A 46,972-nucleotide genomic window follows, 5' to 3' on the forward strand; every position below is an offset into this window, starting at 1 on the left:
AAGCTTTGGTCGAAAGAAAGCTTGAAAGTGAAAATATTGATAAACAATCAATTGGCAGAGAGGCTTTTATTAAAAAAGTCTGGAATTGGAAAAAGGAGTATGGCGATATCATCATCAATCAGCTTAAAAAACTTGGATGTTCATGTGATTGGTCCAGGAATGCATTCACAATGGATAAAAATTTATCTGCATCAGTCATTAAAGTTTTCATAGATCTCTATAACAAAGGTCTTATTTACAAATCTAAAAAATTAGTTAACTGGGATACTGTTTTAAAAACAGCTATATCTGATCTTGAGGTTGATCAAAGAGAAGTAAATTCAAAACTTTATTATATCAATTATCAAATTGAAAATAGTTCAGAATTTTTAACTATTGCAACAACAAGACCAGAAACGATGCTAGGCGACACTGCAGTTGCCGTTAATCCTAAAGATGAAAGATACACTAATTTAGTAGGTAAAAATGTTGTTTTACCAATAACAGGTAGAAAAATAAAAATTATTCAAGATGATTATGCTGATCCAGAACAAGGATCTGGTGCAGTTAAAATTACTCCAGCACATGATTTTAATGACTATGATGTGGGTAAAAGAAATAAATTAGAGATAATAAATATATTCACCGAGGATGGGAAGATAAATGAAAATGCACCTAGTGATTATGTTGGTTTAGATCGGTTTGAAGCAAGGAAAAAAATATTAAATGATCTTGGCGATAAGCTTATCAAAGAAGAAAATATTAAGAATAAAGTTCCTTATGGAGATAGATCTAATTCTGTAATTGAACCCTATCTTACAGAGCAATGGTTTGCAGATGCAAAAAAATTATCAGTAAAAGCAAAGAAAATTGTAAAGAATAAAAAAACAAAATTTTTTCCCCCTAATTGGTCAAAGACTTATTTTCAATGGATGAATAATATTGAGCCTTGGTGTATATCAAGACAACTTTGGTGGGGCCATCAAATACCAGCTTGGTATGGACCTGATAAAAAAATATTTGTTGCATCAAATTATAAAGAAGCAAAAAAACTAGCCAAAAAAAAATACAAGAAAGATGTAGAATTAATCAGAGATGAGGATGTTTTAGATACATGGTTCTCATCAGGGTTATGGGCTTTTGCAACTCTTGGGTGGCCTAAAAAAAACGAATACCTAAAAAAGTTTTATCCAACTTCAGTTTTGGTAACTGGTTTTGACATTATATTTTTTTGGGTAGCCAGAATGATGATGTTTGGAATGGAGTTTTTAAATAAACAACCATTTAAAGAAATTTATGTTCATGCACTGGTAAGAGATGAGAAAGGACAAAAAATGTCTAAGTCAAAGGGTAACGTAATTGATCCTTTGATTTTGATAGATAAATATAGTGCAGATGCATTAAGATTTACTCTGCTATCAATGGCATCACCTGGAAGAGATGTAAAATTGTCTGAAGATAGAGTTAAAGGTTATAGAAATTTTCTTAATAAACTGTGGAATGCAAACAACTTTCTATCCATGAATAAGTGTGATTTTTCAAAGTCTAAAAAGGAGCCAAAAGTAAAATTAAATATAAATAAATGGATTATTTCAGAGTTAAACACAGTAACTAAGCTAATTGAAAAGAATATAAATGATTATAGGTTTGATGAAGCAGCAAGAAACATTTATCAATTTGTTTGGCATTCATATTGTGATTGGTATGTAGAGCTATCTAAAACCATTTTAAATTCTAAAGAAAAGTCATCAATTTCAGAGGTAAGACAGACTTTGAGCTATGTATTTAAACAAATTTTAATTCTTTTACATCCATTTATTCCATTTATTACAGAGGAATTATGGTTAAAAAATAAGCTAGATAAACCAAAAAATTATCTAATGTTTGCTAATTGGTCGAATAAAAAAGTAAATAAAGATAAACAAATTAAGGAAGTAGAAAATATAATTAATTTAATTAGCCAACTTAGGGCATTTAAAAATGAATTAAATGTAAGTCCGGGATCTTTTGTAGATATGTCTATTTCGACCCTATCTAAAAATGATCAGTCGTTTATCAAAAAAAATCAAACTGTTTTAAAAAAACTTGGTAGGATAAATAGCTTCCTAGATACCGATAAAGATAAAGCATCAGCAAACTTAGTCATCAAAGGGGATATTTTTAAGATATATTTTGATCAATCAATAGATCTCTCTTTGATCAAAGAAAACCTTCTAAAAAGGCAGCAAAAATACCAAAGTGAGTTAGATGGTATATCGAAAAGACTTTCTAACAAAAGTTTTGTAGAAAGAGCGCCAAAAAATATTGTTGATCAGGAAAAAAATAACTATAGTAATTTAAAAAAAGATATTGATAAAATATCAATCACTATAAAAGGTTTATAATGAAGAAATTTAATAAGAAGAAATTACCTAGTAGGCATACATCTTTAGGACCCGATAAGGCTCCTCAAAGATCTTTTTATTACGCAATGGATTTGACCGAAAAAGATGTAGCAAAACCTTTTGTAGGTGTTGTTTCAACTTGGAATGAGGCAGCTCCTTGTAATATTGCTTTAATGAGACAGGCTCAATCGGTTAAAAAAGGAGTTCATCAAGCAGGCGGCACACCAAGAGAATTTTGTACAATTACGGTTACAGACGGAATAGCAATGGGTCATGAAGGAATGAAATCTTCGTTAATTTCACGAGATGTAATTGCAGACTCAACAGAATTAACTGTTAGAGGACATTGTTATGACGCTTTAGTTGGCGTTGCTGGATGTGATAAATCTTTACCAGGCTTAATGATGGCAATGGTAAGATTAAATGTACCAAGTGTCTTTATTTATGGTGGTTCAATATTACCGGGTAGATTTAACGGAAAAGATGTAACAGTTGTTGATGTATTTGAAGGAGTTGGAAAATTTTCTTCAGGAAAAATGTCAGCACATGCATTGAGAAAACTAGAACTCAAGGCTTGCCCAAGTGCTGGAGCTTGTGGAGGACAATTTACAGCAAACACAATGGCATGTGTATCTGAAGCAATAGGATTAGCATTACCGTATTCGGCTGGAACACCAGCGCCATACACACAAAGAGATTCTTATGCTTTAAAAAGTGGTAAGGCAGTAATGAATTTATTGGCAAAAAATATTAGACCAAGAGACATTGTTACAAAAAAATCTTTAGAAAATGCCGCAACAATTGTTGCTGCAACAGGTGGATCAACTAACGCTGCTTTACATTTACCTGCACTAGCTAATGAAGCAGGAATTAAATTTGATTTAATGGATGTAGCTAGGATATTTAAGAAAACACCTTACCTTGCAGACTTAAAACCTGGTGGAAAATATGTTGCAAAAGATATGTGGAAAGCAGGTGGAGTTCCAATGCTTTTAAAAACTTTATTAGATGGTGGTTATATACACGGAGATTGTATGACAGTTACAGGTAAAACAATGAGACAAAATTTAAAAAACGTTAAGTTTAATAAAAATCAAAAAGTTATGAGAACACACAACCAACCATTGTCTCCTGATGGAGGTGTTGTTGGTTTAAAAGGAAATTTAGCACCCGATGGAGCAATTGTTAAAGTTGCTGGATTAAAGAAATTACAATTCACAGGTAAAGCAAGATGTTTCGATACTGAAGAAGCTGCTTATAAAGCAGTTAAAAATAAAAAATATAAAGACGGTGACATTATAATTATAAGATACGAAGGGCCAAAAGGTGGGCCAGGTATGAGAGAAATGCTTCAAACAACGGGAGCAATTTACGGACAAGGAAAAGGTGAAAAAGTTGCACTTATAACTGATGGAAGATTTTCAGGTGCAACGAGAGGATTTTGTATAGGTCATGTAGGACCTGAAGCATCAGTTGGAGGACCAATAGCCTTACTTAAGAATGGAGACATCATAGATTTAGATGCTAAGAAGGGAACTATTAATGTTCGTTTATCTAGAAAAGAATTAGCCAAAAGAAGAAAGAAATGGAAACCAAAGAAAATTAATTTTGGTAATGGAACACTTTGGAAGTATGCTCAAACAGTTGGTCCAGCTTATCTAGGTGCACCTACGCACCCTGGAGCAAAAGAAGAGGTTAGAACATACGCTGATATTTAATGAAAATTAGACCAGTTATTCTATGCGGAGGAGCAGGTACTAGACTGTGGCCTAAAAAATCTAAACATCAAGCAAAACAGTTCATAGATTTTGGCGGTTGGACATTAATTAACAAAACTTTTGAAAGAGTTAAAAGTAAAGTTTTTGACTATCCAATTATTAGCACTAATTCAAAATATCTTAGGGATGTAAAAAAGGCCTTAAAGAAAAGTAAAATTAAAAAATATAAGATTATTTTAGAACCAGCAAAAAAGAATACAGCTCCGGCAATTTTAGCATCAGCACTGATTAAAGATGTGCCATATAACCAGCCTTTAATGTATTTTGCTGCAGATCATTTAATTGAAAAGCCAAACAAACTAATTACAGCGATAAATAAAAATAAGTCAAATTTAGACGAAAAAAATGTATTTATATTTGGAATAAAACCAACAAGCCCTTCTAGTGAGTATGGATATTTCATTACCAAGAAAAAAAAGAATATTAATAAAGTCACCAGATTTATTGAAAAACCAAAAGTATCGAAGGCAAAGCAAGTAATTAAACAAAAGGGATATTGGAATTCTGGGATGTTTTTTTTGAGAAAAGACTCAATTATTAATAATTTTAAAAAATATCAGCCTAATATTTTTCGAAACTGTAACAAAGCTGTAATAAAAGCTAAACATAAAAACAATGTGTATTATCTAAACAAACAATCATTTTCTAAAGCTACAGCAAAATCGTTTGATTACGCGATACTAGAGAAAACTAAAAATATCAATGCAATCAAACTTGATATTCCATGGTCGGATTTAGGTAGTTGGAAAGAAATCTGTAAAATGTATGGAAAGAACAAAAATAAATACTTTAAAAAGAAAAATGTATTTTATAGACCATGGGGCAGGTATACAAACTTATTTAGTGGTAAGGAATTTTTAATAAAAGAATTGTATGTAAAACCTAAAGGCATTTTAAGTCTTCAAAAACATTTCCATAGAGCAGAACACTGGGTAGTTACTCATGGAATTCCAAGAATTACATTAAATAAAAGTAAATTCTTAAAGAAACCTGGTGAAACTATTTATATTCCATTAGGAGCTGTTCATAGAATTGAAAATCCATTTAAAAAACCGGTAAAAATTATAGAAGCACAAATAGGCTCAATACTTAAAGAAACAGATATTGTTAGATATCAAGACATTTATGGCCGTGTTAAATAATTAACACGACCATAAAAATATATATTTAAAACCAATTATTTGGAATTATCACGTAATGAATTGCAAGAACTATACCTACTGAAACGGTTAAGCCAAATACCATTTTAAGAAAATCTTTTCCAATTAATGGAAAGACATATCCTAATTTATAGTCCCTATTCATTGTAGCGATTGCAAGCTCTCGACCACATAATAAACCAACAAAGACCCATGTTGTCGACATTGGAAGGTCGTTAAGTTCTTTAAAGTAAAATAAGACTGCAGCATATATAACGTTAATTATTGTTGCTGATCGAGCGTATCTAGTACCAGTTTTTTCTAAAACTACTGTTTGAATACGTCCACCTTGAATATAAAAGATGTAAAATAACAATATCGTGAAATAAGCCATCACAATAATTAATAACTCAATACTTAATTGTCTTGGCAAATACACAGCTATATTAGCTACATCATGTGATAACCAGACCCACCATAACCAGCCTGATGTTACCCATACAGAATTTCTCCAAAAAGAAATCCAAAAATCGCCTTTTACTTCGTCAAATTTTTCGTTAATAAATCTGGAAACCACTATCCAACAAACATAAGCAACCATTGCTGCTAATCCATAACCCACAACACTTTTCATGAGCATTTTCTCCAAAACTACTGTCGAAGCAAAAGCTGAAAGCACTAAAAAAGTTGTTGATACAGGAATTCCTACTCTTGTAAGAACTAAAAGTATTGCTGGTGCAACAGCATGATACCATTGAATTTCCTGATAAGGAATTCGAGTTAGCCTTCCATAAGATATGTCTCCATTGTAGCTATACCAACCCCATGCTAAAGCAAGTATCATTACAAAAGATGCTGCAGAAGCTAAAACATACCATTTAAACCATTTCTGTTTAGATGCTATGAAAGTTCCTAATGTTTGAATTGAGTCGTTTCCTATTACACTATATCCAGCAAGGCCAAAGCCAATTACTGTATAAATCAAAGTCATTTCCATTTTTTTCTCCCTTTATATTATTGTTTTCGGTTCCATCGATTCATGACTTGAGTATTGTTTAAACTATGAAATTTTTTTTACTATAGTGAAAATTTATTTGTTTGAGAATCAATACGGGGATTGGTCTTTCATAGACTATCTATAATAGATGTCTAGAAAATCTTTAAAATACAACTGAATAAATGCCAACTAAAAATAGTGGTATTTGTAAGCCGAAATTTGTCATTATAGCTTTGTCTTTCGCTAAAAATCCAGCGACTGTCCATCCAACAACTCCTAATCCATGAAAATATATATTAAGTGGATATATATTTAGATTAGTTAAAAGAATGCCAACTAAAACTAGAAATGTGCTTATCCATTTAAGGTATTTTTTTACAAACATATTTTCCTCCATAATTTGTAATATATAGATTTTTTGATTATTTCTTAATATTTACTTACACTTTTTGCACAGACCAAAAAATTCAAGATTATATTTTTTGTATTTCATGCCTATTTTATCTGCAAAACTACTTAAGTATTTTGATATTTTTGAATTATCAATTTCTGTTACTTCCTCACAGCTTTCGCAGATTGAAAATGCTGCAGCTTTTGAAACTTTACAATTTGAATTTTGACAGGCAACGAAAGCATTTTTGCTTTCAATTTTATGTATTTTTCCCATATCCACTAATTTATCTAAAGCTCTGTAGACTTGAGGAGGGGCGTTAATACCTTTTCTCTTAACATTCGATAATATTGAGTATGCTTTTAATGGTTCTGTAGACTTTTCAATAATATCTAAAACAATTTTTTGATTTTTTGTTAAGTTTTGCTGTCTTTGCATAATTTATTTTATCATTTACCCATTAGTTTTTCAATTTGATCGATTGTTTTATTTTAAGTAGAGAAAGTATAAATAGAAATAAAGAAGCAGCAATTATAGAAGGTCCTGAGGCTGTATTAAATTCTAAAGATGTAAACAGTCCTATAATAACAGATAACAAGCCACCAATTACAGAAAAAAGAATCATTTGTTGTGGACTATTTGAAATATTTCTCGCCATTGCCGCTGGTATGATAAGCATTCCGGTTATTAATAATAATCCAACCATCTTAATTGAAATAGCAATTATTGCGGCCATTAAAATTGTAAATATTGCTTTGGCCTTATCTGGATCCAACCCTTCGGCTTCAGCTAGTTCATAATTTACAGTAGATGCAAATAAAGATTTCCAAATATATTTAAGCACAAGCAGTATTATTGCTCCACCTATCCATATAATTATTATATCATTAACATTTACCGCTAGGATGTCCCCAAATAGCAAACCCATGATATCAAACCTAATAAAGGATAAAAATCCAATGACAACTAATCCAACTGCTAGAGATGAGTGAGCAAGAAGTCCTAGTAAGGCATCACCTGGCAGATTAGTTCTTTTTTGAAGGTTAATTAAAATAAGAGCTATTAAAGCTGAGATTATAAAGACGGATAATGCAATGTTAAACTCTAAAGAGTAAGCAAGTGTTACACCAAGTAAAGCTGAATGAGCTAATGTATCACCAAAATAAGATAATCTCCTCCATACTACAAAACATCCCAAAGGACCGGTTACCAAAGCAACTCCAATTCCAGCTAATAAGGCTCTTATAAAAAAATCATCAAGCATTTAATTCTTTTTAATTTTTCCTTCACTTGTGTGAATATGATCATGTTTATGTTCGTAAATAGAAAGTGTTTGTGATGCCTGCTCTCCAAACAAAGCTTTGTATTCCATATTTTTTGCTACATCAATTGGGGATCCTGAACAACAAACATGACCATTTAAACAAACAACATGATCGGTAGCACTCATTACTGTATGTAGATCATGCGAAATTAATAAGATACCGCAATTTAAATCTTCTGAAATTTTTTTGATTAGTTCGTATAATGCAATCTCACCAGTGAAATCAACTCCTTGAACAGGTTCATCTAATACTAATAACTCTGGTTTTTTTGATATTGCTCTTGCTAATAAAACTCTTTGAAATTCTCCTCCAGATAAATCTCCCAAATTCTTATCCTTAAGGTGAGTTACACCTGTTAATGACAATGCTTCACTAATAGTCCTATCATCAAGGTGATCTGTAAGTAACATAAAGTCTTTAACTCTTAGAGGTAATGTCCAATCTATTGAAATCTTTTGTGGAACGTATCCTATCTTATTGGTGTATTTTTCAACTTCACCCTCAATCTTTTTATAAATTCCTAGCGCAATTTTTGCAGTAGTACTTTTTCCAGATCCATTCGGGCCAATCAGAGTAACAATTTTACCTTTTTCAACTTGTAAAGATACTCCTTGAACTAACCATTTTTCATTAAAACGAAAACCAGCGTCCTTTAATTTTACCAATATTTTATTTTCAAAACTCATTTTAGTTCTTGACTTAATAATGTTATATTATTACATAGTGTTATATTATAACAATATAAAAATATGCAAATATTTAAAAAAATACCTTTAATAATTACATTATTATCATCTTTAACTTTATTTTCTCAAGCATATGCTGAAATTAAAGTAGTAGCATCAATAAAGCCGATCCATTCGCTTGCGAGCTATTTAATGGATGGTGTAAAGAAACCTGACTTAATTGTTGATGGTTATGCATCACCACATGGTTTTGCTATGAAGCCATCTCATGCCAAAATGCTTCAAGAAGCTGATATTATTTTTTGGGTAGGTGAGGATCTTGAGAATTTTTTAGTTAAACCTCTAGGGTCTATTGCAAAAAAAGCAGAAAAAATAGAATTAATGGAAATCAGAGGGCTAAATAAATTCAAATTTAGAGAGAGAAATATTTTTGATGGACATGATGATCATGGACATAAAGAAGACGATCATGATGATCATGCTAAAAAAGAGGATGGTCATGACGATCATGATCATGATAAAGAAGGACACAAAGAAGACGGGCATGATGATCACGGTCATGAAGGTCATGCACATGGCGAGTTTGATCCACACATATGGTTAGACCCCATGAATGCTAAAAAAATCTTAAAAGAAATGGCAAAACATTTAATAGAAAATGACCAAGCAAATGAGTCGATTTATAAAGAGAATTTAAAAAAAGCGAACAAAGATTTAGACAAATTAGTAAAACAAGTAAAATCTGATTTAAATAAAGATTTTAAATCCATAGTATTTCATGATGCTTACCAATATTTTGAAAAAAGATTTAAAGTAAATGTTTTAGGAGCATTTACAGTAAATACAGATGTTCTACCTGGTGCAGAACAATTATCTGAAATAAGAGAAATAATTGAGCACGAAAAAGTAACTTGCGTTTTTTCAGAACCGCAATTTAATCCAAATATCATTAATTCAGTTGCGAAAGACACAAATATTAAAACAGGCGTACTAGATCCTTTGGGCGCTACCTTAAATCCAGGTAAAGGTTTATATTTTGATTTAATCAGTAATATGGCTAAATCTTTTAAAGGCTGTTAATTTAAAATTGATCTTTAGTCATAAATAATATCTAATAAAGGGATGAGCACTATATCTCTTTCACTAGATGAAATATTTGACTTAGCCAAAAAAACATTATTAGCTAATGGATGTGATGATGAAACAGCATCAATTTTATCAGATCTTATCAGAAATGCTGAACGTGATGGTTCATTATCGCATGGTTTATTTAGATTACCAGCTTATGTAAGTGGTTTAAAGAGCGGAAAAATTAATGGCAAAGGAAAACCTGAAGTCAAAAAGATTTCAACATCAGTGATAAAAGTTCAAGGTAATAATTGTTTAGCACCAGTAGTTTTAAGTAAAGGCTTGCCGGAATTGTCTAAGGCTGCAAAAGAAAATGGTGTTGCAGTACTTGCAATAAATAATTCTCATCATATGGCTGCGATGTGGCCTGAAACAGAAAAATTAGCTGAAGAAGGTCTAGTTGCTTTTGCTTGCACATCTTATAAGCCAGCTGTAGCTCCTGCTGGAGCCATTAAACCGTTATTTGGAACTAACCCTATATCTTTTGCTTGGCCACGACCTGGAAAAACTCCAGTAGTATATGATATGGCAACGGCGTCAATGGCTATGGGTGAAGTTCAAGTTGCCAAAAGAGAAGGGCATAAAGTTCCTCTTGGAACTGGTTTAACTAAAGAAGGCAAAGAAACAACTGACCCAGGTGCAATAGCTGACGGTGGTGTATTATTACCCTTTGGTGGTTACAAAGGATCTGCAATTGCTATGATGGTTGAATTAATGGCCGGTGCATTAGTTGGTGATAATTTTAGTTTTGAGACAGCTGCAAAAGATAACAATGATGGTGGACCGCCAAGTGGGGGAGAATTTATCATTGCAATTTCACCAGATAAAACTTCAGGAACAAATTGGCAAAAACATGCTGAAGAGTTTTTCAATAAAATGAAATCTTTTGATGGGGTCAGACTTCCAGGTGAAAGAAGACACAAGAATAGATTAGATAAAGGACCCCGTAATATTAACAAGGAGCTTATAGATAAGATAAAGTCTTTAAGCTAGCTCATATCAATTAGAGCGATGGTTATTTAATCCTGTTGGATCTTTATTGATATCTAAGTCTTTATTTATTATTATTAAATTTATTAATGCAAAAATATTCAATATTTAGCCTAATAAAAAATGCCTTTTCTAATCATGAAAAATGGGACTTAGCTTGGAAAGATCCGTCTCCTAAAAAAGAATATGATGTAGTTATAATTGGAGGTGGAGGTCACGGCTTAGCAACAGCCTACTATTTAGCTAAAGAACACAAGATCACAAATATTGCAATTATTGAAAAAGGATGGATCGGCGGAGGTAATATAGGAAGAAATACAACAATCATTAGATCAAACTTTTTGTATGATGATAACGCAAGATTTAATGAGTTTGGAATGAATTTATGGCGAAATATGAGTCAGGAATTAAATTTTAATGTCATGTTTTCTCCAAGAGGAATAATTAATTTAGCTCACTCAGATGCTCAAATGAATACTTACGCTCGCAGAGGTAACTCAATGAGATTAAATGGAATAGATGCAGTTTTATTAAATAGAGAAGAAGTCAAAAAAATTATTCCAATGGCAGATTTTTCAGAGAATGTTAGATATCCGATTTTTGGTGGTTTAGCTCAACCGAGTGCGGGTACAGCAAGACATGATGCAGTTGCGTGGGGCTACGCGCGTCAAGCAGACTCAATGGGTGTAGATATAATTCAAAATTGTGAAGTAACTGGTTTTAATGTTTCAGGTGGAAAGATTGAAGGCTTAAGAACTTCAAGAGGGGATATAAAAACTAAAAAAATTGGCCTCTGTGTTGCTGGAAGCACAAATGTTTTAGCAGAAAAATTAAATATGACTTTGCCAATTGAGACTCATCTTTTACAAGCATGTGTCTCAGAGCCTGTTAAACCTGTTTTAGATGGAGTTGTTACCTTTGGCGCGGGACATTTTTATATTAGTCAATCAGATAAAGGTGAGATGGTAATGGGTGGCGACTTAGATGGATACAATAGTTATGCACAAAAAGGAAATTTACCTACTATCCAACATGTGTTAACCGGCGGTGTCGCTCTGTTTCCTTTTTTAAGTAGACTTAAGATGCTTAGAACCTGGGGAGGTATTATGGATATGTCCATGGATGGATCTCCAATAATTGATAAAACCCACATTGATGGATTATATTTAAACTGCGGTTGGTGTTATGGAGGTTTTAAATCTGTTCCATCTTCTGGATGGACTTTTGCTCACACCATTGCTCAAGATAGAGTTCATGAATTAAATGAGGGCTTTAGTTTAAATAGATTTTCAAAAGGATACTTATTAGATGAAAAAGGCCTAGGAACAAAAACTTGGATTTCATAAATGCTTTATATTAAATGTCCATTCTGTGGATATAGATCACAAAAAGAATTTGCTTATGGTGGAGACGGAACAATAAAAAGACCAGAGCTGAACCAAGAGATATCTGATGAAAAATGGAATGAATTTGTTTATTTAAGAAAAAGTCCTAATGGAAAACATATAGAGTTATGGCATCATGTAGCTGGTTGTAGACAATGGTTTAAGGTTCAAAGAGATACTGTTACACACGAAATTTTTCAAACAACAAAAATGAATGAAGAAATAAAATGAGTCAATCATATCGAATTAATAACGAAGGTCTATTAAACCGAAATAAAGAAATATCTTTTAAGTTCAATGGTACCAAATATACTGGATATGAAGGAGATACATTAGCGTCTGCTTTGCTTGCAAATGGTATTCATTTGGTAGGTAGAAGTTTCAAATATCATAGACCAAGAGGTTTTTTTGGTGCTGGTGTTGAAGAGCCTAACGCAAAACTTCAGATTTTACTTAACGGACATTCTGAACCTAACGTTAATGCAACAGAATTTGAGTTAGTTGAGGGCATAGAAGCGACAAGTCAGAATTGTTGGCCGTCTGTAAAATTCGATCTTGGAGCTATAAACAATTATTTGAGTAAATTTTTTCCAGCTGGTTTTTATTATAAAACTTTTAAGTGGCCAAAAAGTTTTTGGTACAAAGTCTATGAGCCATTTATAAGAAAAATAGCAGGTTTTGGTATTGCTTCCCTAGAAAAAGATAAAGAAAGATATGAACATAAATATGAATATTGTGATTTATTAGTTACTGGATCTGGGCCCGCTGGTTTATCTAGTGCTTATGCAGCAGCCAAAAATGGTGCAAAAGTTATTCTTGTAGAGGATAAACCAAGGTTTGGAGGATCATTATTAACTGATGATGTAACCATAGACAATTTATCAGGTAAAGCTTGGACAGATAAAATCATCACTCAGTTAAAAGAAATGCCTAATGTTATAGTTAGAAATAGATCACAAGTGTTTGGTTATTATGATCACAACATGACAGTCATGATTGAAAGAACCGGCGATCATTTAAAAGACAAACCTAAATATGTTCCAAGACAAAGATTATGGTATATAAGAGCTAAAGAAGTAATATTGTCCACAGGCTCAATAGAAAGGCCGATAGTTTTTGGAAACAATGATACACCTGGAGTATTCTTATCAGCAGCTGCAAAAGAATATATTAAAGTTTATGGTGTATTAGTTGGTAAAAAACCTTTAATATTTACTAATAACGATAGCGGATATGAAACAGCTTTAGAATTTAAAAAACATGGAATAGATCCAATAATTTTGGATACTAGAGAAGAACATACATCTGAATTAATAGATTCTGCTAAAAATCAAAATATAAAAATAAAATTTTCTTATGCAGTAATTGCAGCCAATGGTTACAAAAAAGTAAACTCTGCACAAATTGGAAGATTAAATAAAGATAAAACCTCATTCGTTAATTCTGAAACTATTGAATGTGATTGTATATGTGTATCTGGTTTCTGGACTCCAACAGTACATTTAGCATCGCAGTCTGGAAATAAACTTAAGTTTGATGATAAAATAGACGCTTTTGTTCCTGATAAATCGAAACAAAATGAGACGTCTATTGGAGCATCTAAAGGAACTTTCACATTACAAGATACTTTGGATGAAGGATTTAAAAAAGGGTTTGATCTTTCTAAAAAAATTACAAGTAATAATAACTCAATTTCTACACCAAGTTCGAATGAAATCAAAAAGAGTCTTCATGATAAATTTTGGTGTTCGCCATTACCAAAAAACAAAAATTTTAAGCGTTTTGTAGATTTTCAAAATGATGTATCTGTATCAGACATTGAAGTTGCTTTACGTGAGGGTTATAGATCAATAGAACATGTTAAAAGATATACAACATTAGGTATGGCAACCGATCAAGGACGTACTAGTAACCTTAATGGACTTCAACTAGTTGCAAATGTCGAAAAAAAAATTGTGCCACAAGTCGGTCATACAACTTTTAGGCCACCATTCACTCCAATTACAATAGGTACCATTGTTGGTAGAGAAGTTGATATGGAATACATGCCAACAAGAAAAACCCCAATGCACTCATGGCATGAAAAGAATAATGCTGTATTTGTTGATGCTGGTGCTTGGAAAAGACCAAGATATTACAAACAAGGAAATGAGAATTTGTTTGAAGCATCAAAAAGAGAAGCAAAAAATGTTAGAGAGCATGTTGGTATTTGTGATGTAACCACACTTGGAAAAATCGATATTAAAGGACCAGATGCAGCCGAATTCTTAAATAGAGTTTATACAAACGGATGGTCAAAACTTTCCATTGGTAAAGCGAGATATGGAGTAATGTTAAGAGAAGATGGAATAGTAATGGATGATGGAACTACTACCAGAATTTCAGAAAATCATTATCATATGACAACAACAACTGCCCAAGCAGCAAATGTTTTATCTCATTTGGAATATTATCTTCAAATTGTTTGGCCAGAATTAAAAGTAAATGTTTTATCGACAACTGAACAGTGGGCAGGAGCTGCACTTGCTGGTCCAAAGTCTAGAGATTTACTGGCAAAACTATTTCCTAATTTAGATGTGAGCAATGAAGCTCTTCCATTCATGGGTTATACTGAAGGAAATTTATTTGGAATTAAAGCTAAAATATTTAGAATTTCATTTTCTGGTGAATTAGCTTATGAGATAAATGTCGAGTCAAACTATGGCCTTTTCATGTGGGAAAAAATAATGGAAATTGGAAAAGAATTTAACATTCAACCTTATGGAACTGAGGCATTATCATTTTTAAGAATTGAAATGGGACATGTTGCTGGTCCTGAATTAGATGGTAGAACTATTCCTTATGATGTTTCTTTAGAAGGCTTAGTTTCAAATAAAAAAGATTTTGTTGGAAAAAGATCTTTACAAAAAGAAGCATTTAATAAACTTGATAGACAAAAACTTGTTGGTTTGGTTCCTACGGACAAAAAAACCAATATTCCAGAAGGATCTCATTTAGTAATGGATAAAAATGCTAAATTACCAAATCCAAAACTTGGACACGTATCCTCATCTTGTTGGAGTGTTGAAAATAATAATCCATTCTCTTTAGCAATAGTTAAAGATGGAAAAAACATGATTGGTAAAAAGTTATTTGCAGTATCTCCTTTAAAAGATTTTGCTGTAGAAGTAGAAGTAATCTCATCTCATTATGTTGATCAAGAAGGAAAGAGAGTTAGATCATGACAAATACCTCGCCATTAAATTTTGTTCATAAAGTTGGAAAATTTGGTGACACCAATAAAAAAATTCAAAATAACATTTTAAAAGTTTCAGAAATAAATGGATTATTAATATTTCAAATTTTACAATATAAAAATTCCAGTTTTGATGTGTCAAAAATTAGATTGGATGGTTTAAGTTTTCCGTCATCACTAAAATCAACTTCAAATTCCAATACAAGAATATTATGGATAGGTCCAAATAATTGGCTGGTCTTCTCATCTGTTTTAGATTTACTTGAAAAAGAAAAAAACCAGTTTAACGAAGCAGATTTTGCAATTACTGACATTTCACACTCGAGAACAATAATTGAATTAGAAGGAAATTTAGTAAATGAAGTTCTTAAAAAAGGATGTCCACTAGATATAAGTTCTCTCAAAGATGGTGATTGTGCAAATTCGGTTTATAAAGGGATAAATATTACAATTGATTTTATTTCAGAGAGCCCGAAGAAAGTTAGAATATTAGGATTAAGAAGTTACGGTGAGTCTTTACATCATTCTGTAACTGACGCTTGTTTAGAATTTGGATATGATGCTATCTAAATTTTTTTACACTAAACTAATCCAAAAAATTAAGTCTTCAGGCTAAAGTTATTTCAATTGGGGTATGGTCAGATGGTTTTTCTCTTCCTCGAGGGTCTTTATTAATATTTATTTTTTTTACATTATCTATAACTGAAGTTGAAACTAAAAAATGATCTATTCTCATACCATTATTTTTTTGCCAAGCTCCTCTCATATAATCCCAAAATGTATATCCCTCCTTGGTTTCATTAAAATGTCTGTAAACATCACTGAAACCTAAGCTTAACATCTCTCTAAATTTTTTTCTTATTTCTAGTCTATATAAAGCATCATCCTCAAAACTTTTTGGATTATAAACGTCTTCTGCTGCAGGGATTACATTGAAATCTCCAGCTAAGATTATATTTTTGTTTGTCTTTGATAAGGATTTTAACTTTTTAATTAAATCATCTAACCAATTTTTTTTATATTCATATTTAGGTGTATCAACTGGGTTTCCATTAGGTGTATATATATTGATTAATTGTATCCTCTTTTTCTTATGTTCAACTTCTGCAGATATAATTCTAGATTGTTTTAATTTATCTTTAATTATATCAGTTTTGACATTATCTAATTTTTTCTTAGAAATTATAGCAACACCGTTGTAGCTTTTTTGACCATGGACATGGCTCTCGTAATCAAGAGATGAAAATACATCAAAAGGAAAATTTACTTCTTCAGTCTTAATTTCTTGCATTAATAGTATATCTGGTTTGTATTTTACCAAATAACTTTTTATATTATCAATTCTGGCTCTTACTGAATTGACATTCCATGAGGAAATTAACATCAAAGAGAAAAAGACACGCCACAACCGCAAGATGACTTGCTTTGCGGGTTGTTAATCTTAAATTGTTGACCAATAAGTTCTTTTGCAAAATCAACTTCCGAACCTTGCAACATGTCAGCTGAAGTTTTGTCTATTAAGATATTGTTAAAAACTAAATCATCTTCATTCTTAACTTTATCGAATGAAAAATCGTATTGAAAACCTGAACAACCACCACCTTTAATTGCGATTCTAAAAAAAGAACCTTTTTCCTTTTTGTTAAGGAGATAATTGATTTGTTTTATAGCATTATCTGTAAATATAATTTCTTTATTCATAATAAATCTGAGCTATTACTAATATAATAATATATTTTCTTTTTTAAAGTATGAATAATTTCAAAAAATTAGGTGTTTTTAAAAGTAAGGGAAGATTTTTCAAAGATAAAACAAGTAAATATAGAAGCCCATTTCAAAGAGATAGAGACAGAATCATACATAGCGCTTCATTTAGAAGGTTAAAGCACAAAACCCAAGTTTTTGTAAATACTGACGGTGACCATTATAGAACAAGAATGACACACTCCTTAGAAGTAGCTCAAATCGCAAGATCAATATCTAAATACTTAAATCTTAATGATGATTTGGCTGAAACATTAAGTTTAGCACACGATCTAGGCCACACCCCTTTTGGTCATGCAGGGGAGGAAGTTTTAAATGATTGTATGAGTAACCATGGAGGTTTTGATCATAACTTACAAACCCTAAGAATAGTAATGTTTATAGAAAAAAAATATATTGATTTTGATGGTTTAAATTTATCTTTTGAGACTTTAGATGGTCTAATAAAACATAATGGACCAATCAAAGACTTATCTAAATTAGAAACTATTATTGGAATAAAATCGTTAAAAAATAAGTTTAAATTAAATAAATTTTCATGTTTAGAATCACAGATTTCAAATATCGCAGATGATATTGCTTACAACAATCATGACATACAAGACGGTCTAAAAGCAGGCTTATTCACATTAGAAGAATTATTGGAAATCAATTTCTTTAAAGATATATATAAAAAATACAAAAATAAAAAAAAGATAGAATTACAAGTTTTGATACATCAAATAATCAGAGACTCTATAGACCTTATGGTAAAAGATATAATAAATAACACTATTCAGAATATAAAAAAAAATAAGATTAAAAAGCTCAAAAATGTATTTGATAATAAGCAAAAGACGGTCGAATTTTCAGGTAAACTCAAAGATATTGATTTCGACATAAGAAGTTTCTTAAGAAAAAATATGTATGATCATAAAGATGTTCAAAAAAGAAATGATGAAGGAAAAAAAATTGTAAATTTTTTGTTTAAAAAGCTTTACAGTAATACAAATAATAATTTTTCTATACAAAATTTTGATCAGAATAAATCTAGATCAGTTGCAGACTTTATATCCGGAATGACAGATCGTTATGCAATAAATTTATACGAAGAATTAAAATAGATGAATATATTTGATTATTATCACAGCTCTTTATTAACAGGCCTTAAAGAATTTGAAAAAAAAGGAGCAATTAAAATCCCAGAAAAAACTAATAGTATCAGTGTGGAGGTTCCACCTGATAAGTTTGATGCAGATATTTCAACAAACGTTTGTATGGTTTTGTCAGGTATTAATAAAAGTAAACCAAAAGATATATATGAAAATTATGTATCAAAACTTTTAAGTAAAGACGATAATTTAGAAAACTTTGAAATTGTAAATCCTGGTTTTGTAAATTTAAAATTTAAAAAGAAATTTTGGAACTCCTTTTTAGAAAAAATTGTCCAATTAAAAGAATATGGATCAAATAAGAATGAAAAAACTAGAAAATATTTAGTTGAATTCGTTTCAGCTAATCCAACCGGACCATTACATGTAGGCCACTGTAGAGGAGCCGTATTCGGTGATGTCCTTTCAAATTTACTAAAATTTAATAATCATAATGTTACAAAAGAATATTACATAAATGATCACGGAAATCAGATAACAAACTTTACTCACTCGGTCTTTTACAGAATTTTAGAATTAAAACACAAAAAAAAATTTCCTGATGATGAAAATCTTTATCCTGGTGAATACATAAAAGAAATTGCTCAAAATATTATATCAAATTCTAAAATTGATAAATTTGATGAGTTGGAACCAATATTTGAAGAATTACAGAAACTTTGTATTGAAAATTCTCTTTTAATTATTAAGTCTAATTTAAAGAAGATAGGTATTGTTCATGATAATTTTGTAAGTGAAAAAAGTATAATTGGAAATAAAGAAGTTGAAAAGGCTTTAAAAAAACTAAAAGAGCAAAATTTAGTTTTTGAAGGAAAAATTGAGGCACCTCAAGGAGAGAAGAAAAAAATTTCTGAAACTAGAAATCAATTATTATTTAGATCAACAGAATTTGGTGATGATAAAGATAGAGCTTTAAAAAAAGGTGATGATAGTTGGACATACTTCGCTGGAGATCTTGCATACCATAACAATAAGATCAGTAGAAATTTTGATATACTCATAAATATTCTTGGAGCCGATCATGCCGGTTACATTAAAAGAATAAGTTCTGTTGTAGATGCTTTATCAAAAAGTAAGCAAAAAATTGAATGTAAAGTAACTCAATTAGTAAAACTTATTAAAGATAATAAACCATTTAAAATGTCAAAGAGGAAAGGTGATTATATTACTCTTGAAGATTTAATAAATGAAGTAGGAAAAGATGCGGCTAGATTTATTATGTTAAGTAGAGTGAGTGATGTTGAATTAGAATTTGACTTTGAAAAAGTCAAACTTAAATCTAAAGACAATCCTTTGTATTATGTTCAATATTCTTATGCTAGAATTTGTTCAATTTTTTCAAATTCAAAAACACCAATTAATAACGATTATAAAAATTTAGATAAAAATTTTGAATTTAACGATGAAGAAATTAAGATTATAAGAAAACTTTCAGAATGGCCAAAATGTATAGAAACTTCTATAAATAAATTAGAACCACACCGACTGACCACATACTTGTATCAATTAGCATCTATTTTTCATTCATACTGGAATATGGGAAGAGATAGTGAAGATTTCAGATTTTTAGATAAGGACAAGAAAATTGATACGAATAAAGCAGTTTTGTTAAATTGTATTCTATTAGTGATAAAAAATGGAATGGAAATTATCGGAGTCGATACACCGGAAAATATGTAATGATAAAAGAATTAAGATATGTGCTAATTATATTTTTTATCTTAATATTTTTTTTCCTAACAATTAAATACTATTTATCGGATGAACATAAGAAAAAATACTATAGAACTGTCACCGAAATCAACAATAACTTAAGTATAGATGATCAAAATATACCTATACTAAAAAATGACACTCAAGATATAATTACTTACGTTGATGATAAAAACGAAAAGACGAAACCTTTTTCATTCTGGAAACTTTTAAATGAATAATCTTAAATCAAGAAGAGCTTTTATAGTTGGATTAAGCTCAATTAAAATAACAAATAAAGAAAGACTTTTTTTGAGAAAATATAAACCTTGGGGTGTGATTTTATTTGCAAGAAATATCAAATCTGTTGATCAGACTAAAAAACTCACCAATGATATAAAAAAAATTTTTAAAGATCCAAAATATCCAATTTTAATAGATGAAGAGGGTGGCATGGTAACTAGAATTAGATCTATAATTGACAATAGTCATTTTCCTGCAAAATACTTTGGTGACAATTATAAAAAAGATAAAACAAAATCTTTGCTTTATCTAAGAACTTACATCAAACAAATTAGTCATTTGTTAAGATATATGGGGATTACCATCAACACTGTACCTGTTTTGGATATTCCTAGACCATTTACATCAAAGGTAATTGGCACTAGAGCAATTTCGAAAGACATAAATGTAATTAATAAAATTGGTGAAAAAACAATAGAGCATTTTAAAGAAGCGCGTATTGCAACTGTAATAAAACATATTCCTGGTCATGGATTAGCAAAATCAGACAGCCACTTAAAATTACCTATTGTAGATAAGACTTATGAATATTTAATGAAGAATGATTTTAAAACTTTTAAAAATAAAAACTCATTATTTGCCATGACAGCTCATATTCTATTTAGGAAAATTGATGCCAATAATCCTGCAACCCATTCATCCAAGATTATTGGTATTATTAAAAAAAAAATAAATTTTAAGAATTTAATAATTAGTGATGATATTTCGATGAAAGCATTAAAATTTAATATTACTTTAAATACTATTAAAGCATTTACTGCAGGTTGTGATTTAGTTCTTCATTGTAACGGAAAAATCAAAGAAATGACCAAAGTTGCTGAAAATTCAAAAAAATTAAATAAATTTATAATCGAAAAGACTTTAAAATATTATAGATTAGTAGGAAATGATTAATCAAAGTAATGCATTTAACGTAAACCTAAATCAGTTTAGCGGTCCACTTGATCTACTGTTGGATTTAGCCAAATCTCAAAAAGTAAAAATTGAAGATATATCAATAACAAAACTAGCAGATCAATTTCTTGAATATATTTCAAAAGCAGAAAAATTAAATTTAGATATTGCCTCAGAATATCTAGTTATGGCTTCATGGTTAGCTTATTTGAAATCAAAACTTTTATTACCACAAACAGAAGAAGATGAATTTAAAGTTGATGAAGTAGCAGAAAAATTAAAACTACAATTAAAAAAGTTAGAATTAATCAGACTACTTTCAGATCAAATGCTTAAGAAAAAAAGATTAGGAAGGGACATCTTTATGAGAGGTATTAAAGGTAAAATTAAATCTATATATAGTGAAAAATACTCGGTAAATTTATATGACTTACTTAAATCTTATTCGACTATTTATATGCAGAAGGATTTCCAAAAAATTAATATTCCAAAACTTCCAGTTTTTACTACAGAAGATGGAATAAACAGAATTAAAAGATTTCTTAATAACTTAAATGACTGGAAAAATATAAATGCACTATATCCAGAGAATTTTATGAAATCTAAAGATCAGAAAAAAACTGGCATAGCCGGTCTTTTTGCTGGTTCTTTAGAGCTAGTTAAAGAAGGAAATCTACAGATTAAACAAGAGAAAATATTTGATGACATATTTATTAAAAAATCATGAAAAACGAAAAAAAAAATAACAACATAATAAATTTTCCAAATAGTTTAACAAATGGTGAAAGAGAAGTTGAAGCAATCCTGTTTGCAGCTTCAGAACCGCTTGAAATTGAAAGTATTGAAGCAAGATTAAATAAAAAAGTTGATGTAAAAAAAATTCTTAAAAAACTAGAGAAAATTTATGAAAACCGTGGTTTCAATCTAGTTTGTATTTCTAATAAATGGTCTTTTAGAACTTCATCAAACTTATCTTCATTAATGACTCAACAAAAAAAAGTTGAAAAAAAATTATCTAAAGCGTCTATAGAAACTTTATCTATTATTGTTTATCACCAACCAGTTACTAGAGCAGAGATCGAAGAAATACGTGGGGTTGCCTTTGGTGTAAATACTTTAGATATTTTAATGGAATTAAACTGGGTAAAACCAATGGGAAGAAAGGATGTGCCAGGCAAACCAATTCAATATGGTACAACAGATGAATTCTTAAGCCACTTCAATATAAAGAAATTGTCTGATCTGCCTACAATAGAGGAGCTAAGTTCCGCGGGTCTAATCGACAGCTCAAATATTGATTCTGCGATTTTTGGAACAGGTAAATTTTATCAAGAGAAACAGGATGAAAAGAAAGAAAACATTTATACTAAAATAGACGATATGCTAAGCAGTACGTTAGATAAAGAAAACGATGATAAGTAAATTATTACTTTTAAATGATTAATAAACGAGCTATAAATAACTTATGAGTATAGGTTTTTGGCAAATTGCAATAGTTGTTATACTAGTAGTCTTACTATTCGGCAGAGGTAAAATCTCAAGTCTTATGGGTGATGTAGCCAAAGGTATAAAAAGTTTTAAAAAAGGTATGGCACAGGATCCAACTGAGGATCAGGCAAAAAACATCACTGAGAATAACGATCAGACTAATAATCAAGATCCAAATAATAAAGAATAATCAATGCCACAAATTGGCTGGTTTGAATTACTGTTAATAATTGGTCTAGCAGTAGTTATAATCGGTCCAAAAGATTTTCCAATCGTTTTAAAAAAAATTGGAAGTTGGTTCGGTTCAATCAAAAGATATATTAGTGCTGTTCAATCAGAAGTTTCCAATCTTGAGGAAAATACTCTTGATTACGAGAATAAAGAAAACAAAGATAAAAAGGAAGATCTAAAGAAAGATGAGTCAAAATAAAGACGAAGGTTTTATTAGTCATTTGACTGAATTAAGAAAAAGATTAATTCAATCTTTTGTTTGCTTATTAGTTTTATTTGTCATTTGTTATATTTTTTCTGAAGAAATATATAATTTTCTTGTAGCTCCTTATGCTGAAGCCGTAAAAAATAGTGAAATTCAAAGAAGATTAATCTTTACTGCATTACAAGAAACTTTTTTAACCTACATAAAAGTATCTTTTTTTACTGCATTCTTTTTTACTAGTCCTTTTATATTAATTCAAATTTGGAAATTTATAGCTCCAGGTTTATATGAACATGAAAAGTCTGCAATCATGCCGTATTTGGTTGTAACTCCAATCTTATTTCTTTTAGGTGGAATGCTGGTTTATTATTTAATTATGCCTTTAGCGATTAAATTTTTCTTATCATTTGAAAGTACTGGTATAACCACATCATTACCAATACAACTTGAAGCTAAAGTGAATGAATATCTTTCATTAGTAATGAAATTAATTTTTGCTTTTGGATTAAGTTTTCAATTACCTGTTGTGTTGTCATTATTAGCAAGAGTTGGTTTTGTAGACTCTGAGTTCCTTAAAACAAGAAGAAAGTATGTTGTAATTATTATTTTTACAGCTGCCGCAATACTTACTCCACCTGATCCAATCACACAAATTGGTTTGGCGATTCCATTATTAATTTTATATGAATTATCTATAATTTCGGTAAGAATGATTGAAAAAAAAGTAGAAGAAAATGCATGATATAAAAGAAATTAGAGAAAATTTAAAAGAATTTTCAAATCAAATAAAAAAAAGAAATGTCGATGTAAAGTTTGATGAAATTTTAGAATTAGATAAAGAAAATAGGTCTTTAATTCAAGAAAAAGAGAAATTAGAATCTGAAAAAAAATCTATTTCAAAAAGTAAGGATAAATCTTTATTTAAAAAATCTAAAGAACTTACTGACAAAATAAACACTCTTCAATCAAAGCAACTGTCAATGAGCCAAAAATTAAATGATCTATTATCATCTATACCTAATACACCATTATCAAGTGTACCAGAGGGTAAGGACGAATCTTCAAATAAAGAAGTAGAAAAAAAAGGTTCTATAAAAGAAAGTGAATTTAAGATTAAGTCTCACTATGAAGTAGGTGAAAATCTTAATATGCTTGATTTTGATCTTGCCACAAAGACTTCAGGATCAAGATTTGTATTTGTAAAAAACAAACTTGCAAAATTAGAAAGAGCTTTATCAAATTTTATGATTGATGTTCATACAAAAGAAAATGGGTATGAGGAGATATCTCCACCGTTACTCGCTAATTTTGATACTATGTTTGGTACTGGACAACTTCCTAAATTTGAGTCTGATCAATTTGAAATAAAAATTGATGATAACAATAGAAAATTTTTAATCCCAACTGCAGAAGTTATTTTAACTAATATGGCAAGAGAAAAAACAATTGATATAAAAGAATTACCCTTAAGATATGTAGCATCTACTCCTTGCTTTAGAAAAGAAGCTGGAAGCTATGGCAAAGATACAAAAGGAATGATTAGGCAGCACCAATTTTATAAAGTTGAACTGGTAAGCTTAGTAGAGCCTCAAAACTGTGAAGAGGAGTTAGAAAGAATGACTAAATGTGCATCTGGAATTTTAGATAAATTGAAACTGCCCTATAGAATTGTTGAGCTATGTACTGGAGATATGGGTTTCAGTGCTCAAAAAACTTACGACATTGAAGTATGGGTACCTTCAGAAAAAAAATATAGAGAAATTTCTAGCTGTTCAACATGTGGAACTTTTCAAGCTAGAAGAATGAAAGCCAAATATAAAAATTCAAAAAATGAAAAAAACTTTATAGGTACATTAAATGGAAGTGGACTTGCAATCGGAAGAACTATGATTGCGATCCTGGAGAATTATCAAGACAAAGATGGATCAATTATAATACCTGACGTATTAAAACCATACATGGATAATATTGATAAAATCTCATCGAATTAGGAGTTGTGTTAATTAATCTAATAGTATAAAAATCAATCTATTATTATGTCTGAATCAGGATTTGCACAATTAATACCTTTAATACTAATTTTTGTTATTTTTTATTTTTTCTTAATAAGACCACAACAAAAAAAAGTTAAAGAACATAAGTTGATGGTTGAAAACTTAAAAAGAGGTGACAAAGTCATTACCTCTGGTGGAATAATAGGTACCGTCGAGAGAATTATTGACGGCGATAAAGCAGAAATTTCTATAACTGATAATGTCAAAGTTGAAGTTATCAAATCTACAGGTATTCAAGCTCTAATAAATAATACTGACCAAAAAAAATAATTTTAAGTGTTATATTTTTCAAAACTGAAGATCACTTTGATAGCACTATTCACTCTTTTTATGGTGATGGTTTCATCATCAAACTTTTTAGACTTAGATTTAGATAAACAAAAAAAAATTAAATTAGGTTTAGATCTTCAAGGTGGTTCTTATTTGTTATTAGAGCTAGATAATGAACCAGTAATTAAACAAAAATTACAATCAAAATTATTAGAAATTAAAGACTATTTTAAAAAAAATAAAATTAAGATTTTAAGCTTAAAACTCGATGACAAATTAATTAAGCTTAAGGTTTCTAAAGATGATGTTGAAAAGGTTGAAGAAATATTTAATGATAAAGAAAGCACGATCAATCCTTATTATTTTCAATACAAAGCTCATCAATTAGATGTAAAGATTAATAGTGATGTTTTTAATTTGGAGCTAAGCAAATATGGAATAATCCTGATCAAAAATGCGTCATTAGATCAAGCAATAGAAATCGTTCGAAAAAGAGTTGATGAGGTCGGTACTAATGAGCCAAATATTTTAAAAAGAGGTAATGATAGAATTTTGCTTGAGCTCCCAGGCCTTGATAATCCAGATAGAATTAAATCTTTATTAGGTAAAACTGCAGATCTTGCATTTAGACTTGAATCTAAGACTTCAAACGAGTCCTTTGGAACTGAAAAGCTTAAATTAATAGAAACGGGTGAAGAACTATTATTAAGTAAAAGAGTTATTATAAGTGGAGATAATTTAGTTGATGCAAGTCCTCGTATGGACTCTTTAAATAATCAAACAGTTGTAAGTTTTACACTTGATAGGGTCGGATCTAAAAGATTTGCTCAAGCAACAAAAAGAAATATAGGTACACGACTTGCTATAGTTCTTGATGGTCAAATAATAAGTGCTCCAGTAATTAGGGATGTAATTGCGGGAGGATCAGGACAAATAAGTGGAGGTTTTACTTTTCAATCTGCAACTGACCTAGCTTTACTTTTAAGGTCTGGTGCTTTACCAGCTCCATTAAATATCATCGAAGAAAGAACAGTAGGACCTGATTTAGGACAAGATTCTATTAATGCAGGAATACTTTCACTCATAATAGGATTTTTATTAGTCATCGGGTTTATGACATTAAAATACAGAATTTTTGGTATCATTGCAAATTTTACGCTAATTATTAATTTGATTTTACTAATTAGTATTTTAACATTATTAGAAGCAACTCTTACTCTTCCTGGTATTGCTGGAATAATTTTAACTGTTGGAATGGCAGTAGATGCAAATGTATTAATTTTTGAAAGAATAAAGGAAGAAACAAGTAAAGAAAAAAACAATCTAATAGCTTTTGATAATGGATACTCAAAATCAAAAATTACAATATTAGATGCAAACATAACAACAATAATAGCTGCAATAATTCTATTTATTTTCGGATCTGGACCCGTCAAAGGATTTTCAATCACATTATGTGTTGGAATATTAACAACTCTATTTTCAGTTTTTTTTATCGCGCGATTACTTACGTCTATTTACGTAAAAATTAATAAACATAAGGAAATTATTATAAAATGAAGAAGGATTATAAATTCAACCAATATTATAAGTCATTAAATGTATTTTCTATTGCACTGATAATACTTTCATTAATCTTTTTAATATTTAAAGGTTTGAATTATGGAGTTGATTTTAAAGGTGGAACTTTAATTGAAATACGTGTGGAGACCGAAAAACCTGATATTGAAGTCCTAAGATCAAGTTTTAACAAATTGAATTTAGGTAAGATTTCAATTAAAAATTTTGGTAGCGATAATGATTTTGTGGTTAAATTTAAAAGAGACGAACTTAATGATCCAGAGTTTATTGAAAATTTACAAAGAAATCTTTCTCAAGAATTAACCTATGATTTTTCTTTCAGAAGAGTTGAAAATGTAGGACCTAAAGTAAGTTCAGAATTACTAAAAGCTGGAGTAACTGCTATATGCTTATCCTTAATGGCAATGCTAATCTACATTTGGATACGTTTTGAATGGCAATTTAGCGTTGGTGCAATAGCTGCTTTATTCCATGATGTTATAATTACTCTTGGAATTTTTTCTGCCTTAAGTTTGGAAATAAACTTGTCTATTGTGGCAGCTGTTTTAACTATAGTTGGTTACTCAATGAATGACACTGTTGTAATTTATGATCGCGTAAGGGAAAACCTTAAAAAATATTCAGATATTAAGATATTTGATCTTACCAACTTATCAATAAACGAGACTTTATCACGTACTATAATTACTTCTTCAACGACGTTATTAGCTTTACTTTCTATATTTTTATTTGGTGGAGAAATATTGAAAGGTTTTTCATTAGCTATGATTCTGGGTGTTATTTTAGGAACCTATTCCTCAATTTTCATAGCAAATCCACTTTTAGTTTTCTTTAAAGTTTCACAAAAAACAGTTCTTAAGGAAGATAATTAATATAAGTTTTGGGCTGCTACCATTGATAGTAACATTGGTAGAGATAATAAAGTATTAGTTCTTGAAAAAACCATTGCTGTTTTTGCAGCTTTAGCTTTGCTTTCTGGATCTGTTTCAACCATACCTAAAGCTTTTTTCTGATTTGGCCATATAACAAACCAAACATTAAAAGCCATAATTAAACCTAGCCACATTCCTATTCCAATCGCTGTACTTTTGCCTCCACCTGATCCTATGCCAAGAGTCATTGCATCATGCAAATATCCGTTGAGATATGATAATATCAAACCTGATACAATCGTTGCAAAAGCTGCCCATCTAAACCAGAAGAGGGCAGAGGGTGCAATTACTTTACTAATTGCTGGCTTTTGTTCATCAGGTATTTTAGCCATATTAGGAATTTGAACAAAATTGAAGTACCACAATAATCCAATCCACATTATTCCAACAAGAACGTGGATGTATCTAAATAACCAGCTCCAAAATAATAAATCAAAATCAAAACCACCATTAAGAAAAAATAAACCTACGAACAATAATACTGATATAGCAAGTGAGTAGTGGATTGTTCTAGATAGAGAGCTTAAAATACTTATCATTAAAGTAATTTAACAAATTTTGATTGATTATGCAATTTTTTTAAATTTTCCGTTTAGCAAAGGCTTTAGAAATTTACCAGTATAACTCTTTTCTGTATTGCATATATCTTCAGGTTTTCCTTCTGCGATTACTTGTCCACCTTTAACACCGCCATCTGGACCCATATCGACGACGTAATCAGCAGTTTTAATAACATCTAAATTGTGCTCAATGACAACAACTGTATTTCCTGTTGCAACGAAGGTGTGTAATATTTCTAATAATTTTTTAATATCATGTTGATGCAAACCAGTTGTTGGTTCATCCAAAATATAAATTGTTCTTCCTGTAGATCTTTTTGAAAGTTCTTTTGCTAATTTAATTCTTTGAGCTTCACCACCGGAGAGGGTTGTAGCTTGTTGACCAATCTTTATGTAGCCTAAACCAACTTTTTTTAATGTTAATAATTTTGATCTTATAGTTGCTATATTTTCAAAGAAATCACATCCTTCTTCAACTGTCATATCTAAAACTTCAGCAATGCTTTTTCCTTTAAATTTTATTTCAAGTGTTTCTCTATTGTATCTGCTGCCCTTACATTCATCACATGTTACATAAACATCTGGAAGAAAATGCATTTCATAAGTTATTACACCATCACCTTCACATGCCTCACATCTTCCACCTTTAACATTGAAAGAAAATCTTCCAGGTTTATAACCTCTACTTTTTGACTCCGGTAAATTAGTAAACCAATCTCTAATTGGTCCAAAAGCACCTGTATAGGTTGCAGGATTTGATCTTGGAGTTCTTCCAATGGGAGATTGATCAATATCAATTACTTTATCAATCAATTCGATACCTTTAAAACCTTTAAACGGCATTGGTATCTTTCTTGATTTGTTATTGTTCAAAGATAAATTAAGAGCATTATAAAGTGTTTGTAATACCAAAGTAGATTTTCCACTTCCTGAAACTCCAGTTACACACGTAAAAGTTCCAAATGGAATTTTGAGATCAACATTTTTCAAATTATTCCCAGAAGCTCCATTAATTTGTAAAAACCTTCCATTTTTTGCTAATCTCCTTTTTTTTGGAATTGGTATAAAATATTTAGAAGATAAATATTTTCCTGTAATGCTGTTATCATTTTTAACAATATCTTTAAGATTGCCCTCTGCAACAACTTCACCACCTTTACTACCTGCTTGAGGTCCAAGATCTAAAATATGATCTGCATTTTCAATTGTTTCAGTATCATGTTCAACAACAATTACTGTGTTTCCTAAATCTCTTAATCTTTTTAATGCATTTATTAATTTAACGTTGTCCTTTTGATGTAAGCCAATTGATGGTTCATCTAATACATATAAAACTCCTGTAAGACCTGAACCGATTTGAGAAGCAAGTCTAATTCTCTGAGCTTCACCACCAGATAAAGTTCCCGACTCTCTTGATAATGTTAGGTAATCAAGACCAACATTTAGAAGAAAATTTAACCTTTCATTAATTTCTTTTAGAATATGTTCTGATATTTTAAGTTTTCTTTGATCAAGCTTCTTTGATAAATTATTAAACCATTCTTTAGCGTCACTTATAGATTTTTCAGTTACTTCACTTATGTGTTTATCATCTATTTTTACACAAAGCGCCTCATCTTTAAGTCGATGACCTTTGCAAATATCGCATTTTGTGTCAGATTGATATTGAGAAATCTCTTCTCTTTTCCAATCACTATCGGTCTCTAAATAACGTCGTTCTAAGTTATTTACTACTCCTTCAAAGGTTTTTTTATGGGAATACTTTTCATACCCATCATCATATGAAAATTTTATCTCTTCATCATCAGAACCATATAAAATTATATCTTTTATTTTTTTTGGTAATTTTGACCACTTTTCATCCATAGAAAATTTATAATGTTTTGCGAGAGAAGTTAATGTTTGAGCATAATAAAGTGTGGTTGTTTTTGCCCACGGTTGAATAGCACCTTGTGCAATACTTTTTTTATCATCAGGAACAACTAAATTTGGATCAACGTTGAGTTTTATACCTATACCCTCACATTCCTCGCAAGCTCCATAAGGACTATTGAAAGAAAATAATCTTGGTTCAATTTCTTCGATTGTAAAACCACTTTCAGGACATGCAAATTTTGAAGAAAATGTTAATTTTTCTGTTTTTCTAAATTTAGCAGGCAATGTTTCATTTTGATACTCAACAAATAAAAGGCCATTTGCTAAATTTAATGATGTTTCTATACCTTCAGCAAGTCTATTCCCTAAATCAGAATTTATTACAATTCTATCGACTAAAATATAAATATCATGTTTCAATTTTTTATTTAAGTCTGGAGTTTTATCAATGTCATAGAGTGTGCCGTCAACTTTTACTTTTCTAAAACCTCTTTTTTTGTATGATAAAATTTCTTTTTTGTATTCTCCTTTTCTACCCCTAACTATTGGAGCAAATAGGAAAATAGTTGACTTTTTTGGTAACTCTAAAATCTTATCAACAATTTGAGAAACTGTCTGAGATTTAATTTCTTTACCTGTAAAAGGTGAGTAGGGTGTTCCAATCCTTGCGTAGAGAACTCTCATGTAATCATAAATTTCTGTAACTGTAGCTACTGTAGATCTTGGATTTTTTGATGTATTTTTTTGTTCAATTGAAATGGCTGGACTTAATCCTTCAATAAAATCTACTTTAGGTTTTTTCATTTTGTCTAAAAATTGTCTTGCATAAGCTGAGAGACTTTCAACATATCTTCTTTGTCCTTCAGCGTAGATGGTGTCGAATGCTAATGAAGATTTTCCAGAGCCTGACAAACCTGTTATGACCACAAATTTATCTTTAGGAATCTCTACAGAAATATTCCTCAAATTGTGTTCTTTTGCGCCCTTTATAACTATCTTTTTGTTCATTTTTTTATTTGCTTTAACTCAATAAAGTTAATAATCAAATCTTTTTTGTGATATAATTAATATAAAATAATATGGCTGGAAGTTTAAATAAAGTACTTTTAATTGGCAGATTAGGTGCAGATCCCGAGATAAAACAGATGGTTAATGGAAAAAGTGTCGCTAGACTAAGTCTCGCTACTAGCCAATCCTGGAAAGATAAAAACACTGGTGAGAAAAAGGAAAAAACCGAGTGGCACCGTGTGGTTGTATTTAATGAGGGACTTGTAAATGTTGTTCAACAGTATCTTAAAAAAGGTGCTCAAATTTATGTCGAAGGTCAATTGACCACTAGAAAATGGAAAGATGAACAGTCTGGCCAAGACAAGTATTCTACAGAAATATTAATACAAGGATATAATTCATCTCTAACAATGCTTGGGGGAAATAATTCCTCTACGTCAATTGCAAATGCACCTCAAAATAAGAATGAGATGTCTCAAGCAACTGACAATGATTTAGATGACGATATTCCCTTTTAATTAATCTTTATGGATAAATCGCATTTAGAGAATAAAAATAATATAAAACCAATTGACATGTATGATGAAATGAGTTCATCATATCTTTCTTACGCGATGAGCGTAATTGTAAGTCGTGCTTTACCAGACATTAGAGATGGTTTGAAACCAGTCCATCGAAGAATTATTTATGCAATGCATAAAGGTGGTTTTGACTGGAGTAAACAATTCAGAAAATCTGCAAGAATAGTTGGTGATGTAATTGGTAAATATCATCCCCACGGAGATCAAGCTGTGTACGATGCATTAGTTAGAATGGTTCAAGATTTTTCAATGAGTTTACCATTAATTGATGGTCAAGGAAATTTTGGTTCAGTAGATGGTGATCCTCCCGCTGCTATGAGATACACAGAAACCAGATTAGCTAAAATTTCTCAAAATTTAATAGATGATATAGATAAAGATACTGTAGAATTTAAAAGTAATTATGACGAAACTGAAAAAGAACCTGAAGTTCTGCCTGCTCAATATCCAAATTTACTTGTAAATGGTGCTGGAGGTATTGCTGTTGGAATGGCAACCAGCATTCCACCTCATAATTTATCAGAAGTTATAAATGCTACTTTAGCTCTTATAGAAAATAAAGATATTAAAATAAATGAATTAATGAAACATATACCAGGACCTGACTTTCCAACAGGCGGAACAATAATTGGTAAAGATATTATTAAAACCGGATATAAAACTGGTAGAGGATCTTTTAAAATAAGAGGGAATGTTTCAATAGAGCAACTTAAAAATGGCAAAGAGAGACTAGTCATCAATTCAATACCTTATCAAATCAACAAATCTGTTTTAAACGAAAAAATTGTTGAGCTAATTCGAAACAAAAAAATAGAGGGGATAAGTGACATAAGAGACGAATCTAATAGAGAAGGTATAAGAGTAGCAATAGATTTAAAAAGAAATATAGAACCCGAAACAGTTAAAAGACAACTCTTTAAATATACTTCTTTGGAGTCTTCATTTAGTTTCAATACATTAGCCATAGTAGATAGAAAACCAAAAAATTGTAATCTTAAAGATTTTCTAGAGTCTTTTCTTAAATTTAGGGAAGATGTTGTTGTTAAAAAGACAAAATTTGATCTTAAAAAAGCAGAGGATAGAGCTCACATATTGATTGGCTTATCCGTTTCAGTTGAAAATATAGATAAAGTAATAAAAGTTATACGATCATCAAAAAATCCCGAACAAGCAAAAAACTCTCTATTAAAAACTTCCTGGAAAATCAAATCCTCTCAAAAGTTAATAAAACTAGTCGATAATAAAAAAAGTAAGAATAGTTATTCTCTTTCCTCAAAACAAGTTGAGGCAATTTTAGAATTAAGACTTCAAAAACTTACCGCCTTAGGTATTAATGAAATAGAAGTTGAGTTAAAAAAATTATCTAATTTAATAGTTTCCTTTAAAAAGATAATAAACTCTAGAAAAGAATTATTAAAAGTTATTAGTAATGAATTAAATGAAATAAAAGAAAAATATTCAGTTGAACGAAGAACAAAAATAATAGATGCAGTCCTTAATTATGATATCGAAGAGACTATCCAAAAACAATCTGTATTAATAACTGTTACCCTGCAAGGATATATAAAAAGAGGTGCACTTGATATTGTCAAAAAACAAAAAAGAGGTGGTAAAGGAAAATCAGGAATTAAAACTAGAGATGAAGACTCAGTAGTACAAACTTTATCTGTAAATACACACACATCTGTACTTTTTTTCTCAACACAGGGAATGGTTTATAAACTTAAAGCATGGAAAATACCGGAGGGCTCAGCAAGTTCTAGAGGAAAATCTTTATATAATATTTTGCCATTGAAAAACCACCAATCAATTAGCTCTATAATGCCTCTACCTGAAGATAAATCTGAATTTAAAGATTTAAATATTATTTTTGCAACAGCCAAAGGGAAAATAAGAAAAAATAGTTTAGAAGATTTTTTAAATATTAATACAGCTGGTAAAATTGCGATGAAACTTGATAATGATGACAAGATAATAGGTGTTAAAATTTGTAAAGAAAATCAAGATATAATGCTTAGTTCTTTAAACGGAAAATGCATTAGATTTGAATCAAAAAAATTAAGATTATTTAAAGGTAGATCTTCTAAGGGTATTAAAGGAATAAATTTGGGAGAAAAAGATAAGATTGTTTCTTTATCAATAGTAGAAAAAATTGACAAAAAATCTGACAAAAATGGGAAAGCTGAGGGTAAATACATACTTTCAATAACTGAGAATGGATTTGGAAAAAGAACAAATGACAAGGAATTTCGTACTACAAATAGAGGCGGAAAAGGAATTATTGGTATAGTAAACTCATCTAGGAATGGAAATATTGCGTCTTCTTTCCCAGTATTTGATGGAGATGAAATATTGATATCTACTAATAAAGGTAGAGTAATAAGGGTGGCAGTTAAAGAAATAAGAACTGCAGGAAGAAATACTCAAGGTGTAAGAATTATTAAGTTATCTGGTGATGAAAAAGTGGTTTCAGCAATCAAAATTGATGATAACTTAATATAATGAAAAAAGCGATTTACCCTGGAACTTTTGACCCAATAACATTTGGACATATTGATCTTATTAAAAAATCTTTAAATATATTTGATCAAGTGATTGTTGCTGTTTCTGATGGTAATACAAAAAACTATCTTTTTGACGCCAACGAAAGGGAACAACTTATAAAAAACGCTCTATTTAGAGACTTGAAATTTAGTAAAAAAAAAATAATCGTAACTTCGTTTAAAACTTTAACTACCGATTTTTGTAAAAAAATGAGATCAAATGTTATTATTAGAGGTCTCCGTGCAACTTCTGATTTTGAATATGAATTTCAATTAGCTGGGATGAATAAAAAGTTAAATAGTTTAGTTGAAACCGTCTTTTTAATGTCAGACCCAGAAAACCAAATTATTTCATCTAAATTTGTCAAAGAAATTATCGAATTAAATGGAGACATCAAAAAATTTACTACCAAATCAGTAATTAAATCTTTAAAGTATAAATTTAATGAATAAAGTAATTTTTTTAATTTTTTTTTTAATATTTAATTTTAACTTAAATGCAAAGGAAAATATGATGATACTTAAATTAAAAGATGGAGATGTAAAAATAGAGTTATTTGAAGACAAAGCGCCAAATCATGTAAAAAGAATAAAAGAACTAGCCGATAAAGGCCTTTATGATAACGTAGTATTTCATAGAGTAATAGATGGGTTTATGGCTCAGGTAGGTGATGTTCAATTTGGTAATTCATCCTCTGATAATTTTGATTTAAATAGAGCAGGTACAGGAGGTTCTGATTTACCAAATCTAAAAGCTGAATTTAATGATATTCCTCATGTAAAAGGCATTTTGTCTATGGCAAGATCTTCTGATCCTAACAGTGCTAATAGTCAATTTTTTATTTGTTTTGAAGACGCCCCACATCTTGACAGACAATATACTGTTTTTGGCAAAGTTATCGAAGGGATGGAATTTGTAGATAAGATAAAAAGAGGTGATGGGCCAAATGGTTCAGTTTCAAATCCTGACAAGATAATTAGTTTTAAATCTTTATAAATTGAGTCTAAAAAATTTTTCTTTTAAATTAAAAAATAAAGATAAATTTTCCCGGACAGGAACAATTATTACTTCAAGAGGTAACATTGATACACCTGTTTTTATGCCTGTGGGAACTCAAGCAACAGTTAAAGCTACTTTTATTGATGATCTTATTAAAGCGGGAAGTCAAATAATTTTGTCTAATACATATCATTTAATGATAAGACCTGGTGAAGAAAGAGTAGCGCTTCAAGGAGGGTTACATGAATTCATGAATTGGCCTTTACCAATTTTGACAGACTCAGGTGGTTATCAAGTGATGTCATTATCAAAGTTAAATAAGATTGATAGGGAGAAAGGAGCTATATTTAATTCTCATATTGATGGAAAACAATTTATTCTTAGCCCTGAAGAAAGTATAAGAATTCAAAAAAAACTTAATTCAGACATTGTTATGGTAATGGATGAATGCCCTAAAAAAACTACAGACAGAAAAATTATTCAAAACTCCCTAGATTTATCTACTGAATGGGCATTAAGGTCAAAAAATTCTTTTGGAAAAAATCCTAACAAAGGTCTTTTTGGAATAGTGCAAGGTGGTTTATTTGATGATTTAAGAAAAAAATCCTTAAAAGATCTAATTAATATTGGGTTCGATGGATATGCCCTAGGTGGCCTAGCTGTTGGAGATACACAAAGTGAAATGTTTAAGGTATTAGATGGTATAAAAGATCACCTTCCTGAAGATAAACCAAGATATCTTATGGGTGTTGGAACACCTTCGGATATCCTTGGAGCAGTTAAAAGAGGTATAGATATGTTTGATTGTGTTTTACCCTCTAGATCTGGAAGAACTGGTTTAGCCTTTACATGGAATGGACCAATAAATATTAAAAATGCTAAGTACCAGAATGATACAAAACCCATTGATGAAAAATGTGAAAAGTTCAATTTGAATAAATATTCAAAAAATTACTTAAATCATTTATTCAATACCAACGAAATACTTGCTTCTATGCTTCTAACTCTTCATAATATAAACTTTTATCATGAGCTCATGGATAAAATCAAAATTAACATAAATAATGGAACTTTTGACCGGTTTTTTAATCAATACATTGGTAAGTTGTAATTATAACATATTGATTATTTGAAAAAAAAAACTATAAGATTTTCATCTTGGGCCGTTAGCTCAGTTGGTAGAGCAATTCCCTTTTAAGGAATGGGTCGTTGGTTCGAGTCCAACACGGCTCACCATTATGTTTTTATTGGTGGATAATCTAAAATAACTTCATTCATCCAACCGTCAAGATTTTCTATTCTTTTTTGAGAAGACGGATGAGTATTCATAAATACTGGAGGTTCTTTACCTTTATTTACTTCCTTCATTCGTTCCCAAAATTTTGTTGTTTCTCTAATATCATAGCCAGATAAAGATGAGAAAATAAGACCAAGATAATCAGCTTCAGTTTCCTGTTTTCTTGTGAAGGGGTTCATAATGCCAATTTGTTTTAATAAACCAACAGTATCCATACCAGTTGCTCTATTTACTTGTGAAAGTTTTCCTCCTGAAAATATATCAATGAGTTGGGTGCCCGTTTGAAGTAATGCACTACGACTAGCTCTTTCAACAGAATGTTTTGCTACTGCGTGAGCAATTTCATGACCCATAACTGCAGCTAATGCATTTGTATTTTTAGTCACTTCTAGCATTCCAGTATAAACAGCAATTTTGCCTCCAGGCATACACCAAGCATTTTTAACTTTTTTATTATCTATCAATATGTATTCCCATTGAAAATTTACGGTAGGATCTTTTATATTATTTAGATAAAAATATTCACCGATTGCATATTCCATTTTTTTCCCGATTTCCTTAATTTCTTTTAAATTACGTCCATCAGTAATTAATTTTTCCTTCTTTTTTACTTTTTCGTAAATTTGTGCCGCTTGTGCATTTAGTTTTGCTTCTGGTATAATGTTGAGCTGTTTCCTTTCAGTTATCGGTACTGAGGCACAAGAATTGATTATATAACTACATCCGCAACAGCCTACAATATTAAGAAATTTTCTTCTATTCATTTAAATTAAATTAAGTATTATGTTTTAATAGTTTTTTTATGAATTTAAACAATAAAATATTGGTTTTTTTATTCATAATTGCTTTATGTTTTGTAATATATTCATCTTATAATTAATGAAAAAAAAATCATCAATAACTTCAAAATTAAGAAATGCTTTTATAGCTGGAATTGTGGTTTTGGTTCCAATTGGTTTTACTTTATATCTTACTTTATTTTTAATAAAGATATCTTCAAAATTAATTCCTAATGAAATAAATCCAAATAATTATCTCCCTTTTTCTATACCGGGACTTGAAATTTTATTATCTGTTATTTTTATTACTATTGTTGGAGGTATTTCTTTATCTTTTTTTGGAAAAAAAATTTTAAATTTAATTAATGATCTTTTTAAAAGAATTCCAATCTTAAGGACTATTTATTCTGCAATTGGTCAAATGACAGAAAGTTTTACAAGTAAATCAGATAATAAAAAAAGTGTTGTTCTAATTGAATATCCGAAAAAGGGATCATGGGCAGTTGGTTTTGCTACTAAAGAAAATAAAGGTGAGATAAGCAAAAAGACTAATAAAGATTTAATCAATGTATTTGTTCCAACAACACCAAATCCCACAAGTGGTTTTTTATTAATGTTCCCAAAAGATGAGGTTATTTATCTTGATATGACTTTTGAGGAAGCTTCAAAATTTATTGTATCTGCTGGAACTTCAGATCCAGCTGATAATTAAACTATATCATTTAGTATATCTGCTCTGTCATACAGTTTGAGTAAAGATTGAAACTTATCTAAATTTATGTTGTCTTTTTCAATTTTTTTAATCTCTTTTTCAGCTAACAAAAAAAGATCTTCATTTAAAACAGGATCTGCAAGTCGAAAACTTTGAACACCACTTTGCTTAAAACCTAGTAAATCACCATAACCTCTTAATTTCATATCTTCCTCTGATATCTTAAATCCATCATTGTTTTCTTTTAAAATATTTATTCGTTTCCGAGCATTTTTACTTAGATTATTTTTAAACATTAGAATACAAAATGATTCCTTATTACCTCTTCCAACTCTTCCCCTAAGTTGATGAAGTTGAGATAATCCAAATTTGTTTGAATTTTCTATTATGATCAAATTTGCATTTGGAAAATCAATACCAACTTCAATAACTGTTGTTGAGATTAGAATATCAATTTTTTTATTTAAAAACTTATTTAATATTTTATCTTTATCAGATTTATCAAGTGAACCATGTAAAAGACCAGTTCTGTCTTTAAAAATCTTTTGAAGACCCTTATATCTTTGTACAGCTGACTGATGATCGACTTTTTTAGACTCATCTATTAACGGGCAAACCCAAAAAATTTGATTACCTTTTTTTATTTGATTTTTTGTAAAATCAATAACCTCATTTAATTTTGTATCAACTTTACTGTAAGTTTTAACCGGTTTTCTATTTTTAGGTTTTTGTTTTATAATAGTCACATCCATATCTCCAAAAATAGTCATAATCATTGTTCTTGGTATAGGAGTTGCTGACATTACTAATACATCGCAATTTTTACCACCTTTGTCGGATAATTTCTTTCTTTGTTTAACACCAAATTTATGTTGTTCATCAATAACTATGAGCCCGAGTTTTTTATAATTTATTTTTTCTTGAAAAATTGAATGGGTCCCAAATAAGATTTTAATTTCATTATTTTGTAAATCTTTGATTATATTTTTTCTTACAGAATAATCAGTCTTAGAACTTAAAAAATCTATTTTAATTTTGTCTTTTAACAAGGATTGGGCCAACTTATAATGTTGATATGCTAAAATTTCAGTAGGTGCCATAAATGCAACTTGATAGCCGCTATTAACGACATTTAGACAAGAAATTAATGCCACAATAGTTTTACCACTTCCAACGTCACCTTGTAAAAGTCTAAACATTTTTTCTTCAGATTTTAAATCATTGCTTATTTCATTTAATGCATTTATTTGATCTGTTGTGAGTTCATAATCTAATTTTTTTTTAATACTATCTAAAAAATTATCATCAAATTTTTTTCTTTCCTTTTTAAACTTTTTAATAGTTTTTCTTATTTTCGAATTAATTAAAAAAGTAGAGAGAATCTCATCAAAAATTAATCTTTCTAAAAAATTTCCTTTTTTATTTATATTATTTGGATTATGAAGTTCTAAAACAGATTTTTTCCATGAAATATTATCAAATTTTTTAAGAACTTCTTTGTCCAACCATTCGTCTAAATTTGGTAGGTTTCTTAGTACTTCTTGGATAATTTTGTTATAAAGTTTATTATTCAGACCCTCAGTCAAACTATAGCTTTTATCAATCTTTTTAACAGAATTAGGATCTTCAGATAAGTGAGTAGGGTTTGTTATTTGATATTTTTTATTATAATAACCAATCTTACCACTGATAGTTACTTTTGCGTTTAGTGGAAGTATCTTTCTAATATATCCCTCATAACTATTAAAAAAAATACAATCTAGTTTTCCAGTTTCATCTTCACATATTACTTTATTAGGTAAGTTTCTGATACGAGGAAAGTTGTATTTTTTTACAATAACTGTTACAGTTTGTATTTTTCCTACTTGTAATTCATTAATTGGATAAACATTTGATCTGTCCACAAAATCTCTAGGCAAATTCCACAAAAGATCAAATATTGTGTTAATATTTTTTTTTCGAAATAATTTTCCTATTTTAGTTCCTATACCTTTTATGGTACTTATATCGGATAGCAAATATTCATATGAAGACATAGTTTAGTTATAATATCATGACTCTTAATAAAGAAGATCTTAAAAATAAAATTATATACAGGGCTTCCTATAGAGGTACAAAAGAAATGGATATACTGATGACAGCTTTTGTAAAATCGATAATTAACGATTTGGATGAGAATTTTCTAAAGACTCTAGACAAATTTGTAGATATGGATGATGAAACACTGATTTCTATTAAAAAGAAAGAAACATTAATCGACTATAAAGATGAAAAAATTTTACACATTATTGATAAGTTTCAAAAATTTAAATAATGGCGGAGAGACTGGGATTCGAACCCAGGAAAGAGTTGCCCCTTTGCCGGTTTTCAAGACCGGTGCTTTCAACCGCTCAGCCATCTCTCCGTGAGCTAGGTTTTATAAGTATAATATTAAAATTCAAGAATTAAATAGAGTTATTTTATCAATAATGGAATATAAATTTCCTTTTTTATGAACTTAAAAGAATTTAATAAAGGAATTTTATTTAGTAGCTTAGGATCGTTTTGGTGGGGTGCCATTGGAGTAATCTATTTTAGTTATTTTTCTTTTATTGGTCATATAGAGCTAGTAATCCATAGATGTATTTGGACTGCAATCATGCTTATTTTAACTACTCAATTTTTTTCAAAATGGAATATTTTTTTCAAAATTTTAAAAAATAAAAAAAATCTTTTAGTACTTTTTTTCTCTGGATTATTAATATTTATTAATTGGGCGGTTTGGATTTATGCTGTATCAAACAACCAAATCATAGATGCATCTTTTGGGTATTTTATAATGCCAATAGTAAGCGTTCTATGTGGAAATATCTTTTTTAGGGAAAAAATAACTATAAAAAGTAAGATTTCAATTTTTTTAGTTTGTATTGCTATTTTTATTTTATTAAGAAATTTTAATAATGTTCCTTGGGTTGGTCTTGTAGTAGCTTTCTCGTGGGCATTTTATAATGTTTTAAGAAAATTAATTAATGTTGATACAGATATTGGTTTATTAATAGAAAGTTTATACATACTTCCCATGTCCTTAATAGTTTTTTATTTTATTTTTAAAAATGGCCAAAATGATTTTTCATTAGAAAATTTAGATTTAATGTTTATGCTTTTATTAGCGGGACCAATGACAGTGATTCCTTTGTTTCTTTATGTTAGAGGAGTTGAACTTTCTGGTTTAGGGCCTAGTGGAATGATATTCTATATTACACCGACACTTCAGTTCCTTTTGGGTTATTTTTACTATAATGAGCTTTTTTCTTATGAAAAATTCTTTAGTTTCACTATTATATGGATTGCTGTAATAATTTATCTAAAAGATTTATATGAAAAATACTAAGCTTATTCTTTTAATACTGATCTCTCTTGTAAATTTTAAAATTGTTACTGCAGATGATTCTTTTAATCAGTGGTTGGATAATTTCAAGGTAAGAGCTGTAAAATCTGGTGTAAGCAAAGAAACTGTTGATCTTGTAATGGATAAGGCAATTTTTTTACCTAAGGTCATTGAATACGACAGATACCAACCTGAATTCTATGAAGATACTAAAACTTATGTTGGGAAGAGATCAAATAAAAAAAAGGTAGTTAAGGGTAAAAGAATATATAAAAAAAATTCTAAACTTATAGAAAAAGTTGATCAGGAATTTTTAGTAGAAAAAGAACTCTTACTAGCTCTAATGGGTATTGAGACAAACTTTGGTACTTATCTTGGTAAAATGGATATCATATCATCTCTTGCAACTTTAAGCTATGATAAGAGAAGGAGTGAATTTTTTTCTAAAGAATTAATTACAGCATTAAGATTAATTGATAATAAAAAGATCGATAAAGATATATTATACGGATCTTGGGCTGGTGCTTTTGGAAACTTTCAATTTATGCCATCAACGATTTCCAATTATGCAATTGATTATAATCAAAATAGTGTAATTGAACTTAAAAATGTAGAAGACTCATTTGCCTCTGCAGCCAATTATATGAAAAAAATAGGTTGGAAAAAGAACAACCATTGTTTTTATCGAGTTGAATTAAAGGATAATATTCCATCTAAATTTTTAAATTCCTCAGCAAGAAATATAAAACATAAAAAAAATTTCAGATTTTACAAAAAATTTATTAAGAATGATCTATCTGATATTGTAAGTGATAAAGAAAAAGTTGCTATAATTACTCCAGATGTAGATATTATTCCTGGAAGCCAAACTCTTAATCCTGCCTATATTGTTTTCTCTAATTATGAAAAAATTTTAAAGTGGAACAGATCATTAAGATTTGCATTAGCTGTTTGCACTTTAAAAGATAGATTTAAAGATGAACTATAAAAAAATTATTTTAACTTTATTTTTTTTGACAGGATGCACAGTTAATAACTCCCAATACAGCGAAAATATTTTTTCAAATAGAGGATTTACTCTTTTATCTGACGTATCTTTAATAGAAAAAAAAATTTTAAAGAAAAATCTTGATGTAAGAAGTCTAGAAATTGTTCATAATACATTACCAAAAGGTTCAAAAGTTAGAATAATTAACCTCATAAATAACAAAAGCATAAATGCAATAGTAAAAACTAGAAATAAAAATCTATTTTTCTATAACTCTATTTTATCAAAAAGAATTTATGATGAACTTGATATTTCACCTAAAGAACCATATGTAGAAATTAGCAGAATAAGGGAAAATAAAACATTTGTTGCCAAAAGAGCGAAAACTTTTGATGAGGAAAAAAAAGTTGCCAATAAAGCACCTGTTAAGTCAGTAAGTATTAATGAAATTGGCATACCAAAAACAAAAAAAATAGATGATAGAAAATCTTTTAATTATTCAATAAAGATAACAGAATTCTATTTCCTAAAAAATGCCAATGAACTAAAAAAAAGAATCGAAAAAGAAAGCTCACTTCAAAATATCAATATAATTTCAATAAATGACACTAAGCATCGTGTATTATTGGGTCCATATACTAATATTAATGCTCTACAATCTGCATATAATAGTATAAATAAACTAAATTTTGAAAATATTGAATTAATAAGAAATGATTAAAAAAATTATTACAATTTTTTATTTACTTTTTGCTGTTTTGATTACACCCTCAAAAGCCACCTTCGATATAAATGCTAGAACTGCTATTTTGCAAGATTTCCTATCTGGAGAAATACTTTACAAAAAAGAAATAGATAGCGTTATTTACCCGGCTTCGATGACTAAGATCATGACATCAATAGTTGTATTCGATTTATTAAAAAGTGGTGATCTTTCTCTTGATGACAAAGTAATTGTATCTGAAAACGCTTGGAGATTATCTCAATCAGGATATTCGTCGATGTTTATTATGGTTGGAGATGAGGTAACTGTAGAAGATTTATTAAAGGGAATAATTATTGCATCAGGTAACGATGCATGTGTTGCAATTGCAGAGGGTGTAGCTGGTAGTGAAGAAGAATTTGCTATACTGATGAATGCAAAAGCATCAGAAATTGGAATGATCAACACAAATTTTTCAAATTCTTCAGGTATTAATGATCCTGACAATTATTCAACAGTTGAGGACATTTTGTTAATGTCAAATTATCTTATAAAAAATTATCCAGTTTATTATGAATATTTCAAAGAAAAAGAATTTACATGGGATAGAACTGGTGGAGATCCAATTACACAAGGTAATAGAAATCCGTTACTTTATAAAAATTTAGGAGCGGACGGTATAAAAACTGGTTATCTAGCTGTTGAAAAATATTCTTTAGCAAGCTCGATACAAAGAGGAGAAAGAAGACTCATTGCAGTTGGTAGTGGTTTTGAAACTAAAAATGAGCGATCAAGACAATCTACGAGATTGTTAACTTGGGGTCTAACAAATTTTGATACAATTAAAATTGCTAAAAAAGATGAAAAATTAGTAGATTTAGAAGTTTGGCTTGGAAAAAACGATATTGTAGGTGGTTATGTTAAAGAGGATATTTATAAAACTTTTCCCAAAGCAAGGAAAAAGTTTTTGTCAGCAATCGTAGAATATAATGGACCAATTAAAGCACCAATCAAAAAAGATCAAGAAATTGGTTTATTAAAAATTTCTTACAAAGGTGATTTAATTGATGAATATCCAGTATATGCAGTCGAAAAAGTAAAAAGAGTTAATGTTTTCTCCAGAATAATTTACTCTATAAATTATTTGATATGGGGCGATGTATAACAAAGTTATTGTTTTTGAAGGTATCGATGGATCGGGAAAAAGTTATCATTTAAATGCAGCATCTAAATATTTAAAAAAGAAAAAGGTAAAACATATAAGACTAAGAGAACCAGGTGGGTCCAAAAATTCTGAGCATTTAAGAAAAATGTTGTTATCAAATAAGTCGGACTTTGAAAAAAAAACTGATTTACTTATATATTTATCTGCTAGATCTGAAAATTTCTATAAAATAATAAAACCTAATTTAAAAAAGAAGACAATTCTTATTGATAGATTTATAGACTCAACATTTGCTTATCAACATTATGGTTTTGGCATAGACAAAAAAATTATTAAGTTATTGAATAAATTTATATTAGGAAATTTTAAAGCGGATTTTACCTTTTTACATTTAGTTCAAAAAAAAAAAATTGGTAATAAAATTAAAAACAAGAAAAATAGGTATGACAAATTTAACAAAAACTTTTATAACAAAGTTCAAAATGGCTTTTTAAAACTATCAAATAAAAAAAAAAATTATCTTAAAATTTTTTCCAATGACTCAAAAGAAACAAATAAAAAAATTATTCAAAATAAATTAGACTCTTTAATCAAAATAAGATGACACCTGTAAAACAAACTAAATTATTAACATTTAAAAATTATTTTCAAGAACTTGTTGATCTGTCTTTAAAAAACAATTTACCAAATAAACTTCTTTTTAGTGGTAACAAAGGTATAGGTAAATCGACTTTTGCATATCATTTGATAAATTATTTTTTTTCTATCGATGAAGATGATAGTTATAATCTTAAAAATAATGAAATTAATATTAATAATAAATCTTATAAACTAGTACTAAATAATGCACATCCAAATTTACTTTTAATAGATAGTCAGGACAAAAAATTTATAGAAATCTCAAAGATAAGAGATATATTGAACTTTTCCTCAAAAACATCTTTTTCAAGTAAAAAAAAAATTATACTTATCGATAATGTCGAAAAATTAAATATTAATGCGTCAAATTCCTTACTTAAGATTTTAGAAGAACCATCAACAAATTTATTTTTTATATTAATCCACAGCTCTCCCGAAAAAATAATGAGCACTATAAGTTCAAGGTGCATAAAGTTTAATTTCTTTTTAACTGAATCTGAAAAAGAATTAATTATTAATAATGTATTAGACAATAATTTTTATAATAATCTTTCTAATGATTTTAAGATTAAATATATGACACCAAAATTTTATATTGATTTGCAAAACTTTATTAATAAAGAAAAAATCGATTTAAATGATTTGAATATTAATTTTTTATTAAATCATATTTTTAATAAACGAAATTATCTTAAAAATGATTTTATAATAGGAAATTTACAAATACTTATTGAAATATATTTCTATAATAAAATTCTTAAACGTAATAATTTTGAAAATGACTACAAATTTTTTAAACAAACTATTAATAAGATAAACGATATGAATAAATTTAATCTAGATAAAGACTCATCTCTATTAGAAATTAAGAATATAATTGTAAATGAAAGATAATTTTTACATTACTACACCGATTTATTACCCTTCAGCAAAACCTCATATGGGTCATGCTTATTCTAGCATTGTAGCTGATTTTTTTGCACGACTAAAAAGAATCCAAGGTCATCAAGTTTTTTTTTTAACTGGAACCGATGAACATGGCCAAAAGATACAAAGAGCAGCTGAAAAATCCAATAAAGATCCTTTAGAGTTTTGTGACGAAATAAGCAAGACATTTAGAAATTTATCGTCCTTACTTAATTTATCAAACGATGATTTCATAAGAACTACTGAAAAAAGACATTCATTAGCCGTAACTAATCTTTGGAATATTTTAGAAAAAAAAAAGGAAATATATCTTTCAAAATATTCAGGTTGGTACTCTGTCTCCGATGAAGCTTTTTATAATGAAGATGAAATCGAAGATCTAGAAGGAAAAAAAATATCCAAATCATCTGGATCACCTGTAGAGTGGGTTGAAGAAGAGTCTTATTTTTTTAAATTATCCAAATGGCAAGAACCGCTTTTAAAATTTTATTCAGAAAATCCAAAATTTATATTACCAAAGAGCCGAAAAAATGAGGTAATTAGTTTTGTCAAAAGTGGATTAAAAGATTTATCCGTTAGCAGGAAATCTTTTTCTTGGGGGATTAAAGTTCCATCAAATGAAGACCATGTAATATACGTATGGCTTGATGCTTTAACAAATTATCTTTCTGCTTTAAATTATCCTAAAGAGACAGAAAGATTATATAAAGACTTTTGGCCTGCTAATATTCATATTATAGGAAAAGATATTTTAAGATTTCACGCAGTGTATTGGCCAGCCTTTTTATTAGCAGCAGGTATTAAACCTCCGCAGAGAGTATATGGTCACGGATGGATACTCTCAGG

47 protein-coding genes and 2 tRNA genes are annotated in these 46,972 nt (G+C 29.4%); 37 read left to right on the forward strand and 12 right to left on the reverse strand.

Annotation, left to right across the window (positions count from 1 at the left end):
- The 3 genes from AMN84_RS04050 to AMN84_RS04060 form a co-directional block, all read left to right on the forward strand.
- Positions 1-2,363, forward strand: a 2,363-nt coding sequence (locus AMN84_RS04050; RefSeq protein ID WP_075483614.1) for a valine--tRNA ligase, incomplete at its 5' end; no start/stop codon positions are given.
- Positions 2,363-4,081 (forward strand): dihydroxy-acid dehydratase, encoded by a 1,719-nt coding sequence (gene ilvD, locus AMN84_RS04055; RefSeq protein WP_075483616.1) that lies wholly within the window; start codon positions 2,363-2,365, stop codon positions 4,079-4,081. The genes AMN84_RS04050 and ilvD, both read left to right, overlap by 1 nt.
- Positions 4,081-5,283 carry a sugar phosphate nucleotidyltransferase gene (locus tag AMN84_RS04060; RefSeq protein ID WP_075483618.1) on the forward strand — a complete coding sequence of 401 codons (1,203 nt, stop codon included), beginning with the start codon at positions 4,081-4,083 and terminating at the stop codon, positions 5,281-5,283. The genes ilvD and AMN84_RS04060 overlap by 1 nt, the downstream gene beginning before the upstream one ends.
- 25 nt (positions 5,284-5,308) lie before the next feature.
- Here AMN84_RS04060 and AMN84_RS04065 read toward each other — a convergent pair whose 3' ends face one another.
- From AMN84_RS04065 to AMN84_RS04085, 5 genes are all read right to left on the reverse strand, one after another.
- Positions 5,309-6,277: a hypothetical protein gene (locus AMN84_RS04065; protein ID WP_075483620.1), complete on the reverse strand. Its 969-nt coding sequence runs from the start codon at positions 6,275-6,277 to the stop codon at positions 5,309-5,311.
- A 163-nt stretch (positions 6,278-6,440) separates the two neighbouring features.
- Positions 6,441-6,662 (reverse strand): DUF6552 family protein, encoded by a 222-nt coding sequence (locus AMN84_RS04070; RefSeq protein WP_075483722.1) that lies wholly within the window; start codon positions 6,660-6,662, stop codon positions 6,441-6,443.
- A 51-nt stretch (positions 6,663-6,713) separates the two neighbouring features.
- On the reverse strand, positions 6,714-7,106 hold the full coding sequence (locus tag AMN84_RS04075) for a Fur family transcriptional regulator (protein ID WP_075483622.1): 393 nt from the start codon (positions 7,104-7,106) through the stop codon (positions 6,714-6,716).
- Between the two features lie 22 nt (positions 7,107-7,128).
- Positions 7,129-7,932, reverse strand: a complete 804-nt coding sequence (locus AMN84_RS04080; RefSeq protein ID WP_075483624.1) for a metal ABC transporter permease — start codon at positions 7,930-7,932, stop codon at positions 7,129-7,131.
- Positions 7,933-8,679: an ATP-binding cassette domain-containing protein gene (locus AMN84_RS04085; RefSeq protein WP_075483626.1), complete on the reverse strand. Its 747-nt coding sequence runs from the start codon at positions 8,677-8,679 to the stop codon at positions 7,933-7,935.
- A gap of 63 nt (positions 8,680-8,742) precedes the next feature.
- Here AMN84_RS04085 and znuA point away from each other — a divergent pair, with 63 nt between their 5' ends.
- The 6 genes from znuA (at position 8,743) to AMN84_RS04115 (ending at position 15,987) form a co-directional block, all read left to right on the forward strand.
- Positions 8,743-9,759 carry a zinc ABC transporter substrate-binding protein ZnuA gene (gene znuA / locus AMN84_RS04090; RefSeq protein WP_075483628.1) on the forward strand — a complete coding sequence of 339 codons (1,017 nt, stop codon included), beginning with the start codon at positions 8,743-8,745 and terminating at the stop codon, positions 9,757-9,759.
- Between the two features lie 42 nt (positions 9,760-9,801).
- On the forward strand, positions 9,802-10,800 hold the full coding sequence (locus AMN84_RS04095) for an Ldh family oxidoreductase (protein ID WP_075483630.1): 999 nt from the start codon (positions 9,802-9,804) through the stop codon (positions 10,798-10,800).
- 86 nt (positions 10,801-10,886) lie between these two features.
- Entirely contained in the window at positions 10,887-12,143 is a 1,257-nt protein-coding gene (locus AMN84_RS04100; RefSeq protein ID WP_075483632.1) for a sarcosine oxidase subunit beta family protein, read from the forward strand.
- Positions 12,144-12,413 carry a sarcosine oxidase subunit delta gene (locus AMN84_RS04105; RefSeq protein WP_075483634.1) on the forward strand — a complete coding sequence of 90 codons (270 nt, stop codon included), beginning with the start codon at positions 12,144-12,146 and terminating at the stop codon, positions 12,411-12,413.
- Positions 12,410-15,406, forward strand: a complete 2,997-nt coding sequence (locus tag AMN84_RS04110; RefSeq protein WP_075483636.1) for a sarcosine oxidase subunit alpha family protein — start codon at positions 12,410-12,412, stop codon at positions 15,404-15,406. The genes AMN84_RS04105 and AMN84_RS04110 overlap by 4 nt, the downstream gene beginning before the upstream one ends.
- Entirely contained in the window at positions 15,403-15,987 is a 585-nt protein-coding gene (locus AMN84_RS04115; protein WP_075483638.1) for a sarcosine oxidase subunit gamma, read from the forward strand. Before AMN84_RS04110 ends, AMN84_RS04115 begins: the two co-directional genes overlap by 4 nt.
- A 37-nt stretch (positions 15,988-16,024) precedes the next feature.
- On the opposite strand, the gene xth is transcribed toward AMN84_RS04115, so the two are convergent.
- Positions 16,025-16,801, reverse strand: coding sequence for an exodeoxyribonuclease III (xth, locus tag AMN84_RS04120; protein ID WP_075483640.1), 777 nt, complete (start codon positions 16,799-16,801; stop codon positions 16,025-16,027).
- On the reverse strand, positions 16,801-17,118 hold the full coding sequence (locus tag AMN84_RS04125; RefSeq protein WP_075483641.1) for a HesB/IscA family protein: 318 nt from the start codon (positions 17,116-17,118) through the stop codon (positions 16,801-16,803). The genes xth and AMN84_RS04125 overlap by 1 nt, the downstream gene beginning before the upstream one ends.
- A 50-nt stretch (positions 17,119-17,168) precedes the next feature.
- On the opposite strand from AMN84_RS04125, the gene AMN84_RS04130 reads away from it, so the two are divergent.
- Genes AMN84_RS04130 through secF form a run of 13 tightly spaced genes read left to right on the forward strand, consistent with a single transcriptional unit; the run spans position 17,169 to position 27,922 of the window.
- Positions 17,169-18,284, forward strand: a complete 1,116-nt coding sequence (locus tag AMN84_RS04130) for a deoxyguanosinetriphosphate triphosphohydrolase (RefSeq protein ID WP_075483643.1) — start codon at positions 17,169-17,171, stop codon at positions 18,282-18,284.
- Complete coding sequence (gene argS, locus AMN84_RS04135; protein WP_075483645.1) at positions 18,285-20,012, forward strand: arginine--tRNA ligase; 1,728 nt, start codon at positions 18,285-18,287, stop codon at positions 20,010-20,012. It begins immediately after the preceding gene.
- Entirely contained in the window at positions 20,012-20,266 is a 255-nt protein-coding gene (locus AMN84_RS04140; RefSeq protein WP_075483647.1) for a hypothetical protein, read from the forward strand. Before argS ends, AMN84_RS04140 begins: the two co-directional genes overlap by 1 nt.
- Entirely contained in the window at positions 20,259-21,221 is a 963-nt protein-coding gene (locus AMN84_RS04145; RefSeq protein WP_075483649.1) for a glycoside hydrolase family 3 N-terminal domain-containing protein, read from the forward strand. Before AMN84_RS04140 ends, AMN84_RS04145 begins: the two co-directional genes overlap by 8 nt.
- Entirely contained in the window at positions 21,214-21,948 is a 735-nt protein-coding gene (locus AMN84_RS04150) for a segregation and condensation protein A (RefSeq protein WP_075483652.1), read from the forward strand. Before AMN84_RS04145 ends, AMN84_RS04150 begins: the two co-directional genes overlap by 8 nt.
- Positions 21,945-22,643, forward strand: a complete 699-nt coding sequence (gene scpB / locus AMN84_RS04155; RefSeq protein ID WP_075483654.1) for an SMC-Scp complex subunit ScpB — start codon at positions 21,945-21,947, stop codon at positions 22,641-22,643. The genes AMN84_RS04150 and scpB overlap by 4 nt, the downstream gene beginning before the upstream one ends.
- A gap of 43 nt (positions 22,644-22,686) precedes the next feature.
- On the forward strand, positions 22,687-22,899 hold the full coding sequence (gene tatA, locus AMN84_RS04160; protein WP_075483665.1) for a twin-arginine translocase TatA/TatE family subunit: 213 nt from the start codon (positions 22,687-22,689) through the stop codon (positions 22,897-22,899).
- 3 nt (positions 22,900-22,902) lie between these two features.
- Complete coding sequence (locus AMN84_RS04165; RefSeq protein ID WP_075483667.1) at positions 22,903-23,139, forward strand: twin-arginine translocase TatA/TatE family subunit; 237 nt, start codon at positions 22,903-22,905, stop codon at positions 23,137-23,139.
- Positions 23,126-23,887, forward strand: a complete 762-nt coding sequence (gene tatC, locus AMN84_RS04170; RefSeq protein ID WP_075483669.1) for a twin-arginine translocase subunit TatC — start codon at positions 23,126-23,128, stop codon at positions 23,885-23,887. The genes AMN84_RS04165 and tatC overlap by 14 nt, the downstream gene beginning before the upstream one ends.
- Positions 23,880-25,136, forward strand: a complete 1,257-nt coding sequence (serS, locus tag AMN84_RS04175; protein ID WP_075483671.1) for a serine--tRNA ligase — start codon at positions 23,880-23,882, stop codon at positions 25,134-25,136. Before tatC ends, serS begins: the two co-directional genes overlap by 8 nt.
- Positions 25,137-25,181: 45 nt before the next feature.
- Positions 25,182-25,469 (forward strand): preprotein translocase subunit YajC, encoded by a 288-nt coding sequence (gene yajC, locus AMN84_RS04180; RefSeq protein WP_075483674.1) that lies wholly within the window; start codon positions 25,182-25,184, stop codon positions 25,467-25,469.
- Between the two features lie 6 nt (positions 25,470-25,475).
- A complete protein-coding gene (gene secD, locus AMN84_RS04185) occupies positions 25,476-27,029 on the forward strand; it encodes a protein translocase subunit SecD (protein ID WP_075483676.1) in 1,554 nt (517 codons plus the stop codon).
- On the forward strand, positions 27,026-27,922 hold the full coding sequence (gene secF / locus AMN84_RS04190; protein WP_075483678.1) for a protein translocase subunit SecF: 897 nt from the start codon (positions 27,026-27,028) through the stop codon (positions 27,920-27,922). The genes secD and secF overlap by 4 nt, the downstream gene beginning before the upstream one ends.
- On the opposite strand, the gene AMN84_RS04195 is transcribed toward secF, so the two are convergent.
- A complete protein-coding gene (locus tag AMN84_RS04195; RefSeq protein ID WP_075483686.1) occupies positions 27,919-28,521 on the reverse strand; it encodes a urate hydroxylase PuuD in 603 nt (200 codons plus the stop codon). The genes secF and AMN84_RS04195 overlap by 4 nt on opposite strands.
- Positions 28,522-28,548: 27 nt before the next feature.
- Positions 28,549-31,425: an excinuclease ABC subunit UvrA gene (uvrA, locus tag AMN84_RS04200; RefSeq protein WP_075483688.1), complete on the reverse strand. Its 2,877-nt coding sequence runs from the start codon at positions 31,423-31,425 to the stop codon at positions 28,549-28,551.
- Positions 31,426-31,496: 71 nt separating this feature from the next.
- On the opposite strand from uvrA, the gene ssb reads away from it, so the two are divergent.
- From ssb to AMN84_RS04230, 6 genes are all read left to right on the forward strand, one after another.
- Positions 31,497-31,943, forward strand: a complete 447-nt coding sequence (gene ssb, locus AMN84_RS04205; protein WP_075483690.1) for a single-stranded DNA-binding protein — start codon at positions 31,497-31,499, stop codon at positions 31,941-31,943.
- A gap of 9 nt (positions 31,944-31,952) precedes the next feature.
- Complete coding sequence (gyrA, locus tag AMN84_RS04210; RefSeq protein WP_075483692.1) at positions 31,953-34,508, forward strand: DNA gyrase subunit A; 2,556 nt, start codon at positions 31,953-31,955, stop codon at positions 34,506-34,508.
- Positions 34,508-35,002: a pantetheine-phosphate adenylyltransferase gene (coaD, locus tag AMN84_RS04215; protein WP_075483694.1), complete on the forward strand. Its 495-nt coding sequence runs from the start codon at positions 34,508-34,510 to the stop codon at positions 35,000-35,002. Before gyrA ends, coaD begins: the two co-directional genes overlap by 1 nt.
- Positions 34,995-35,546 (forward strand): peptidylprolyl isomerase, encoded by a 552-nt coding sequence (locus AMN84_RS04220; RefSeq protein ID WP_075483696.1) that lies wholly within the window; start codon positions 34,995-34,997, stop codon positions 35,544-35,546. The genes coaD and AMN84_RS04220 overlap by 8 nt, the downstream gene beginning before the upstream one ends.
- A gap of 1 nt (position 35,547) precedes the next feature.
- Positions 35,548-36,660: a tRNA guanosine(34) transglycosylase Tgt gene (gene tgt / locus AMN84_RS04225; RefSeq protein WP_075483698.1), complete on the forward strand. Its 1,113-nt coding sequence runs from the start codon at positions 35,548-35,550 to the stop codon at positions 36,658-36,660.
- A 49-nt stretch (positions 36,661-36,709) separates the two neighbouring features.
- A tRNA-Lys gene (locus AMN84_RS04230) sits at positions 36,710-36,785 on the forward strand.
- Here AMN84_RS04230 and AMN84_RS04235 read toward each other — a convergent pair.
- The gene (locus tag AMN84_RS04235) at positions 36,786-37,610 is read right to left on the reverse strand and encodes a M48 family metallopeptidase (protein WP_075483700.1); all 825 of its coding nucleotides are present in this window, start codon (positions 37,608-37,610) and stop codon (positions 36,786-36,788) included.
- A 115-nt stretch (positions 37,611-37,725) separates the two neighbouring features.
- Between AMN84_RS04235 and AMN84_RS04240 the strand changes: the two genes are divergently transcribed.
- Positions 37,726-38,337 (forward strand): DUF502 domain-containing protein, encoded by a 612-nt coding sequence (locus AMN84_RS04240; RefSeq protein WP_075483702.1) that lies wholly within the window; start codon positions 37,726-37,728, stop codon positions 38,335-38,337.
- Here the strand turns inward: AMN84_RS04240 and recG are convergent.
- Complete coding sequence (recG, locus tag AMN84_RS04245; protein WP_075483704.1) at positions 38,334-40,373, reverse strand: ATP-dependent DNA helicase RecG; 2,040 nt, start codon at positions 40,371-40,373, stop codon at positions 38,334-38,336. The genes AMN84_RS04240 and recG overlap by 4 nt on opposite strands.
- A 17-nt stretch (positions 40,374-40,390) precedes the next feature.
- Here recG and AMN84_RS04250 point away from each other — a divergent pair, with 17 nt between their 5' ends.
- Positions 40,391-40,651 (forward strand): succinate dehydrogenase assembly factor 2, encoded by a 261-nt coding sequence (locus AMN84_RS04250; RefSeq protein WP_075483706.1) that lies wholly within the window; start codon positions 40,391-40,393, stop codon positions 40,649-40,651.
- On the opposite strand, the gene AMN84_RS04255 is transcribed toward AMN84_RS04250, so the two are convergent.
- Positions 40,652-40,741, reverse strand: a tRNA-Ser gene (locus AMN84_RS04255). It abuts the gene before it with no gap.
- A gap of 87 nt (positions 40,742-40,828) precedes the next feature.
- On the opposite strand from AMN84_RS04255, the gene rarD reads away from it, so the two are divergent.
- The 7 genes from rarD to AMN84_RS04290 form a co-directional block, all read left to right on the forward strand.
- Positions 40,829-41,707 carry an EamA family transporter RarD gene (gene rarD / locus AMN84_RS04260; RefSeq protein ID WP_075483708.1) on the forward strand — a complete coding sequence of 293 codons (879 nt, stop codon included), beginning with the start codon at positions 40,829-40,831 and terminating at the stop codon, positions 41,705-41,707.
- Positions 41,694-42,692, forward strand: a complete 999-nt coding sequence (locus tag AMN84_RS04265) for a lytic murein transglycosylase (protein ID WP_075483710.1) — start codon at positions 41,694-41,696, stop codon at positions 42,690-42,692. Before rarD ends, AMN84_RS04265 begins: the two co-directional genes overlap by 14 nt.
- Positions 42,682-43,413, forward strand: a complete 732-nt coding sequence (locus AMN84_RS04270; protein ID WP_075483712.1) for a hypothetical protein — start codon at positions 42,682-42,684, stop codon at positions 43,411-43,413. The genes AMN84_RS04265 and AMN84_RS04270 overlap by 11 nt, the downstream gene beginning before the upstream one ends.
- A complete protein-coding gene (locus AMN84_RS04275) occupies positions 43,406-44,560 on the forward strand; it encodes a D-alanyl-D-alanine carboxypeptidase family protein (RefSeq protein ID WP_075483714.1) in 1,155 nt (384 codons plus the stop codon). The genes AMN84_RS04270 and AMN84_RS04275 overlap by 8 nt, the downstream gene beginning before the upstream one ends.
- Complete coding sequence (tmk, locus tag AMN84_RS04280; RefSeq protein WP_075483716.1) at positions 44,553-45,164, forward strand: dTMP kinase; 612 nt, start codon at positions 44,553-44,555, stop codon at positions 45,162-45,164. Before AMN84_RS04275 ends, tmk begins: the two co-directional genes overlap by 8 nt.
- Positions 45,161-46,093 (forward strand): AAA family ATPase, encoded by a 933-nt coding sequence (locus AMN84_RS04285; RefSeq protein ID WP_075483718.1) that lies wholly within the window; start codon positions 45,161-45,163, stop codon positions 46,091-46,093. Before tmk ends, AMN84_RS04285 begins: the two co-directional genes overlap by 4 nt.
- A partial coding sequence (locus AMN84_RS04290; protein ID WP_075483720.1) for a class I tRNA ligase family protein occupies positions 46,083-46,972 on the forward strand: 890 nt, incomplete at its 3' end. The genes AMN84_RS04285 and AMN84_RS04290, both read left to right, overlap by 11 nt.

Source organism: Candidatus Pelagibacter communis, from assembly GCF_001180105.1.
Taxonomy (GTDB): Bacteria; Pseudomonadota; Alphaproteobacteria; order Pelagibacterales; family Pelagibacteraceae; genus Pelagibacter; species Pelagibacter ubique_K.

Coding starts and splice junctions, on each gene's coding strand:
- ilvD (WP_075483616.1), top strand. CDS start 2,363: ATGAAGAAATTTAATAAGAAGAAATTACCTAGTAGGCATACATCTTTA.
- AMN84_RS04165 (WP_075483667.1), top strand. CDS start 22,903: ATGCCACAAATTGGCTGGTTTGAATTACTGTTAATAATTGGTCTAGCA.
- AMN84_RS04285 (WP_075483718.1), top strand. CDS start 45,161: ATGACACCTGTAAAACAAACTAAATTATTAACATTTAAAAATTATTTT.
- tatA (WP_075483665.1), top strand. CDS start 22,687: ATGAGTATAGGTTTTTGGCAAATTGCAATAGTTGTTATACTAGTAGTC.
- secF (WP_075483678.1), top strand. CDS start 27,026: ATGAAGAAGGATTATAAATTCAACCAATATTATAAGTCATTAAATGTA.
- AMN84_RS04070 (WP_075483722.1), bottom strand. CDS start 6,662: ATGTTTGTAAAAAAATACCTTAAATGGATAAGCACATTTCTAGTTTTA.
- rarD (WP_075483708.1), top strand. CDS start 40,829: ATGAACTTAAAAGAATTTAATAAAGGAATTTTATTTAGTAGCTTAGGA.
- AMN84_RS04105 (WP_075483634.1), top strand. CDS start 12,144: ATGCTTTATATTAAATGTCCATTCTGTGGATATAGATCACAAAAAGAA.
- coaD (WP_075483694.1), top strand. CDS start 34,508: ATGAAAAAAGCGATTTACCCTGGAACTTTTGACCCAATAACATTTGGA.
- AMN84_RS04085 (WP_075483626.1), bottom strand. CDS start 8,679: ATGAGTTTTGAAAATAAAATATTGGTAAAATTAAAGGACGCTGGTTTT.
- AMN84_RS04110 (WP_075483636.1), top strand. CDS start 12,410: ATGAGTCAATCATATCGAATTAATAACGAAGGTCTATTAAACCGAAAT.
- AMN84_RS04235 (WP_075483700.1), bottom strand. CDS start 37,610: ATGAATAGAAGAAAATTTCTTAATATTGTAGGCTGTTGCGGATGTAGT.
- AMN84_RS04125 (WP_075483641.1), bottom strand. CDS start 17,118: ATGAATAAAGAAATTATATTTACAGATAATGCTATAAAACAAATCAAT.
- AMN84_RS04275 (WP_075483714.1), top strand. CDS start 43,406: ATGATTAAAAAAATTATTACAATTTTTTATTTACTTTTTGCTGTTTTG.
- xth (WP_075483640.1), bottom strand. CDS start 16,801: ATGTTAATTTCCTCATGGAATGTCAATTCAGTAAGAGCCAGAATTGAT.
- uvrA (WP_075483688.1), bottom strand. CDS start 31,425: ATGAACAAAAAGATAGTTATAAAGGGCGCAAAAGAACACAATTTGAGG.
- AMN84_RS04250 (WP_075483706.1), top strand. CDS start 40,391: ATGACTCTTAATAAAGAAGATCTTAAAAATAAAATTATATACAGGGCT.
- AMN84_RS04115 (WP_075483638.1), top strand. CDS start 15,403: ATGACAAATACCTCGCCATTAAATTTTGTTCATAAAGTTGGAAAATTT.
- AMN84_RS04270 (WP_075483712.1), top strand. CDS start 42,682: ATGAACTATAAAAAAATTATTTTAACTTTATTTTTTTTGACAGGATGC.
- AMN84_RS04265 (WP_075483710.1), top strand. CDS start 41,694: ATGAAAAATACTAAGCTTATTCTTTTAATACTGATCTCTCTTGTAAAT.
- AMN84_RS04150 (WP_075483652.1), top strand. CDS start 21,214: ATGATTAATCAAAGTAATGCATTTAACGTAAACCTAAATCAGTTTAGC.
- gyrA (WP_075483692.1), top strand. CDS start 31,953: ATGGATAAATCGCATTTAGAGAATAAAAATAATATAAAACCAATTGAC.
- AMN84_RS04095 (WP_075483630.1), top strand. CDS start 9,802: ATGAGCACTATATCTCTTTCACTAGATGAAATATTTGACTTAGCCAAA.
- AMN84_RS04060 (WP_075483618.1), top strand. CDS start 4,081: ATGAAAATTAGACCAGTTATTCTATGCGGAGGAGCAGGTACTAGACTG.
- znuA (WP_075483628.1), top strand. CDS start 8,743: ATGCAAATATTTAAAAAAATACCTTTAATAATTACATTATTATCATCT.
- AMN84_RS04100 (WP_075483632.1), top strand. CDS start 10,887: ATGCAAAAATATTCAATATTTAGCCTAATAAAAAATGCCTTTTCTAAT.
- ssb (WP_075483690.1), top strand. CDS start 31,497: ATGGCTGGAAGTTTAAATAAAGTACTTTTAATTGGCAGATTAGGTGCA.
- AMN84_RS04080 (WP_075483624.1), bottom strand. CDS start 7,932: ATGCTTGATGATTTTTTTATAAGAGCCTTATTAGCTGGAATTGGAGTT.
- AMN84_RS04220 (WP_075483696.1), top strand. CDS start 34,995: ATGAATAAAGTAATTTTTTTAATTTTTTTTTTAATATTTAATTTTAAC.
- AMN84_RS04240 (WP_075483702.1), top strand. CDS start 37,726: ATGAAAAAAAAATCATCAATAACTTCAAAATTAAGAAATGCTTTTATA.
- yajC (WP_075483674.1), top strand. CDS start 25,182: ATGTCTGAATCAGGATTTGCACAATTAATACCTTTAATACTAATTTTT.
- scpB (WP_075483654.1), top strand. CDS start 21,945: ATGAAAAACGAAAAAAAAAATAACAACATAATAAATTTTCCAAATAGT.
- serS (WP_075483671.1), top strand. CDS start 23,880: ATGCATGATATAAAAGAAATTAGAGAAAATTTAAAAGAATTTTCAAAT.
- AMN84_RS04130 (WP_075483643.1), top strand. CDS start 17,169: ATGAATAATTTCAAAAAATTAGGTGTTTTTAAAAGTAAGGGAAGATTT.
- AMN84_RS04145 (WP_075483649.1), top strand. CDS start 20,259: ATGAATAATCTTAAATCAAGAAGAGCTTTTATAGTTGGATTAAGCTCA.
- AMN84_RS04065 (WP_075483620.1), bottom strand. CDS start 6,277: ATGGAAATGACTTTGATTTATACAGTAATTGGCTTTGGCCTTGCTGGA.
- tatC (WP_075483669.1), top strand. CDS start 23,126: ATGAGTCAAAATAAAGACGAAGGTTTTATTAGTCATTTGACTGAATTA.
- tmk (WP_075483716.1), top strand. CDS start 44,553: ATGTATAACAAAGTTATTGTTTTTGAAGGTATCGATGGATCGGGAAAA.
- AMN84_RS04140 (WP_075483647.1), top strand. CDS start 20,012: ATGATAAAAGAATTAAGATATGTGCTAATTATATTTTTTATCTTAATA.
- AMN84_RS04075 (WP_075483622.1), bottom strand. CDS start 7,106: ATGCAAAGACAGCAAAACTTAACAAAAAATCAAAAAATTGTTTTAGAT.
- argS (WP_075483645.1), top strand. CDS start 18,285: ATGAATATATTTGATTATTATCACAGCTCTTTATTAACAGGCCTTAAA.
- recG (WP_075483704.1), bottom strand. CDS start 40,373: ATGTCTTCATATGAATATTTGCTATCCGATATAAGTACCATAAAAGGT.
- AMN84_RS04195 (WP_075483686.1), bottom strand. CDS start 28,521: ATGATAAGTATTTTAAGCTCTCTATCTAGAACAATCCACTACTCACTT.